Annotated in this window: 64 protein-coding genes and 1 tRNA gene (1 of these 65 cut by a window edge); 39 read left to right on the top strand and 26 right to left on the bottom strand. The window is 42.2% G+C overall.

Annotated features, from left to right (window positions below; translation table 11 throughout):
- Positions 1 to 330 precede the first annotated feature (330 nt).
- Positions 331 to 1,476, top strand: a complete 1,146-nt coding sequence (gene asd / locus AC2SLT_RS09655; RefSeq protein WP_486547445.1) for an aspartate-semialdehyde dehydrogenase — start codon at positions 331 to 333, stop codon at positions 1,474 to 1,476.
- Between the two features lie 147 nt (positions 1,477 to 1,623).
- On the opposite strand, the gene AC2SLT_RS09660 is transcribed toward asd, so the two are convergent.
- From AC2SLT_RS09660 to rimO, 12 genes are all read right to left on the bottom strand, one after another.
- Positions 1,624 to 2,985, bottom strand: coding sequence for a sodium-dependent transporter (locus tag AC2SLT_RS09660; RefSeq protein ID WP_486547446.1), 1,362 nt, complete (start codon positions 2,983 to 2,985; stop codon positions 1,624 to 1,626).
- A 353-nt stretch (positions 2,986 to 3,338) separates the two neighbouring features.
- Positions 3,339 to 4,118: an acyl-ACP--UDP-N-acetylglucosamine O-acyltransferase gene (lpxA, locus tag AC2SLT_RS09665; RefSeq protein ID WP_486547447.1), complete on the bottom strand. Its 780-nt coding sequence runs from the start codon at positions 4,116 to 4,118 to the stop codon at positions 3,339 to 3,341.
- Positions 4,119 to 4,219: 101 nt separating this feature from the next.
- Positions 4,220 to 4,750 (bottom strand): 3-hydroxyacyl-ACP dehydratase FabZ, encoded by a 531-nt coding sequence (fabZ, locus tag AC2SLT_RS09670; RefSeq protein ID WP_486547448.1) that lies wholly within the window; start codon positions 4,748 to 4,750, stop codon positions 4,220 to 4,222.
- Between the two features lie 99 nt (positions 4,751 to 4,849).
- Positions 4,850 to 5,956, bottom strand: a complete 1,107-nt coding sequence (gene lpxD / locus AC2SLT_RS09675; RefSeq protein ID WP_486547449.1) for a UDP-3-O-(3-hydroxymyristoyl)glucosamine N-acyltransferase — start codon at positions 5,954 to 5,956, stop codon at positions 4,850 to 4,852.
- A 164-nt stretch (positions 5,957 to 6,120) separates the two neighbouring features.
- The gene (gene bamA, locus AC2SLT_RS09680; protein ID WP_486547450.1) at positions 6,121 to 8,583 is read right to left on the bottom strand and encodes an outer membrane protein assembly factor BamA; all 2,463 of its coding nucleotides are present in this window, start codon (positions 8,581 to 8,583) and stop codon (positions 6,121 to 6,123) included.
- A 495-nt stretch (positions 8,584 to 9,078) separates the two neighbouring features.
- Positions 9,079 to 10,488, bottom strand: a complete 1,410-nt coding sequence (rseP, locus tag AC2SLT_RS09685) for an RIP metalloprotease RseP (RefSeq protein ID WP_486547520.1) — start codon at positions 10,486 to 10,488, stop codon at positions 9,079 to 9,081.
- On the bottom strand, positions 10,488 to 11,711 hold the full coding sequence (gene ispC / locus AC2SLT_RS09690; RefSeq protein WP_486547451.1) for a 1-deoxy-D-xylulose-5-phosphate reductoisomerase: 1,224 nt from the start codon (positions 11,709 to 11,711) through the stop codon (positions 10,488 to 10,490). Before ispC ends, rseP begins: the two co-directional genes overlap by 1 nt.
- A gap of 169 nt (positions 11,712 to 11,880) precedes the next feature.
- Positions 11,881 to 12,690, bottom strand: coding sequence for a phosphatidate cytidylyltransferase (locus AC2SLT_RS09695; RefSeq protein WP_486547452.1), 810 nt, complete (start codon positions 12,688 to 12,690; stop codon positions 11,881 to 11,883).
- 107 nt (positions 12,691 to 12,797) lie between these two features.
- Positions 12,798 to 13,580 (bottom strand): polyprenyl diphosphate synthase, encoded by a 783-nt coding sequence (gene uppS, locus AC2SLT_RS09700; RefSeq protein WP_486547521.1) that lies wholly within the window; start codon positions 13,578 to 13,580, stop codon positions 12,798 to 12,800.
- Between the two features lie 185 nt (positions 13,581 to 13,765).
- Positions 13,766 to 14,320, bottom strand: coding sequence for a ribosome recycling factor (gene frr, locus AC2SLT_RS09705; protein WP_486547453.1), 555 nt, complete (start codon positions 14,318 to 14,320; stop codon positions 13,766 to 13,768).
- A gap of 233 nt (positions 14,321 to 14,553) precedes the next feature.
- A complete protein-coding gene (pyrH, locus tag AC2SLT_RS09710) occupies positions 14,554 to 15,279 on the bottom strand; it encodes a UMP kinase (protein ID WP_486547454.1) in 726 nt (241 codons plus the stop codon).
- A gap of 455 nt (positions 15,280 to 15,734) precedes the next feature.
- The gene (rimO, locus tag AC2SLT_RS09715) at positions 15,735 to 17,342 is read right to left on the bottom strand and encodes a 30S ribosomal protein S12 methylthiotransferase RimO (RefSeq protein ID WP_486547455.1); all 1,608 of its coding nucleotides are present in this window, start codon (positions 17,340 to 17,342) and stop codon (positions 15,735 to 15,737) included.
- A gap of 940 nt (positions 17,343 to 18,282) precedes the next feature.
- Between rimO and AC2SLT_RS09720 the strand changes: the two genes are divergently transcribed.
- The 3 genes from AC2SLT_RS09720 to AC2SLT_RS09730 all read left to right on the top strand — a co-directional run bounded on the left by AC2SLT_RS09720 (position 18,283) and on the right by AC2SLT_RS09730 (position 22,178).
- Positions 18,283 to 19,617, top strand: coding sequence for a two-component system sensor histidine kinase NtrB (locus AC2SLT_RS09720; protein WP_486547456.1), 1,335 nt, complete (start codon positions 18,283 to 18,285; stop codon positions 19,615 to 19,617).
- Between the two features lie 220 nt (positions 19,618 to 19,837).
- Positions 19,838 to 21,871 (top strand): sigma 54-interacting transcriptional regulator, encoded by a 2,034-nt coding sequence (locus tag AC2SLT_RS09725; RefSeq protein WP_486547457.1) that lies wholly within the window; start codon positions 19,838 to 19,840, stop codon positions 21,869 to 21,871.
- A gap of 222 nt (positions 21,872 to 22,093) precedes the next feature.
- Positions 22,094 to 22,178, top strand: a tRNA-Leu gene (locus tag AC2SLT_RS09730).
- 125 nt (positions 22,179 to 22,303) lie between these two features.
- On the opposite strand, the gene AC2SLT_RS09735 is transcribed toward AC2SLT_RS09730, so the two are convergent.
- The 14 genes from AC2SLT_RS09735 to AC2SLT_RS09800 all read right to left on the bottom strand — a co-directional run bounded on the left by AC2SLT_RS09735 (position 22,304) and on the right by AC2SLT_RS09800 (position 29,534).
- Positions 22,304 to 23,395: a tyrosine-type recombinase/integrase gene (locus tag AC2SLT_RS09735; protein WP_486547522.1), complete on the bottom strand. Its 1,092-nt coding sequence runs from the start codon at positions 23,393 to 23,395 to the stop codon at positions 22,304 to 22,306.
- Positions 23,296 to 23,670 carry a hypothetical protein gene (locus tag AC2SLT_RS09740; RefSeq protein ID WP_486547458.1) on the bottom strand — a complete coding sequence of 125 codons (375 nt, stop codon included), beginning with the start codon at positions 23,668 to 23,670 and terminating at the stop codon, positions 23,296 to 23,298. Before AC2SLT_RS09740 ends, AC2SLT_RS09735 begins: the two co-directional genes overlap by 100 nt.
- A gap of 116 nt (positions 23,671 to 23,786) precedes the next feature.
- Positions 23,787 to 24,611: a DUF2303 family protein gene (locus AC2SLT_RS09745; RefSeq protein WP_486547459.1), complete on the bottom strand. Its 825-nt coding sequence runs from the start codon at positions 24,609 to 24,611 to the stop codon at positions 23,787 to 23,789.
- 85 nt (positions 24,612 to 24,696) lie between these two features.
- The gene (locus AC2SLT_RS09750) at positions 24,697 to 25,050 is read right to left on the bottom strand and encodes a hypothetical protein (protein ID WP_486547460.1); all 354 of its coding nucleotides are present in this window, start codon (positions 25,048 to 25,050) and stop codon (positions 24,697 to 24,699) included.
- Between the two features lie 77 nt (positions 25,051 to 25,127).
- The gene (locus tag AC2SLT_RS09755; protein ID WP_486547461.1) at positions 25,128 to 25,292 is read right to left on the bottom strand and encodes a hypothetical protein; all 165 of its coding nucleotides are present in this window, start codon (positions 25,290 to 25,292) and stop codon (positions 25,128 to 25,130) included.
- Positions 25,293 to 25,337: 45 nt separating this feature from the next.
- Entirely contained in the window at positions 25,338 to 25,754 is a 417-nt protein-coding gene (locus tag AC2SLT_RS09760; protein ID WP_486547462.1) for a hypothetical protein, read from the bottom strand.
- A 46-nt stretch (positions 25,755 to 25,800) separates the two neighbouring features.
- Complete coding sequence (locus AC2SLT_RS09765; RefSeq protein WP_486547463.1) at positions 25,801 to 26,028, bottom strand: hypothetical protein; 228 nt, start codon at positions 26,026 to 26,028, stop codon at positions 25,801 to 25,803.
- The gene (locus tag AC2SLT_RS09770) at positions 26,009 to 26,218 is read right to left on the bottom strand and encodes a hypothetical protein (RefSeq protein ID WP_486547464.1); all 210 of its coding nucleotides are present in this window, start codon (positions 26,216 to 26,218) and stop codon (positions 26,009 to 26,011) included. Before AC2SLT_RS09770 ends, AC2SLT_RS09765 begins: the two co-directional genes overlap by 20 nt.
- Positions 26,196 to 26,738, bottom strand: a complete 543-nt coding sequence (locus tag AC2SLT_RS09775; RefSeq protein WP_486547465.1) for a hypothetical protein — start codon at positions 26,736 to 26,738, stop codon at positions 26,196 to 26,198. Before AC2SLT_RS09775 ends, AC2SLT_RS09770 begins: the two co-directional genes overlap by 23 nt.
- Complete coding sequence (locus AC2SLT_RS09780; RefSeq protein ID WP_486547466.1) at positions 26,738 to 27,094, bottom strand: hypothetical protein; 357 nt, start codon at positions 27,092 to 27,094, stop codon at positions 26,738 to 26,740. The genes AC2SLT_RS09775 and AC2SLT_RS09780 overlap by 1 nt, the downstream gene beginning before the upstream one ends.
- Positions 27,087 to 27,995, bottom strand: coding sequence for a hypothetical protein (locus AC2SLT_RS09785; protein ID WP_486547467.1), 909 nt, complete (start codon positions 27,993 to 27,995; stop codon positions 27,087 to 27,089). The genes AC2SLT_RS09780 and AC2SLT_RS09785 overlap by 8 nt, the downstream gene beginning before the upstream one ends.
- Positions 27,992 to 28,270, bottom strand: coding sequence for a hypothetical protein (locus AC2SLT_RS09790; RefSeq protein ID WP_486547468.1), 279 nt, complete (start codon positions 28,268 to 28,270; stop codon positions 27,992 to 27,994). The genes AC2SLT_RS09785 and AC2SLT_RS09790 overlap by 4 nt, the downstream gene beginning before the upstream one ends.
- Before the next feature lie 80 nt (positions 28,271 to 28,350).
- On the bottom strand, positions 28,351 to 28,767 hold the full coding sequence (locus AC2SLT_RS09795; RefSeq protein ID WP_486547469.1) for an HIRAN domain-containing protein: 417 nt from the start codon (positions 28,765 to 28,767) through the stop codon (positions 28,351 to 28,353).
- Positions 28,767 to 29,534: an XRE family transcriptional regulator gene (locus tag AC2SLT_RS09800; protein ID WP_486547470.1), complete on the bottom strand. Its 768-nt coding sequence runs from the start codon at positions 29,532 to 29,534 to the stop codon at positions 28,767 to 28,769. The genes AC2SLT_RS09795 and AC2SLT_RS09800 overlap by 1 nt, the downstream gene beginning before the upstream one ends.
- A gap of 132 nt (positions 29,535 to 29,666) precedes the next feature.
- Here AC2SLT_RS09800 and AC2SLT_RS09805 point away from each other — a divergent pair, with 132 nt between their 5' ends.
- The 35 genes from AC2SLT_RS09805 to AC2SLT_RS09975 all read left to right on the top strand — a co-directional run.
- Positions 29,667 to 29,936, top strand: coding sequence for a YdaS family helix-turn-helix protein (locus AC2SLT_RS09805; protein WP_486547471.1), 270 nt, complete (start codon positions 29,667 to 29,669; stop codon positions 29,934 to 29,936).
- 42 nt (positions 29,937 to 29,978) lie between these two features.
- Complete coding sequence (locus tag AC2SLT_RS09810; protein WP_486547472.1) at positions 29,979 to 30,482, top strand: phage regulatory CII family protein; 504 nt, start codon at positions 29,979 to 29,981, stop codon at positions 30,480 to 30,482.
- Positions 30,466 to 31,236, top strand: a complete 771-nt coding sequence (locus tag AC2SLT_RS09815; RefSeq protein ID WP_486547473.1) for a hypothetical protein — start codon at positions 30,466 to 30,468, stop codon at positions 31,234 to 31,236. The genes AC2SLT_RS09810 and AC2SLT_RS09815 overlap by 17 nt, the downstream gene beginning before the upstream one ends.
- A 2-nt stretch (positions 31,237 to 31,238) precedes the next feature.
- On the top strand, positions 31,239 to 31,427 hold the full coding sequence (locus tag AC2SLT_RS09820; protein ID WP_486547474.1) for a hypothetical protein: 189 nt from the start codon (positions 31,239 to 31,241) through the stop codon (positions 31,425 to 31,427).
- A complete protein-coding gene (locus AC2SLT_RS09825; RefSeq protein ID WP_486547475.1) occupies positions 31,420 to 31,650 on the top strand; it encodes a hypothetical protein in 231 nt (76 codons plus the stop codon). Before AC2SLT_RS09820 ends, AC2SLT_RS09825 begins: the two co-directional genes overlap by 8 nt.
- The gene (locus tag AC2SLT_RS09830; protein ID WP_486547476.1) at positions 31,643 to 32,665 is read left to right on the top strand and encodes a primase-helicase zinc-binding domain-containing protein; all 1,023 of its coding nucleotides are present in this window, start codon (positions 31,643 to 31,645) and stop codon (positions 32,663 to 32,665) included. Before AC2SLT_RS09825 ends, AC2SLT_RS09830 begins: the two co-directional genes overlap by 8 nt.
- Positions 32,662 to 33,075 carry a hypothetical protein gene (locus AC2SLT_RS09835; protein WP_486547477.1) on the top strand — a complete coding sequence of 138 codons (414 nt, stop codon included), beginning with the start codon at positions 32,662 to 32,664 and terminating at the stop codon, positions 33,073 to 33,075. The genes AC2SLT_RS09830 and AC2SLT_RS09835 overlap by 4 nt, the downstream gene beginning before the upstream one ends.
- Complete coding sequence (locus AC2SLT_RS09840; RefSeq protein WP_486547478.1) at positions 33,072 to 34,781, top strand: DUF5906 domain-containing protein; 1,710 nt, start codon at positions 33,072 to 33,074, stop codon at positions 34,779 to 34,781. Before AC2SLT_RS09835 ends, AC2SLT_RS09840 begins: the two co-directional genes overlap by 4 nt.
- A gap of 337 nt (positions 34,782 to 35,118) precedes the next feature.
- Positions 35,119 to 35,529, top strand: a complete 411-nt coding sequence (locus AC2SLT_RS09845) for a hypothetical protein (protein WP_486547479.1) — start codon at positions 35,119 to 35,121, stop codon at positions 35,527 to 35,529.
- Between the two features lie 143 nt (positions 35,530 to 35,672).
- Positions 35,673 to 35,996: an HNH endonuclease gene (locus AC2SLT_RS09850; RefSeq protein WP_486547480.1), complete on the top strand. Its 324-nt coding sequence runs from the start codon at positions 35,673 to 35,675 to the stop codon at positions 35,994 to 35,996.
- A 148-nt stretch (positions 35,997 to 36,144) separates the two neighbouring features.
- Positions 36,145 to 36,606 carry a hypothetical protein gene (locus AC2SLT_RS09855; protein WP_486547481.1) on the top strand — a complete coding sequence of 154 codons (462 nt, stop codon included), beginning with the start codon at positions 36,145 to 36,147 and terminating at the stop codon, positions 36,604 to 36,606.
- Between the two features lie 20 nt (positions 36,607 to 36,626).
- A complete protein-coding gene (locus AC2SLT_RS09860; protein WP_486547482.1) occupies positions 36,627 to 38,345 on the top strand; it encodes a terminase large subunit in 1,719 nt (572 codons plus the stop codon).
- 600 nt (positions 38,346 to 38,945) lie between these two features.
- The gene (locus AC2SLT_RS09865; protein ID WP_486547483.1) at positions 38,946 to 39,605 is read left to right on the top strand and encodes an HK97 family phage prohead protease; all 660 of its coding nucleotides are present in this window, start codon (positions 38,946 to 38,948) and stop codon (positions 39,603 to 39,605) included.
- Positions 39,605 to 40,936 (top strand): phage major capsid protein, encoded by a 1,332-nt coding sequence (locus AC2SLT_RS09870; RefSeq protein WP_486547484.1) that lies wholly within the window; start codon positions 39,605 to 39,607, stop codon positions 40,934 to 40,936. Before AC2SLT_RS09865 ends, AC2SLT_RS09870 begins: the two co-directional genes overlap by 1 nt.
- 118 nt (positions 40,937 to 41,054) lie before the next feature.
- Positions 41,055 to 41,234, top strand: a complete 180-nt coding sequence (locus AC2SLT_RS09875; protein WP_486547485.1) for a hypothetical protein — start codon at positions 41,055 to 41,057, stop codon at positions 41,232 to 41,234.
- 5 nt (positions 41,235 to 41,239) lie between these two features.
- The gene (locus tag AC2SLT_RS09880; RefSeq protein ID WP_486547486.1) at positions 41,240 to 42,523 is read left to right on the top strand and encodes a phage portal protein; all 1,284 of its coding nucleotides are present in this window, start codon (positions 41,240 to 41,242) and stop codon (positions 42,521 to 42,523) included.
- A complete protein-coding gene (locus AC2SLT_RS09885) occupies positions 42,516 to 42,809 on the top strand; it encodes a head-tail connector protein (RefSeq protein WP_486547487.1) in 294 nt (97 codons plus the stop codon). The genes AC2SLT_RS09880 and AC2SLT_RS09885 overlap by 8 nt, the downstream gene beginning before the upstream one ends.
- A 41-nt stretch (positions 42,810 to 42,850) precedes the next feature.
- Positions 42,851 to 43,099, top strand: coding sequence for a hypothetical protein (locus AC2SLT_RS09890; protein WP_486547488.1), 249 nt, complete (start codon positions 42,851 to 42,853; stop codon positions 43,097 to 43,099).
- A complete protein-coding gene (locus AC2SLT_RS09895) occupies positions 43,099 to 43,443 on the top strand; it encodes a phage head closure protein (protein WP_486547489.1) in 345 nt (114 codons plus the stop codon). The genes AC2SLT_RS09890 and AC2SLT_RS09895 overlap by 1 nt, the downstream gene beginning before the upstream one ends.
- A 3-nt stretch (positions 43,444 to 43,446) precedes the next feature.
- The gene (locus AC2SLT_RS09900; protein ID WP_486547490.1) at positions 43,447 to 43,947 is read left to right on the top strand and encodes an HK97-gp10 family putative phage morphogenesis protein; all 501 of its coding nucleotides are present in this window, start codon (positions 43,447 to 43,449) and stop codon (positions 43,945 to 43,947) included.
- On the top strand, positions 43,944 to 44,144 hold the full coding sequence (locus AC2SLT_RS09905; RefSeq protein ID WP_486547491.1) for a hypothetical protein: 201 nt from the start codon (positions 43,944 to 43,946) through the stop codon (positions 44,142 to 44,144). Before AC2SLT_RS09900 ends, AC2SLT_RS09905 begins: the two co-directional genes overlap by 4 nt.
- Positions 44,141 to 44,506, top strand: coding sequence for a DUF3168 domain-containing protein (locus tag AC2SLT_RS09910; RefSeq protein WP_486547492.1), 366 nt, complete (start codon positions 44,141 to 44,143; stop codon positions 44,504 to 44,506). Before AC2SLT_RS09905 ends, AC2SLT_RS09910 begins: the two co-directional genes overlap by 4 nt.
- A 49-nt stretch (positions 44,507 to 44,555) precedes the next feature.
- Complete coding sequence (locus tag AC2SLT_RS09915) at positions 44,556 to 45,053, top strand: phage tail tube protein (protein WP_486547493.1); 498 nt, start codon at positions 44,556 to 44,558, stop codon at positions 45,051 to 45,053.
- A gap of 78 nt (positions 45,054 to 45,131) precedes the next feature.
- Entirely contained in the window at positions 45,132 to 45,563 is a 432-nt protein-coding gene (locus AC2SLT_RS09920) for a phage tail assembly chaperone family protein, TAC (protein WP_486547494.1), read from the top strand.
- 77 nt (positions 45,564 to 45,640) lie between these two features.
- On the top strand, positions 45,641 to 45,835 hold the full coding sequence (locus AC2SLT_RS09925; RefSeq protein WP_486547495.1) for a hypothetical protein: 195 nt from the start codon (positions 45,641 to 45,643) through the stop codon (positions 45,833 to 45,835).
- Positions 45,836 to 45,895: 60 nt separating this feature from the next.
- Positions 45,896 to 46,396: a hypothetical protein gene (locus AC2SLT_RS09930; protein WP_486547496.1), complete on the top strand. Its 501-nt coding sequence runs from the start codon at positions 45,896 to 45,898 to the stop codon at positions 46,394 to 46,396.
- Between the two features lie 172 nt (positions 46,397 to 46,568).
- On the top strand, positions 46,569 to 49,829 hold the full coding sequence (locus AC2SLT_RS09935) for a phage tail tape measure protein (RefSeq protein ID WP_486547497.1): 3,261 nt from the start codon (positions 46,569 to 46,571) through the stop codon (positions 49,827 to 49,829).
- The gene (locus AC2SLT_RS09940) at positions 49,826 to 50,317 is read left to right on the top strand and encodes a hypothetical protein (protein WP_486547498.1); all 492 of its coding nucleotides are present in this window, start codon (positions 49,826 to 49,828) and stop codon (positions 50,315 to 50,317) included. Before AC2SLT_RS09935 ends, AC2SLT_RS09940 begins: the two co-directional genes overlap by 4 nt.
- Positions 50,301 to 50,840, top strand: a complete 540-nt coding sequence (locus AC2SLT_RS09945) for a DUF1833 family protein (RefSeq protein WP_486547499.1) — start codon at positions 50,301 to 50,303, stop codon at positions 50,838 to 50,840. The genes AC2SLT_RS09940 and AC2SLT_RS09945 overlap by 17 nt, the downstream gene beginning before the upstream one ends.
- Positions 50,837 to 51,205: a hypothetical protein gene (locus AC2SLT_RS09950; protein WP_486547500.1), complete on the top strand. Its 369-nt coding sequence runs from the start codon at positions 50,837 to 50,839 to the stop codon at positions 51,203 to 51,205. Before AC2SLT_RS09945 ends, AC2SLT_RS09950 begins: the two co-directional genes overlap by 4 nt.
- Positions 51,189 to 54,092 carry a host specificity factor TipJ family phage tail protein gene (locus AC2SLT_RS09955; RefSeq protein WP_486547501.1) on the top strand — a complete coding sequence of 968 codons (2,904 nt, stop codon included), beginning with the start codon at positions 51,189 to 51,191 and terminating at the stop codon, positions 54,090 to 54,092. Before AC2SLT_RS09950 ends, AC2SLT_RS09955 begins: the two co-directional genes overlap by 17 nt.
- Before the next feature lie 55 nt (positions 54,093 to 54,147).
- Positions 54,148 to 56,316 carry a hypothetical protein gene (locus tag AC2SLT_RS09960; RefSeq protein WP_486547502.1) on the top strand — a complete coding sequence of 723 codons (2,169 nt, stop codon included), beginning with the start codon at positions 54,148 to 54,150 and terminating at the stop codon, positions 56,314 to 56,316.
- Between the two features lie 68 nt (positions 56,317 to 56,384).
- Positions 56,385 to 56,915 (top strand): hypothetical protein, encoded by a 531-nt coding sequence (locus AC2SLT_RS09965; RefSeq protein WP_486547503.1) that lies wholly within the window; start codon positions 56,385 to 56,387, stop codon positions 56,913 to 56,915.
- Positions 56,915 to 57,202 carry a hypothetical protein gene (locus AC2SLT_RS09970; RefSeq protein ID WP_486547504.1) on the top strand — a complete coding sequence of 96 codons (288 nt, stop codon included), beginning with the start codon at positions 56,915 to 56,917 and terminating at the stop codon, positions 57,200 to 57,202. The genes AC2SLT_RS09965 and AC2SLT_RS09970 overlap by 1 nt, the downstream gene beginning before the upstream one ends.
- A 41-nt stretch (positions 57,203 to 57,243) precedes the next feature.
- On the top strand, positions 57,244 to 57,671 hold the 5' portion of the coding sequence (locus tag AC2SLT_RS09975; RefSeq protein WP_486547505.1) for an N-acetylmuramoyl-L-alanine amidase. Its footprint extends 118 nt past the window's final position; the window shows 428 of its 546 coding nt (coding positions 1–428); its start codon is at positions 57,244 to 57,246; its stop codon lies beyond the right edge, outside the window.

The raw sequence follows: 57,671 nt of genomic DNA on the forward strand, positions 1-57,671 counted from the left end.
AGGCACGACAATAACACTTAACCTTTGGCAAAGGTTATCGCGTTTTAAGTTGTTACAGCGTTGTTTAACTTATTTTTAAAACGCTTTGACTGACTAAATTAATAGATTGTTTTTAATAAAGATCTTCAATCTAAGAGCTGCTTTTGTTTAGTCAAAGAAGTCTAAAATGGTTACGAGGCAACCGAACGCAAGTACTACTCTAGTAGGCTTAAAGAGGTTAACACTGTAACCGTTTAGTAGTTCGCTGACTATAAATACTAAAGCAAAATATTTATTAGGGTAAGTATTGTTACATAAATAATTCCAGTTGAATACACAAGGGGTATTTTCATGAGTCAATTAAAAGTAGGTCTTGTTGGATGGCGAGGTATGGTCGGCTCTGTGCTGATGCAGCGCATGGTAGAAGAAAGTGATTTTGCAAACATCACACCTATTTTCTTTTCTACCAGTAATGCGGGGGGCGATGCGCCTACATTCGAAGGTGTCAAACACACTGAGACTAGTGATAAACTTAAAGATGCTCATGATATCGAAGCTCTTAGTGCTTGCGACATTATTATCACGTGTCAAGGCGGCGACTACACTTCTGCTGTTCATGGTCCACTTCGTGACTCTGGTTGGGACGGCTATTGGATAGATGCTGCTAGTACTCTGCGTATGCAAGACAATAGCGTTATTATCTTGGACCCCGTCAACCGTCCAGTTATCGACAATGCCTTGCAAAACGGTATCAAGGATTTTATCGGTGGTAACTGTACAGTCTCTTTAATGCTAATGGCTATTGGTGAGTTATTTAACCGTGGTTGGGTTGAGTGGGTGTCTGCCATGACTTATCAAGCAGCCAGTGGTTCTGGTGCTAACAATATGCGTGAGCTTATCAATGGTATGGGCATGCTGCATGATACTGTTGCTGATGAGCTTGCAGACCCTGCCAGCGCTATTTTAGACATTGATAAAAAAATTGCTGAGGCTCAGCGTAGTGATGAGTTTCCGACTAAATACTTTGGCGCCCCTCTAGCCGGCAGCTTAATTCCCTATATCGATAGCCAGCTTGAAAACAAACAATCTCGTGAGGAGTGGAAAGGCGGCGTTGAAACTAATAAAATTCTAAACAATACAGGCGCTGACATTATTCCTATCGATGGTATCTGTGTACGAGTGGGTTCTATGCGCTGTCATGCTCAGGGTTTGACCATTAAACTGAAAAAAGATATCCCTTTAGAAGACATTGAAGCGGCCTTAAAAAACAGTGGTAATCAGTGGTTAGACTTCGTTGAAGACGATAAAGAAGCCGCTATGCAGCGTCTAACGCCTGTAGCAGTCACAGGTACGTTGACAGTTGCCCTAGGACGTCTACGTAAATTAAACATGGGGCCTGAGTATCTTGCGGCCTTTACCGTAGGCGATCAGCTATTGTGGGGAGCGGCAGAGCCATTACGCCGTATGCTGAATATCATTCAAAGCACTAAAGCCTAATATATAGGCGAACATATTTAAAGAACTGTTCTTTATTATCATAGTTAAATATAAATAACCCTCAGCTTGTGAACAAGCTGAGGGTTTTGTTTATCTAGCTTTGGTTATGTAGCTTTAGTTTATCTGGCCAGCGTATTTACCACTATATTAGTTCAACAAGCTATTGATAAATACGATGATGACACCAATAGGCGCAACAAACTTGGCGATAATCTGCCAAAGGCTCCAACTACCCCCTGACAACCCAAGCTCTTGACGGACGCTGTCCTGTGTCATTACCCAGCCAACAAAGACTATGGCTGCTAGACCGGCCAATGGTAGCATAAACTTACTAGTGAGCTTATCTAAGAAGTCGAAAATATTATTACCAAATATCATTACCTCAGACCACATATTGAACGACAATAATGCGGCGATACCAAGCATCCAAATAGCAACACTGGCAACAATAACAGAAGCCGTTCTATTCATGGAAGTACGCTCTTCTAAAAATTCAATTGACGGTTCAATTAAAGATATTGAAGATGTCAAAGCGGCAAACGTAATTAATAAGAAGAACAACGTACCTAATATAGCCCCTGCCGTCATACTACCGAAAGCAATCGGCAAGCTAACAAATATCAAACCAGGTCCAGCTGCTGGATCCATACCGTTACTAAATATAATCGGAAAAATAGCAAGACCTGCTACTAATGCAATAACCGTATCTAAAATAACCACGGTACGTGCCATACTGAGTAGACTAATATTGCTACCCAAATAAGAGCCGTAAGTAACCATGATGCCCATACCCAATGATAAGGTAAAGAAAGCATGACCTAACGCAGATAAAATGATTTCAGATGACCCTTCACCCACAAGCTTTGAGACATCAGGTGAGAAAAGATAAGCCAAAGCTTCTGAGAAGCCGCCGTTCATGACATTGTAACCGACGATGACAAATAATATGATGGCCAATAAGGGTATCATTACTTTTGCAGCTCTTTCGATACCACTGGTAACACCTAACGCAACAATACCGGCTGTGACAATCATAAAAATAGTATGCCAAAGGGTCAAGGTTGTTGGAGAAGCCAACATACCATCGAATATGTTTTCAACGGCGCCGCTATCTAAACCGCTAAACTCACCTGATGCCAACTTTGTCATATAGTTTAGCGCCCAACCACCAATGACACTATAGAATGACAAAATGAAAAATGCAGCTAATATACCTACCACACCTACGATTGCCCAACTGCGGCTTTTGCCTTCGCTGGCGGCAACATCAGAGAACGAATCCATTGGATTTTTCTGACCACGACGACCAATCATCCATTCGGCAACCAGAATTGGAAAACCGATTAAAGCAATACAAATTAAATAAGCCAATACGAAGGCAGAACCACCGCTCTCGCCCACCATATAAGGAAACTTCCAGATATTCCCTAACCCAACTGCAGAACCAACGGCGGCCATAATAAAGCCTACCCTTGATCCCCATTGAGCGTGATGATGTTTTTTTGACATTTTAATCCTCCAGCCATCAAAGGCTTATAAAATTATTTCCATTTAATATCAAACGACACAATAGTACGTAAAAACTAAATAGTACGAAAAATATATATGCATTAATAATCCGACTGAACAGATTCTCTATGAGCCTTAATAGAATATCTGTGACAAATCATCATGCTAAACGTTTTAACTCATGTAATATATACTTACATGAATTTACAAAGTAGTCTGTTTCAAAAGCTTATAAAAGTCAAGATATCACCCTCTTAAATTTTTCTAAATAAACCCTAAATCACAGTCTATAAAACTAAAATAGCCATAACTCATCGTTATGGCTGTCGAATTTTAGGGGGTTAAAATTGCTTTTAACGTATGATGCCTCTATTACTGTTCAAAAGCGAATCTATGAATAACTGTATTTTCGGCTCTTTCGGTAAATAATCTGTGGTTAACTCTTTAACCACTTGCTCAGTCGTCTTACCCGATTTAAAGATTAATTTATAAGCAGCACGTAAGGTATTGATCGTCTCTTTAGACCATTGTTTACGGCGCATACCCTCAATATTTAAACCATGTGAACTAGCAGGATTGCCTGATACCAGGGTTAAAGCAGCAACATCTTTTAGAATGACACTACCCCCACCTACTAAGCTAAAATCATCAATTCTACAAAACTGATGGACACCTGCATTTCCGCCGACAATAACGCCATTACCGATATGAACATGGCCTGCAATACCTGCATTATTCGCCAAAATATTCCCGTCACCGATCACGCAATCATGGGCAATATGGGTGTTCACCATAAATAAGTTATGACTGCCAATTTTGGTAATACCCTGATCTTGTATAGTGCCTCTATGAAAGCTACAAGCTTCTCGTATTAAATTATTATCACCAATTTCAAGCCAAGTTTCTTCCCCATTGTACTTAAGATCTTGGCAATCTTCACCAATACTGGCAAACTGAAAAATCTTATTGTTTTTTCCGATCCGTGTATTTTTGGTAACCACCACATGACGAAGAAGCTTAGTACCGGCATCAATAGTGACATTGTCACCGACAATGCAGTATGGCCCTATTTCTACCGTTGGATGAATAATTGCGCTTTCAGAAATAATAGCTGTGGCGTGTATTTGTGTCATTAAATCAACCTGTAGAAATTAGTTGTAGAACGTTTTTTTAAAAACATAAAAAAATTCAGTCTAGGTAATACAACTGATAGCGAGGGTTCTAATTAGGAGTTCTATTTAGGAGTTCTGTCCTGACGGATAATCATTAGCTCAGCGCTGGCAGCTAGTTTATTATCGACATAAGCCTTCGTGTTAAACTTGTAAAGTGTGCGTTTTGTTAAAACAAGATCTGACTTTAATACCAGTTTATCTCCAGGTACTACAGGGCATTTGAATCGTGCTTTATCGACACCAGCAAATAAAAATAGATAGCCATCCTCTGCGGTTACCCCTTCACTGATGAAGGCTAATACCCCAGAGATTTGAGCAAGGGCTTCAATAATCAATACGCCCGGCATAATAGGCTCATCAGGAAAATGACCTTGAAAAAAAGGTTCATTATGCGTCACATTTTTATAACCTTCAATACCTATTTTTGGTCGACATTTAAGAACTCTATCTACTAAGAAAAAGGGGTAACGATGCGGTAGATAGTGCTTTAATTGATCATAGCCCATAGGCAGTCTTACCCCAGACTGTTGTAAAAACTGCCGGTCCTCATCAGTCATTTCTCTATTAGCGTTTTGCTCATTGATATCAGTCATGCGCTGTCCTTAGATATAAAGTCATCAGGGCCAAAGAATTTTATTAGCTCGTTGGTTCATACTCGCCTATCGAGTTATCAAACAGACTTTGATAACGCTTTAAGTATCTTTCTTACCCAATGCTCTAAGCTTAACCATCACTCTGCGCCAATCCATAGCAGGCATTGAGGTAACTCCAGAAGAGTATACTCCCGGCTTATTGATAGATCTGCTAACCATAGTCATACCCGTCAGCACCACATCATCAGTGATTTGTAAGTGTCCTGCTATACCCACACCGCCACCGATCATACAGCGCTTACCAATAATAGCACTTCCTGCGATTCCCGCATTACCCGCGATGGCAGTTCCAGCGCCAATTTTTACATTATGACCAACTTGCACCAAATTGTCGATTATTACATTATCTTCAATCACCGTATCATCAATGGCGCCACGATCTATACAGGTATTACTTCCGATACGTACACCATTTCCGATGATGACGCGGCCGAGCTGTACGATGCGCTCCCAGCCTTCACGGGCTGTATCAGACATCGGTGCAAATCCAAAACCTTCTGATCCGATACTGGCACCAGCATGGATACGTACTGCATTGCCAATTAGGCTTCGATGACCAACATAAACATGAGGATAAATGACACAATCCTTACCGATATGCGCATATTCCTCAATATGCACATGAGCATGAAGCTGGGTTCCAGCCCCGATGTCTACATAGTCGCCAATCACACAAAAAGCGCCCACTCGTACATTGTCACCAAGCACTGCCGTGTCGGCAATCTGCGCAGTTTCATGAATTAAAGAGTGTGAAGCAGTGTGTGATTTAGCTTTATCTTGGCTTTTATCTTTTGAGGCAGGTTTAATCGCGGCATTTGCGGACAGCGGATCAAATAGGTGTGAGACACTGGCATAAGCCACATAGGGCGACTTAACGACAATTGCAATACTATGAGAAGGCATATCATCGACATATTTTTCAGAGACAATAATGACCGCTGCTTTTGACTCAGGAAGTGCATGGGCATACGCATCGTCTGTTAAAAAGCTAACTTGGCTCGATGTGGCGCCATCTAAACTTCCAATTCCGTTGATCTCAGTTTGCAACTGAGATGAGCTAATATTTGCTTGATTCAGTACTGGCTGACGCTCCGATATTGCTGCTATAACATCAGCAAGACTTATATTAATAACTGATGATGCCATTGTCTGGATATCCTTATTAAAGACTGCCTAAAACAAAACTGTCGTTGATAATAGTCGTTATTTCATAAACGACAGTCATCAACGACAGCTATTAAGACATTAAACACGCACATAAAAGTAAAACAAGTAAATGGCGCCGTTTTAAAACACTGATATAAAATGACTTAGAACGTACTACCGATCTGGAATTGGACCTCTTCAGTCTTATCGCCTTCTTTATCCCCAAAAGGTTTAGCATAGCTCAAAGAAATAGGACCGATAGGGGTAAACCAGGTAATACCAGCACCAGCACTATATCGGAGATCATTATCTTGTTCTAATAAAGGTACTTCTTTATTATCTAATAGCTCATTATACTTAGCATACTCACCTTCAAATTTGAAAGTTTTGTCTTCTTTATCCGTGGTATCAAATACTTGTCCACCTTCAACGAACAGTACTGGACGCACTTGGTCTGCCCAGTCCCCTTTGAATGGCATAGGCAATATAAGCTCAGCACCAAAGGTCGCTAGAGCATTACCACCGACTTCTTCATAATTTGGATAACCGCCATTGGCAGCATAGCTAAATACTTTTGAGCGAGGGCCTAAGCTTGACGAATCATAGCCTCGTACAGAGCCGTAACCCCCTGCGTAGAAGTTTTCATAAAAAGGCAGATCATTACCATAGCCAAGCTTGGCATAACCCCGCGCCACAAAGTCTTTAGCCAATGGGTAATAGATATTTCCTTTATAAACAACCTTTTGATAGGTCTGATCACCAAAGCCTAAGGTGGCATTGACATTGTGACTCATACCTTTTGTTGGAAATACGGGACGATCAAGCGTACTATAATCCCAACCTAGTAACAGGTTATAGGTATCATAGTCATTTTTAAAACTGGCGCTGGCAAGTTCATCAGTAACATTCCCTTGATCATCAGTTGCTTGATAAGCGGTCATCTTACCATCTTCTTTGAGTAGGTCTTGCACGTTTGCAAGCCCCATAAAGCGGCCACCGCTGATGTCGGTATTGTCATAGTTAAAGCCCGCACTAATTCGTTTGGTCTCATCAATAGGATAGCTATAAGTTAAGGTGGCGCCATAGGAGTCCAAAATGTAGTTACTAACGTTACGATCATCATATTTGGTATTTCTATAGTAAGCACTCACTCCTTGAGAGACACCATTTTCAGTAAAATAAGGGTCGGTAAAACCAAGGCTATAGGAGTCGCGAGTTTCAGAACGTGAGAACGCTGCATTCACCCGATTACCTGTACCTAAAAAGTTACGTTGACTAAAGTCTAACTGGAAAGTAACCCCGCCACTTTGAGAGTAACCCGCGGCTATGGTTGAGCTTCCAGAAGGCTGTTCTTCTACTGTAAAGTTAATATCGACTTGGTCAGGGGTATTGGGAACTGGCTTAATATCAACGTTGACTGCTTTAAAGAAACCCGTTCGCATTAAGCGCACGCGTGATGCTTGGATTTTTTCATTCGAAGTCAATGCCCCTTCAAGCTGACGCATTTCGCGGCGTAGCACTTCATCTGCGGTTTTGATATTGCCATTAAAGTTGATACGTCGGACATAGACGGGACGTGATGGATTGATGAAATAATCAATATCAACGGTTTTAGTGTCCTCATTGATACGAGGAACGGGGCGTACTTGAGCGAAATAATAACCATCATTGCCATAATGATTTTGTAGGGCGTTGGTGGTGGCTTCAAGCTGAGCTTGTGAAAACTGCTCTCCTGCTTTAAATGCCACATCCTTCATTAGCTGCTCAGTGTCATAATTTGGATTACCTAAGAAATTTACCTGACCAAATTTATACTGCTCACCCTCAGTCACACTAATTTCGATAAATACTTTGTCTTTGTCTTCATTGATATTCAAAATAGCATTATCAACGCTAAAGTTAACAAAGCCTTCGTTTAAATACATGGATTTAAGATTTTCTAAGCTGGCAGCTAACTTCTCTTTAGCATAGCGATCAGACTTGGATAAAAAACGAGTCCACGAGGATTCTTTAACCGCGAACACATCTTTAATATCTTCATCGCTAAAGTGATTATTACCAATGACATTGATATCTACTACTTTTGAGGGCTTACCTTCGATAAAGCGAATCGTCAACTTAGCTCGGTTACCCTCAAGTAGCTCTTGATCGACTTCGATGTCACTGTTGTAATAGCCTTGACCGATGTACTGTTGTTGCAGTTCATTCGCCACATTTTGTACTGTGGACTGTTTGAGCACATCTCCGACCGCTATACCGGCGTATTTAAGACCTTCTTCAAGACCTTCCTTCGGAATCAGCTTATTACCCTCAAAGTTAACTTCAGCAACAATAGGACGTTCAACAACGAAGTATGTAATGCGTCCATTGTCTTGTTTTGCTTGAATATTAGCAAAATCACCTGTCGCATATAGGGCTTGAATACTGTTTGCTAGATCTTGTTCAGTAACTGTCTCCCCCACATTTGTCGTTAAAAGCGGGTATAGGCTTTCGGGGGTTAAACGCTGTAGACCAACAAATTCGATATCAGTTAATACGGCATCAGCAGCTTGCGCCGATACAGCGACCATTGCTGTCAAAGCAGGTACGGCCAAAAGTTGGGCTAATTTAAATAAAGACGTTTGCATACATACAATCCGTAATTCATAGAACATGCTAAAGGTGAGGTGATAAATCTAAATGTTTAAGCGTAATTCAACTCTCTAAAATTCAACTCTCTAAAAGTCAACTCTCTAAAAGTCAACTCTCTAAAATTTATGACTTTAAAATATAGTGTTTAAAAGATAAGTTTCTAAATATAAAAGCTTAGGGCGTGTGGAACATTCGCAAATTAGCACTGCTGATAGCTAAAATCGTTCCAGACTAGGCGCAAACTGACGCTAATGTCTAGACCTTGGCTAGGTTTGTAACAACGTCTGGGGCGATTTTAGTATCAGCCCGAAGGGGCGGGACTCTTTTTTGCCAATATATGGCGAAATTTTCTAACTTAGAATGACTAAGCGTCAAAAATTTCACTGCAAATTGACTAAAAAATACTCTCCGCCAGTGCCATGGTCGAATGTTCCACACGCCCTAAATATAACAAACTATTTTAAAATATAAAATTTAATTAAAATAAACGGCTAAAAGTAGCGGCTAAAGTCATTGGTAATTGCCAATACCATAAACCCGATTAACAGTATAAACCCAATATTAAACCCAATCATTTGTAAGTGCTCAGGAACGGGCTTACCTCGAATCAGTTCAATGAGATAATAGACTAAATGTCCCCCATCTAAGACAGGAATAGGCAATAAGTTTAATACCGCCAGACTTAAGCTAATTAAAGCAGCGTTAGCTAATACTTGCTCCCAACTTATCTCAAAACTTTGCTTACTGATAACGGCAATAGTCACGGGACCTGATAGGTTATCCAAGCCAACTTTACCGGTAATCATCTTGCCCATTGAGTTTAAGGTCATACTGGCTAATTGACCTGTCTTAGCAAATGCTTTACCAACGGCAGTGATAGGACTGTAGGATACCATCGTTTTGTAGTCATCAGGTACTACAATATCAACAGAGCTAACCGCTGCCCCTATTTGACCAAACTCTTGACCCAAGTTACCTTTTTTAGCTTGAGGCATAATTTTTAATGCCACCTGTTTAAGCTGTCCAGTATCGTCTTTACGCAGTACCGTAACGTTAAGAAAGTTATCAGGATTGTTACGTATGATTCGAGTCGCCGCCAGCCAATTATCAATAGGTTGACCATCGATGGCGATAATCTTATCCCCCACCTGCATACCTTGACGAATGGCAGCACCATCCTCAGTCAACTTACCAACGATAGGCTCAATACGAGGTTGCCATGGTAATACCCCCAAACTCGTTAAGGTATCTTGACCAGCTTGCGGGCCTTGCATAAAGTCTAAAATGGGAACATCTACCTGATTTACAGTCGTCGTCGCTGAGTCAGAAGTGGCGTCACTTTGTGCTTTAGCCAACGTAACCGAAACGGTGCCCGTCTCGCCCATTCTGTCAGCCAATCGGTAATTGACCTCTTCCCAAGTTTTGACGTCATAACCATCGACGGCAACTATTTTATCACCTATAGGTACGTGGGCGGTAGCAGCAGGAGTATCAGGTAAAACAGAGCCAATACGCGTATTTAATTGCTCACTGGGTACTAAGAACAAAACCCAAAATAAAGTAATGGCAATGACAAAGTTCATCAATGGCCCAGCAGCGACAATGGCTATTTTTTTTAATGGATGTTGGTTGTTAAACGCCAGATGTTTCTCACTGTCAGCCACCTCCCCTTCTCGCTCGTCAAGCATTTTGACATAGCCACCCAGAGGTAGTGCAGATATTCGATAATCAATACCTGATTTTTTACTGGTCCAACCCCCAAGCTTAGGTCCAAAGCCGATTGAATAGGTCAAAACTTTGACACCACATAGACGAGCGACGATATAATGACCCCATTCATGTAGGGCAACTAAAGGCCCTAGGATGGCAATAAACGCCAACACAAAAAGCAATAATGTCATTAATTGCGACATGCTGCTACCTCATGTTCAGCGTGTTTTCGAGCTAATGTATCCATCATCAAAATATCATCCAACCCGCTTATTGTATGCGTGTGAATATCAGGGTTTATAGTTTGTCCAAGCATCTTGTCCAAAACTCGCTCATTAATCAATGCTATGTCAGTTAACGAAACTTGCTCGTTTATGAATGACGCCACAGCGACTTCATTCGCCGCATTTAATACGATTGTCGCGGCTTGTCCTGACTGCATGGCCTGACGTGCCAATTTGAGACATTTAAACTTCTCTAAATCAGGCTTAAAAAACTCTAAAGCGGTCAACTCAAATAAATCTAACGATTTCACAGCAGTCGAGATACGCTTGGGGAAAGCCAGTGCATGAGCGATAGGCGTTCGCATATCAGGACTACCCATCTGGGCGAGAAAGCTGCCATCACAATATTCAACTAAAGAGTGAATGATACTTTGAGGATGAATCACCACATTGATATGAGACTCTATAAGATCAAACAAATGACACGCTTCTATAAGCTCAAGACCTTTATTCATCATCGTTGCTGAATCGACCGATATTTTTTGTCCCATAGACCAATTAGGATGCTTAACGGCCTGCTTGACACTAGCAGTCTGCATATCTTCCAACGTTTTATGCAAAAAAGGACCGCCAGACGCTGTAAGCCACAACTTGCGCACCCCATGGTTTTTATCATGAATCGCTGTATTATCTTTTTGAACCTCAGGCGGCAAACACTGAAAGATGGCATTATGTTCTGAGTCTAATGGCAATAACGTTGCGCCACTATCCTGTACAGCCTGCATCATTAAGCTACCTGCCATAACGAGGGCTTCTTTATTCGCTAATAAGATACGTTTGCCTGATTTAGCAGCTATCAATGTTGAGCTTAGACCTGCCGCTCCGACAATCGCAGCAATGACAGTATCAACCTGATCGTCTTTTGCAATATCATCTAATCCTGCCTGACCACCAACGACATCACAGTCTAGATTTGCTTGTTTTAATCGTAACGCAAATTCGTCCACCTTCGTTTCAGGCACACATACGCGGTTAGGCTTAAATTGTATACAAAGATTCAATAACTTATCTAATCGACCATAACCTGACAAAGCATAAACGTCATAGTGCTCAGGATGATCAGCCAGTATTGAAAGTGTGCTGTCACCTATGGATCCGGTTGCCCCGAGTACAGCAATGCGTTGGGTCATATTCTACCTTTAAAACGATAAAAACAAGTTTAGATTGGTTTAAGAACCTCATGTAATAATCATATTTTGAGATTCATATACGGTCTGTTTAACATTCAAATATCAACCAAGTATTGACTTGATTTATGCGAAAATAGCTAGGTATAGGTTGTCATTAGAATTTATAGATTTAAAAAGTCAGCCAACCTAATTGTTGTAAGGCCCAAAAACCGAAGGCAAATATAGGTGTCGCAGACAATAATGAATCAATACGGTCTAATACTCCACCATGTCCAGGTAATATTGTCCCAGAATCCTTAACCCCTGCCCTACGCTTCAGCATAGACTCGAACAAGTCTCCCAATACCGACGCCAAAATAGTAACGAGAGATAGCCCGATAAATAACAGCAACATACTGCCTGTCAAATGCAGATTAAAGAGTCCTATTCCCAGTACAACCGCCAAGCCAGTAACCAATCCGCCTATTAAACCTTCGACACTTTTATTAGGCGATACATTCGGTGACATCTTACGTCGACCAAATTCACGACCGACAAAATAGGCGCCACTGTCAGCACACCATACGAGTAAGAAGACATACAACAGCCACCATGGAGAATGCTGCCATAAGTAGAACATAGCGCTAATCGCACTGGTTAGAATTATTATCCCCATCAGCGATAAGCGGTTACCGTACCAGTTGGTGGATGTTGGAAACTTAGTAACCCAGGTCAGCGCCATCACCCATATAACGATTGATAATCCCCACCAAACGGGCCAAGACATCGGGAATAATAGGGTCAACATGGTCAGCACAAGCACTAATGCCACAAACAACACAGGTGTCTGCCACTTTGGCATTAACTTGGTCCACTCATGTGCCGCTATGGTTACGCCAACGGCAAGTAGAGGTACTAACAAATAAGGCGTATCACTAGCAAATAGTGCGACACCGACAATAATGACCAAAATTATAGCCGTTTTTATGCGTCTCCACATACTAGGTTACCTTTTTTTGTTTAGATTATATTGATACTGCTTTTCAATTTAGATGCTGACTACTATCAAGACTACTGATATTAAGACAGCTGATATTAAGACTAGGATTACTCAGGCTGTGACTCAATTTGCTCACTTGTCATGCCAAACCGTCTCTGCCGCTGTGAGAACTCAAACAACATCGCATTTAACTCCGTTGGTGAGAAGTCTGGCCATAAGGTCTTTGTAAAAAACAACTCTGCATATGCCGACTGCCAGAGTAAAAAATTAGATATCCTATATTCGCCACCTGTACGAATAAGCATATCGACCTCTGGTGCATCGGCAAGCTGAACCTGATGTCCTAAAGTAGCAGCATTAATATCTTCGACCGCTAACTGACCATGTCGAACTTGATCGGCCAGTATGCGAGCCGCATTGGCAATATCCCACTGACCGCCATAACTAATAGCAATAACTAAGGTCATGGCATCATGACCCGCAGTCTTTGCTTCCGCATCCGCCATTTGCTCTTGAAGTTCGGTACTCAATTGGCTTCTATCCCCAATAAATCTCAGCCGAATATTATATTTTTGCATTCGCGGCATCTGTTCCGTAATGGTCGTCGATAGTAACCGCATTAACAGTGCCACTTCTTTTGGTGGTCGCTGCCAGTTCTCACTTGAGAAAGCAAAAACCGTGACGACCTCAATGCCCACTTCTCTACAATACTCTACTAATGGATCTAGTGCTTCTTTACCCGCTATATGACCATGCCCTTTTGGCATATCATGTGCTTTGCCATAACGATTATTGCCATCCATAATAATAGCAATATGTTTAGGGAGCACGTCGGGCACTTTAAGGTGAGCCTCGTGTGGCTGATGTTGTAGGGGATGTGGCTCAGTCATAAATATATTAATCTGATTATCTAATTGAGTTTGAGTGAGTTTTGGTAAGTATTTGCAGTTTGATGCCAATCTTATACAGACGATTGGCATGAAGGTTAACGCTAATTACCTATCTTTGCGCACCTTCATGCCGGTTAACTATCGCTCGTTCAGTCATGCAACCATGCTATTCAGTCATGCTAAACTTATACTTCCATCAGCTCTTTTTCTTTAGCATCAAGTTTACTATCGATTGAAGCGATATATTTATCAGTCAGCTTTTGAATATCATCACCGGCACGACGCTCTTCATCTTCGCTGATTTCTTTTTCTTTGGCCAACTCTTTGATGTCATTTAACATATCACGTCGCACATTACGGATAGAAACGCGGCTATTTTCAGCCTCAGAACGTGCCAGCTTTTGCATGTCACGGCGTGTCTCTTCAGTTAAGGCAGGCATTGGTACGCGGATCACATCTGCTGTCATTGGATTTAAGCCCAAATCCGCTTCACGAATGGCCTTATCAACTGCCTGAACCATAGAGCGTTCAAACGGCTGAACCAATAGCGTTCGTGAGTCTTCTACATTGACCGATGCCACTTGATTGAGAGGCGTATCGGCACCATAGTAGTTGACCATAACGCTTGATAACATACCGGGATGAGCACGACCAGTACGTACTTTACTAAAAGCATTTTCAAGCGCTTCTAGGGTTTTTTTCATGCGGTCTTCACCGTCTTTTTTGATCTCGTTAATCATAACTATGTCCTTTAGATCTACAATGGTTGTCACTTAGTTTAATTATCATATGGGTCATTGATAATTAAACGACGCATAAATTGATGTCTCTGTTTATTGACGATTAAGGCTATTTAACTGGAGCTTAGTACTTAAAGTTTTTATTAAAGGTTTGTATTAAAAGCTTTGTATTAAATAGCTTTAAAAGGGCTTATAAGAGTCACACATAGGGCTGATCAATGTCTAACCACTGTCTAATGAAACACTCGTGTGCCTTCATTTTCACCCATAATAACGTTTAATAATGAATTAGGCTTGTTCATATCAAATACTTGCAAAGGTACATTATGTTCACGGCATAAGGCAATTGCGGTCAGATCCATCACCCCTAACTTTTGCTCAAGCACTTCATCAAAGGTTAAAGCATCATATTTTTTTGCATCGTCGTGGATACTAGGGTCTTTATCATATACGCCATCAACTTTCGTGGCTTTTAAAATCACGCCCGCTTCTATTTCAATACCGCGTAAGCACGCTGCAGTATCCGTCGTAAAGAAGGGGTTACCCGTACCGGCAACAAAGATACAAACATCACCGTTCTTAAGATAACGAATGGCATTACGGCTACTATAGCTTTCTGTCACCTCACCAATCGGCAATGCAGACATCAAGCGTGTGTTGATATTACGACGCTCCAAGGCATCTCGCATGGCCAGACCATTCATGACGGTAGCCAACATACCCATTTGATCACCCGTTACACGGCCTACTAAGCCTTCTTTTTGTAACTGACTTCCGCGATATAGATTACCCCCACCGACCACGATACCTACCTGCACACCAAGACCGCATAGATGAGCGATGGCTAAGCTCATTTTATCAAGTACCGAGGTATCGATACCCATTCCTTGACCACCAGCTAAAGCTTCGCCTGATAGTTTAAGTAGAATACGTGAATACTGCGGATTTTTATCAGACATAAGACACCCTATTATTGTTTTAGTTAAATTAATTGAATGTTCATTAGACCCTAATTTAGCGTATTTCAGACCAGCCTTTTTGATTCACAGCCCTATCTTGAATGACTGATACGATGATATTTTTAGATATCATGACTATTTTTAAGTACCAATATTACCTTTATAGATTGTCTGATTAAAGTTTCTGATATGTATAGGGTTATTGCTCTATCTTTTTAGACAGCAGACTAAACTTAGAATATACAGCACGCCATCATACAATCCTATAAATAAGCTAAATTCGGTAAAGTTTACCAAAAAACGCTATCTGCTTATAGCTCTAATTTAATAGCACCTTCGTATCGCTCATACTATTTAAATAGACCATTAATTATTTACGATCAATTTTACAGCTTATCACATGCTATAAACCCATTAGCTCTGTTGAATATATAGCTGTTATTGGCTGCCTGTTATTAGAGCTTATACGATGCAAATAAATCATAGTCACTGGCTTCATCAATGGTCACAGAGATCATATCCCCTACCTTTATGGCTAAACGACCATTATGAACGATATTATCCACATAGACATGACCATCAATTTCAGGCGCATCGGCATAACTACGGCAAATAGCGATGTAATCTTCATGATCAATCTCATCAACCAATACCATCATGGTCCTACCTACTTTTTCTTGCAGCTTTTGCGCAGATATCTGTTGCTGCACCGCCATAAATCTATCATAGCGCTGCTGCTTGATGTCCTCTGGCACATGATTAGGCAACTCGTTGGCAACCGCACCTTCTATTTCAGAATAGGTAAAGCAACCCACGCGATCTAATTTAGCCTGCTTTAACCAGTCTAAAAGATACTCAAAATCCTCTTCGGTTTCTCCTGGGAAGCCCACGACAAAAGTAGAACGTATCACGATATCTGGGTTAATCTCCCGCCACTTCTGAATACGCTCTAAGGTATTTTCGCTATGAGCAGGTCGCTTCATTGCCTTTAGAATACTAGGGCTTGCATGCTGTAAAGGTATATCCAAATAAGGCAACAGTCCTCCATGATCGCCCGGCTTTGCCATTAGTTCAACTACCTTATCTACGTGAGGATATGGGTAGACATAATGCAAACGTACCCAAATGCCTACTTTGGCCAATGCCTGACACAGATCAAAGAACTTTGACTTTAATGGCATACCGTTCCAAAAAGAGGTTTTATACTTTAAGTCTAAACCGTAAGCTGACGTGTCTTGGGAGATGATGAGCAGCTCTTTAACACCGGCTTTTTTAAGCGCCATAGCTTCATTCATAACCTCATCAATAGGCCGTGATACCAAATCACCACGTAGACTTGGAATAATACAGAATGTGCAGCGATGATTGCAGCCCTCTGAAATTTTTAGATAAGCGTAGTGGCTGGGTGTCAGCTTCACGCCGGCAACATCAATCAGATCTATCTTTGGATCATAGCCTTTTTTATCGACTAAGGTTTGTGGCATTGGCGCGTGTTTTGACACCGCTGTAATAACCTCATTATAGGCATGCGCCCCTGTCACCGCCAATACAGCAGGGTGCATGTCTCGTATTTTATCCGCATCCTTGCCTAAACAGCCGGTCACAATAACTTTACCATTTTGACTAATCGCCTCACCAATGGCATCTAGAGACTCTTGCACCGCAGACTCAATAAAGCCACAGGTATTGACAACGACCAAATCAGCACCCTGATAGTCAGCCGCCACACGATAGCCATCCCGTGTCAACTCAGTAATAATGCGCTCACTATCGACCAATGCTTTTGGACACCCCAAGGACACAAACCCAACTTTTGGCGCTAAGTCTTGATTATTTAAAACCGCTGGCATGTCAGAATGATTGACGTGGCTTGCCTGTTGACCACTTTGTGCCACACTACGGTTTTGGTTGTGATTGGCTTTGTGATGATACGCTTCTGTAGCAGGTGCTTGCGAATGCCTCTGTGTATCAGTGGCACCCTCATTAACTGACGTGGATGGAGACTGAGCTGATTGTGACGGAACAAAAATATTGACTGAATCCGCAGGTTGATTACTAGGCATAGATAGATACTTTCAAATAAGAATGAATTTAAAATAGATGATAAAGGAGGACAATGATTTGATGTAAAACATTCAACTTATTAAGTTCAGAACCCTATTTATTGATTAAGGCATACCCTTAGGGTCAGGGTTGTAAAAGTGAGGGTCAGTTGAACGTTAAAATTTGAACACTTTCAATCACTGGTGCATTGTACGAATTTTATGCCCTCTATACTAGCACGAAAGCGTTATTCATATTTTTTTCATCCTAATATATTGCTCAGTTTTCGTTTGTTAGTACTATTTTGTCAGTACTAATTTGTCAGTACTAATTTTAAAAAGTTAAAGTAGGATCTTCTCGTTATCGCCTTACTATTTAAATATAGTCAAAGGACTTTAAAGTAGTCACAAGGCAACCGAGTGCAAGTACTACTGGAGTAGGCTTAATGAGGCCAACACCGTGACTCTTTATAAGTTCGCCGACTATAGATAGGATTTATCCAACATCATAATTGCGACTGGTCAAAAATGAATGGTACCAAAAACTATAACACTTAATGTATTAAACATTTGCCAAACGTGATCATGTGCCCGCTAATATTGATGCACTTAATTAGATAAATTCTTTTCTTCTACGTTAAAAAAGTTATTCATCTACCATAATAAGGCATTATTAACCTACCTATGCACCTTTTAGGTTCAAAATAATATAGTATTGCACCTATAATGAGCATATTATTTACAATGATGACAACCTATACTTCTTTCTTTGGCGTAGTGCGTCATACCTGTCTGATATTAACCTGATATAAATCTGGTATTAATCTTGCACCCTTAGTCATTAGTAACTCCTAATTTCCTAGAGTAAGCTATTACCTCATATGTTATAAGCCCTAATTCAACCTATAAACTTGATAACCTCTTTATTGACTTACTATTTATTCTCTTTAAAAGACCTACTATGAAACCGTTAAACGCTCTTTCAGTCCTACAAAATCTCTATACTGGTGTGATTTGGGTAGGCAGTGACTTAAATATCCGCTGGGTAAATAGTCAAACTGAGCAATTATTATCTGTTAGTAAATCTCGACTAGTGTCACTAAATATTATCGATGTGTTAATGCCTAACAAAATAGAGAGTAAAACAGAAACGAAAGTAAAAAATGACCCTACGTCTTCTGCTCATGACAGTCCTCATAAAGATCCCAGTAGTCTTACCAATCCTCAAGACCGTTGTGCCAGCAATACGGATAGTAATGCGGATAGCGATACAGACTGCCGTAAAAGCGTAGAAGACTTCCTTGAAGAAGCACGTTCAAAACTTGAAATTCAGTTTCATAATGCCAAAGAATTTCAACAGCCTTTTATCGAATATAGTCGCTTCATACATGGTGTCATTTACCCTTTATACGCTCACTATAGCGTTACTCCAGTGGAGTATGAAAACGACATTTATTTTTTAATTGAAATTTGGCAGGGTGGACGTCAAAACCGGTTGGATAAAGAACAGCGACTACAAGAACAGCATGATGTCTCGCGTGAAATGCTACGCTCTGTCGCACATGAAGTTAAAAACCCATTGGCAGGTATACGAGGTGCAGCGCAGCTTTTAATAAAACAAACTCAAAACTCAAGCGACACGACTGACGAAACGCTTGATAGTGAGGGAACTAATCATACGGTTCGCGTTGATGCCAAAAAACTGACCACCTATGCCAATATTGTGATCAATGAGTCAGATCGCTTAACCAAACTAATAGAGCAGTTACTCGGATCAAACCAATTGCCCGACCTACATTACTTAAATATACATGAACCTCTTGAGCACGTGCTGCTATTGACCCAGACCCAATATCCTGAAGTTCGGATCACCCGCGACTATGATTTATCATTACCAGAGTTAATGGCGGATAAAAATCAATTAATTCAAGTATTTTTAAATTTAGTCAACAATGCCTGCGAAGCCATGTTAGAGCAAGACCCTAGTCTGCTCTCGCAAGACTACCACCCTCAATTAAAGCTCATCACACGAATTGAGCATCAATATACCATTGGCACCGTACATCACCGTCAAGTGATTAAAGTCAGTGTTGTGGATAATGGCGCTGGTATTTCAGATGACCTTATTGAACGCATCTTCTTTCCACTTGTAACAGGCAGAGCCAGTGGGACAGGGCTTGGATTGGCTTTAGTACAGGAAATTATACACCGTCATGAGGGGGCAATCGATGTCAGTTCTGAACCTGGCAATACCCAATTTAATGTGTATTTGCCACTTGATAACAGCCATCGTTAAATAGAGTCATAACATTTAAATATCTACCTAGCAAACTCTAGATGGTGATGTCGCCTTGCTCACTTAAACTCTCTATAGTCATCGAACTACTAAACGGTTACGGCGTTAACCTCGTTAAGTCTACTCCCGTATTACATGCTACTTGCAATCGGTTGCCTTGTAACCATTTTAGACTTCTTTGACTATATTGTTTCAACTCACTAAAAATGGAACTCAGATAATGACAATTAAAAACAGCATATGGTTAATTGATGATGATCCAGCTCTAAGATTAATCTTAGAAGATACTTTTAGTGATGCAGGTCTTGCAGTACAAGCTTTTTCAAATGCAAAAGGGGCTTGGGCTAAGTTAAATGACATATTAAATGGACATCAAGATCGCACCACCTTACCAGAAGTCATTTTAACTGACATTCGTATGCCGATGATGGATGGCCTATCCTTTAGTCAATGGATGAATAAGAACTTCCCTGAGCTTCCCGTCATTATTATGACTGCTCATTCAGATCTAAAATCTGCTGTAGACAGCTATGATACCGGAGCTTTTGAATACTTACCGAAGCCCTTTGATCTCGATCATGCGGTATCCATTGTCAAAAAAGCCATTAGATCCAACCCCGTCTCTGTCACGCCGAAGGCAACTAATAAGTCCAAACCCGTATTAACCTCTTCTGAAAATGATGAACAAACCGCGGCATCTTTGACTACTGACCCCTTAAACACGCAGACATCAACTAGCGCGACAGACACTTCAAACAAGACAAAATCTACAAAATCGAGCGAAGAAACCAAATCAAGCGAAGAAACCAAGACAAACAAATCAACTTCACCGTCTCCTGCTAAAGCACCCGTGGCTAAGTCTAATGAGCGAGGCGATAGTGAATCAACATCTATCATTGGTCAATCGCCTGCGATGCAGACGGTGTTTCGAGCTATTGGTCGTCTTGCCTCCTCTCCAATAACCGTTTTGATAACTGGTGAATCAGGCACTGGCAAAGAGCTGGTAGCGGGTGCATTACATCAAAACTCTCCACGTCACAAAAAGCCATTTATAGCATTAAATATGGCTGCCATACCTCACGAGCTTATAGAGTCGGAGCTGTTTGGTCATGAAAAGGGGGCTTTTACAGGGGCAACTACCCAGCGTCAAGGCCGATTTGAGCAAGCCAATGGCGGCACCTTATTTCTAGATGAAATTGGCGATATGCCCTTTAGTACGCAAACACGCTTATTAAGAGTACTTGCCAATGGAGAATTTTTTCGAGTAGGTGGTCAGAAGCCTATCAATGTTGATGTACGCATTATTGCGGCCACCCACCAAGACCTAGAACAGCTGGTTAAAGAAGGTAAATTCCGTGAAGACTTATTTTATCGTCTTAATGTCATTCGACTTCCCCTTCCGCCCTTAAGAGCAAGACCTGATGACATACCTGAATTGGTTACCTTTTTTATGAATAAAGCCGCTATAGAAATGAATACGGAGCAAAAACGCTTGTCACCTGAAGCGCTTCATATCATGCAGGCCTTTAGTTGGCCAGGTAATGTACGCCAACTCGAAAATGCTTGTCGCTGGATTACCGTTATGGCTACTGGTGAGGTTTTAACAATAGAGGATTTACCACCAGATTTGACTGAATTTGCGGGTCAGTATTTATCTCAGTCCAAGGACCCGTCCTATCATCCAGAGCAACATTCTTTTGGTGCTCAGCATGTCAATAACCAGCATTTAAACACTCAGCACTTAAACACTCATAATGCAAATAACCAGAATGCAAACCCTGAGCCTTTCACAGAAAGGAAGTCCGATACGCGTCTGGGTAGTCATGCCGACTATCAGTCTCCTCATTCGTTACCCAATTCTGCCACGGCTGAATCTCAATCCTTTATTGGCAATACAAACCCTCGTCAAGGGCATATAGAAGCTCAAACCTTCCCCTCCTCTGTTCCATCAGGGCTAACTCAAACGCCTGGCACTCATTCTAGAACCCATCATATTGATAATTCGATGTCAGACTTTAATACTGAGGTGGCCGCCACGACATGGCAAAGTAAATTAAAGACATGGGCCAATGCTGCGCTGGCACAGGGAGAAACTGAAATATTGCAACTGGCCATGCCTGAATTTGAGAAAATTCTCATAACCGTCGCTTTAGAGCACAGTAAGGGTAGAAAAGGAGAAGCTGCAGACCTATTAGGTTGGGGACGTAATACGTTAACTCGAAAAATCAAACTGCTTGAAATTGAAGATAGCTGATGTCTAATGATTTAAACAAAGGTTTTTGGCCTTACCGAAACGATTGCTTTCTCAATAGTTTCTTTTTAAAGGTGTCTTTGAAAGCTTAATTTGAAATCTGCAGTTAAAAAAATAAAAAAAGTTCAAAAAAAGACTTGCCAAGATATTTAAATTCTATATAATAGCCAACCACTGAGACACACTAACCCAGTGAGCATCTATAAGATGCGAAATAAATAAAATGGGGCTGTGGCGGAATTGGTAGACGCACCAGATTTAGGTTCTGGCGCCGAAAGGTGTGAGAGTTCGAGTCTCTCCAGCCCCACCATTTATATCATTGATTTAGTTAGTATTTCTCAACCTAATTTTAGTTATGACACCATTTTGACCCCAAACGATAAACCCCGCTATTAATTTAGCGGGGTTTTTTTTGCTGTCTGATATTTGAGTCGGTTAATCCCCATAGTCCAGCTTCTGCATCTCTTTGGCCATCCGCTCAGTATTAAGCCATTTAGCATATATAGTCTTAAACGTCATAATGTCATGCCCCATCTGATATGCTGCAGCCGCCACATCGATCATACTATTTAGCATCACAGTAGCATAAGTGTGTCTGCAGTTATAAGCGGGTCGGATGCGGACGTCGACCAGAGGAAGCACTTGCTGAAACTTCTCCGATAATTTATCTGGTCTGGTCCACGCCTCACCTGTATGCAGACTAATAAACAGCCTATTCTGATGTCCCGTTAGCTCTTTTAACCTGTTGATAACTGGCATTACTTTATCATTAAGATGCACATTTCGAAGCTCGTTAGTTTTGGTCGTATATTTAACGCGGCCGTTACTGAGCGTTTTACTGATTTTAACAATACGATCATGCATGTTGACGTCTGTCCAGTCAATCGCTAATGTCTCACCAGGGCGACACCCTGTCCAAAACTGCCATACAAAATACAAATACCAGATCTCTTGGTCACCGGTCCAATTCAGCCGCATCCATTCAAGAATTTGCTCTCGCTCACCAGGCAAAAATGGATCTGGTTCATCGTGTTGGATTTTTTGATTGCGCAACCGCTTGGTTGGCAATTCGTCAATAATTTCGTCGATAAATGCTAAGTCAAACACGCCACGCAACGGTGTTAGCGCATCATTAGCAGTCTTGGGCTTATTAAAGTTATTCTGCGCAAATGCAGAGCGGACCATTGCGGGGGTTATGTCTGCTATTGGGATGGCTGCAAAAAAAGGCATCCACTTGTTTTTGAGGATACCTCTGTATTTGCGCCGTGTTGCGGATTCTTTACCATCTGCGTCTTTGGGCAGTGTATCTAAGTACATTTGAGCATAGTCGGCAAACAGCGGTTTATGAGACTCTTCAGGAGTTACTTCAATTTTACACGCATCATCAACATCTTGCTGAGTCAATGCGCCCCATTTTTTTAATGATATTAAGTGAGCTCGTAATTTTGCGGCGTCGCTAATGCCTTTCGGCGTCGCGGGGTACGGCGTTGTGATATATTTTCGCGTGCCGTCGATGTATAAGTTAATCTGGACGCTGCCGCTTCGTACTCTAACGCCGCTTGGATACTTTGATCGCTTAGCCATTTATTCCACCCTTCAATACTAAAATACAATTTACCGCCAATCTTTTGCCAGACAATCCCTTCTGGCCACTCCGTTTTCGCATGATAGAGCCGAGCGGACGGATAGCCGATTAGTGTACCAAATCGCTCAAGCGTGACCCAGTCCAATGGCAATTTGGAGTCAATCAGCTGCTTGATTAGATCGCCGGACTCAGCGCAGTCGTTATTATTTTTTGGCATACTTTTTACTCCTTATCACTTTAGTTGAGCCAACTGACTATATGCGAGCGACCGCGCGGCAATTGACTCACTAAAATAAAGTTGGTTACGCCAACCACTCGTAGTGCTAAAGATATTTAACCGGCAAACGACCCGATTAGGACCTCAATATCATTATTAAACTCACCTTCTACTATCACCGCAAAGTCTTTGGCCAATGCGTCCAGTACGACCTGCAATCCTACAATTTCTAATTTGAATACAGGTTTACCGTCATCTTGACTAATACCAAGTCTTAGTTTTAATAATCGGGCAGGTATGTCCTTATAGCATTCGTCGAGCACTTCAAAATACGCTGGGATATTTTCATCGATACTCTTAGCTTCTACAGATGCCAGCGTAGATCGCGACTCGCTATAGTTGCCGACTTTACTATCAGTTTGGACATGCTCATCAATGCGCATATGACGTATTGCATTGACCGCTTTTGCATTGTCGATCGTTTTGCCTGCGGCATCTTTAGCCGTGACTTGGTGGCCCCAGTCTTCCAAAAATTCGGCAAATCGTTTTTGATTGCATCGACCTTGATTGTGCATATCAAGCAATTTACTAAACGTCACGGTCGGCTGAGCGTTTAACTCCGCTTTATGATCAAGATGACCTTGGGCGTACGAATCAGCGTCAAAGTTCAGTATAGCGACAGCCGACATAGCGTCTTGATTGATAAATATTCGGACATGTTCAGCTGCTTCATTTTCTTCGACATATTTTGTAAAGCTGTCTAAATCAGTTGTATTAAATTTACCGCGTTTACGCGTTCGGCCATTTTGATATTGCTCATACTTAAGAGCCTGCATATTACGATTTGCTAAAAAAGCATTCTCATTTATCGGCATTAATCTTGGATTAGCGAGTTCAGCGCCGACCGCAGCTTCGGTTTGGTAATCTATAAGTTCTGACATAGTAAATTCCTAGTATATTTGGTGGTTGATAAGCGAGGGATAAGCGGGAGATTGACACCCGCTTAACGCTGACAAAGAGGGTTAATTAAGATGCAGGCTCTTTGTTTTCATCGCTAAAAAAGTCGAGAGTTGGGCTTGCAAAGAGACTGATTTTACCGCCCTGGCCGACGTGCATCGGCGTCTTGCGCTTATGATTGTCAGAGCGCACACCGTGTGCGTGTGGGGCAGCATATTTAACATCATGCTCTACTTGTATTTGACCAAGCTCTTTTTCGCCGATGACTTTCATGTCAAATGTTAGCGTGACTTTACCTGCTTTGCCGGTTGACGCGACCGACTCGCCTACGTCGCTAAGGACGGTTGCGACTTGCTTGGCAAATACACCGCCATTTAGATCGTTGATAAATTGACCAGCATCAGTTGGGATTAAAGTACTCATAGTGTCTTACTCCTTTTACTACGTTATGCCCAGATGGGCGGTTAAAAATTGATTTTCAGAATTTATTAGATTTGCAGCTACTTTCTATTTGACTTTTTGGTTTGCCTCGCTACTTCTTTTGCGACTTTGTTTTTTAAAACAAAATCATCGTATTGCTGTTTGGTGATTCTGCGGGCTGTCAATCCGTCATCTAACCAGTAGCTTTTACCGAGTAATCCTAGCTTTTGATATACCTGTCTCATATCTCACCTTTTAGTGTATTGCCCATATGGGCGGTTAAAAATTGATTATTCAGCAATCATTGATTGCCGCTTACCTGCTTCCAGCACCGGCAAACTACCTTCTGTCGGCACATAGATAATCTGACTGATATTACCCTCTCTTAGTGCTTCACCAAATGCACCGATAAATTCTTGCTCACGATATTCAGGATAGTCTTTGGCCGCTTGACCCATGATTTTGACTGCTTCAGCTCTTAGTTCTGCTGACTCAAGCTCAGCTCTGGCTTGTTCAGTCTGAATCATTTTTGATTGAGTCGCTTCAGCGAGCGCTGCTTTGCCGCGCATTTCTTGCGACCAGACCCGATAGTGGGGCATGACAAACATATATATCGCTATCAGTCCCGCTAACACTGCGCCAGCAATAGTTATTAAAATTAACAATACTTTTACAGCTTGCTGTCTTTCTGCGTCATTCCTATACATAATTTTTCCTTAGTTCGTGTTTAAAATTAAATAAGCGGGTCGATCTTCACTTAATACTTTCAATATCCGCATTGATTTCAAAATATTCATTGCCCGAGCGGTATTCGAGCCGTTTTCCGCGCTTTGTCAATCTAAACGACCTACCGTCGATCCGTGGTGAGTACGCGCAGGTACCGACGATTAACCAGCGCTGCATATCGACATCGACATAAGAGATGCCAGCGGGATTTGATTTAAATGATATGCGCTTGGTCTTAGCTGGCGTTTGCGTCATGACTGCTATCCTCTATTGCTTGATTTGCCCAGTCTCGTAATTTAACTAAATCAGACAATGGTAATTTTTTTAAGATATAAAAATCAGGTGCGACAGGGTTGTGATTGTTGGGCTTTTGCAATTTAATAAACAGACGATCGTCTTTTATAAATAAGTGCGTGCGTCTGTTAAGCGACAATGTCTGTTGCATGACCGAGCTCCTTAAGTATCAGCATCTTAAGATTGCCGGCGGCATATAAACGTCCCTCGGGGCCGTCGGTATTTAAGACCGCGACTTGCTCAGTGCCCCAGTGGCATTTGGCTAACGATCTGTAAGCATTTAGTCTTGTAAAAGCGATGACGTTGGTCGCATAGCTGCTATTTGGCAGACTCAGCTTGTTGCGCGCGGCGTATGTTTTATCATCACATGTCAGCAGCACTGCGATATCAGGTCGCACGCTGTCGGGTTTAAATCGACATGATGAGTCGGTCAGTCGCTGTTTGACAGCAGAGTGAGTAAAGCCGTGTCGCATCAGTATCACGACGTCCAGTCCGCGATAGGCGCCTAATATATAGCTGTCTTCCCAGTTTTCGGTGAGTTTGGGGGTGCTGAGCTCGACAATCATCGTGTTGATACCCATGCTATTTAAGCAGTAAGCAACCCGCGCGCATGCGACGCTGACGCCGACGCCTTCCATGCCGCACACACTGACTAAAAGAGGCGTTTTCATTATGCGACCTCGCTTTGTAAGTCGTCATTTGCGGACGTTACATTGCTATTTGGCTCAAGATTGATGCGGTAGTAAGCGGCTTCACGCAGATTATTTTCAAGGCGTAGTAGTGGCCGCCAGCACATGGGGTTGATGCGGGTGCGACCTTGGGTGACTTGGTTAATGATGAGGTATAGCTTATCGGCAACGATATTGAGATCATCAGCAACTCGTTGTTGATTTGCTGTGATGCGATAGGCTTTCCACGCGTCGATGGCATCATCTAGTGCTTGTCTGCTGACTGCATTTGATAGATGGGCGTCACGCTTTAGTTTTGATAGCATGCTTGAGGGTGTGATATTGGCAATATTAGACATATCGGCGCTCCATCGCTTGGCGCCACTGGTCTTTCTCGGTCGCATAAATGGTCCGTACCGCCACGGTGGTTGCAAACGGCGCGGGGGCTTCTAGAAATACGACACTATGTCGGTGCCCTTTCATCAATACGCCATAGTTAACGCCGCCGCCAGTTGTATCGACGATAGCGTCCCAACTTTCAACATTATTACAATCAATAATCTTGTCTTTATCGCTATATCTATTCAGCGAGTTCATTCGCTGTAATAAGACAGTCGTGAGGTTTTGGATAAAGATGACGCTTAGATCTTGCGCGCTTAAATCTGCAAATGTAGTAGTTATAAAACCGTCATTTAACGCTTGGTCATTTTCAAAGTCTTGTCGTGATTCATCACCTTCAAAGTCAACGTCGTTAACTACGTCACGTTCAATAACACTATTGCGCCAACCCGATGCGTCAAACTCACCGTCTATTTTGGTGTATGTGTTCGGCGGGTCTATAACCCAAGCGCCCGCCGGGTCTTTAGTTCCATCGCGTGGTCGTGCTGTATATCGATATGCGCTACCATTGCTGTCAATAGCAGCATGAGTCCACATTGGGTCGCAACCCTCAAATACCCATTGACCAAGCTCTAGTAATTCAGTGACTGGGGCGCTCTCACTAGCTGTCTTTTCAAAGATCTCAAAGTTACTGGCGTTGGTTTTAAGCTGTTCGATCTCTTGTTTTAGATTGTTTAATTCGTTTTTTATGTCATCAGATATATCGACATTCAAAGTTAAAGGCACTTTTGATGATTCGGCTTTACCTTTCCGATAGCCGTCATCCCAACCCTCACTGTACGCTCTAATAATAGCTGCTTGCGCTGCCTTTAATGTTGTAGCTTTACCATTTTGACGTGGTCTAATAAACAAACGTCTCACAGCACACCTCCCATCGCTGCGATAGCGATAACTGTCATAATTAAGGCGTAGACAGCAGTCATCACCGCAACTTTGACGGTGATAGATAGCTTGTGCTCTGCACACTGGAGATCATAAGTACGCTGTTTGACGGTTTTGTCGAGTCGACGCACAAGACCGGTACGCGCGGCGCACGGTTCGTCGTCAATTGGTGGGATTGGGGGCTTGGGACGTGGTTTATTTAATAAAAATAAAGGCAGGTTTGATTTGCGATTTTGAGTGACTGAGTTTGACATGATGATATACCCGTTTTTGTTGATTACGGGTATAATTAAAACATTTGTATCTTATTAAGTAAAGATATTTTTGTATTTTTTTAATCAAAAATACTCATTATCATCCAAACAATTAATACAATTAAGATATATTTTAAATATTTTGACTTCTTTTTATTTACTAAAGTTGATTTATTGGGCGCTTCACTATAACCAAGGTCTATCCAAATGCCATAATGATGTTGTCCTTCCTCGGGAGCATAGATTATCCCTTTAAAGCGCAATCCATCTTGATCATCAAAGTCTTTGCGATACTGTTTAGCAGTTGCTCTATCTAAGTATCCAACCACTCCATATTTAGATATGACAGCAACAGCATTGCTATCACGAGGATTGTTATTTTCAAGCTTCAGCGTTAGATCTATCAATTCACCTTCTTTATAGCACTTTGCAATATTTGTTCTGTAGTTTGATTCACCTACTATTGCTGTGTCAAAGTCGTATTCATATTCATCCATCACCATCTCTCCAAAGTTGACCACCAAAAGACTCCGCCTATAATGCGGTACAAACGAGCAAACTCTTCCATTGAGTATATTTCGTCGTCATATATTTTATTTTCGCTGTAAACTTTAATTTTATCGCCAGGTAGCCTTTGTAAGTATTTACATCTCAACAACCCATATGACTCTAGCGCATAGATTTTATTATCCTTGATAGGCTCTAGCGCTTTACTAATGTCAACGGCAATAGTAGCACCATCCATTATTAAGCGCTCCATACTATCGCCACGTACGCTCATAGTAATTGCATCTTTTATTTGTACATTAGCATTTTGTAATGTCTGCTTACTAAATCTTAGCTTTCTATTTGCGCCTGTATTAAGGCTTGACACTCCATTACCTGCTGACAATTCAATATCCTTATAAAACGGGAGAGCAACTTCGTCATATCCAAGCGGCGTTTGATTGTCCCATGTGCTAAAACCCCCAATGACCTGTAAATGAGATCCGCCGTCAGACTTGCCCTCGATGACGTAATCTTTTTTTACATCACTTACTTGCTTAATATTGCTATACAGCTCTTTTTCGCCTGATCCAGATAACAGCCACCCAATATTTACCCTTAAAGCAGATGCAATATCATCAGCATATTTACTTGTGCGAGCATCTCTTGATTCTATGGCGTTAATAGTGCCTTGTCCAACCCCAATTGCATCAGCTAGCTCTTGTTGTGTCAAACCTCTAAGTAATCTCACCTCTTTTACTCTTAAGCCAAATGCCATCACGAACCCCTTTTTATTATTGTAATCACAATATAAATACATTTGTTTTATTAATCTAACTACAAAAATATCTTTACTTAATAAGATACAAATGTTTTAATAAACACATTAAATTTTTATAGCGAGAGTGTCATGTCACACAAAAACAAAATAAAAGCGACCCAACTAACTGCGTTGAGAAAAGCTATTAACAAAGCGGGCGGTCAAACAGAGCTTGCTAAATTAATTAATTGCAAGCGGACTACTCAAGTCGGCGTTATGCTCAATCGTGATCAAAAAGCATCTGCTAAGTATGTTTTGAAAATACATCAAGCAACTGGCGTACCACTACATGAGTTGCGACCCGATCTATACCCCGCTCCTGCCGCCAACGACGAATCTAACGACCCACAAACAGCGTAACACTTAAACAATAAAAAATTGAACGACAATAACGGGGGCAATATGTCGCATACCTTATTTACATCATCGCAACGAGCCGAGCGCTGTACATTATCGCTTGAGCAAGCCGTTTACCACGCTTGCAAAGCAAAGCGCGGCGCATTGGGTCAAATCGCAGATATATACGGTATTAACTACAACACACTAGCGCTACAAGTTAATCCAAACCGCGCCTGTCACACGCTTGATCCCCATACTATCGAGCTAGTGCTTGAGCATACTAAAGACTCGCGCATACTCGACGCTATATGCTGCGCCCATGGTAGCGCAGGATGGTTTCTATTACCTGATGCCGCCGTGGGTGATGAAGTAATGACTGACATTGGTGCACTAAGTCATAAGTTTGCTGATATGACAGCGACTGTGCTAGACGCGTATGCAGACAAAAAGATTACAGCACATGAGTTTACCGCATTACAAAAAGTGGGCTTGGCGTTGATTGCTCAAGTCAAAAGCATATTAGACGGCGCTGAAGCGACGATGGAGAGTGATGATGCCAAAAGTTAAAAAAATAATATTACGGCCAGAAGAATTTAGTCCAAACGATAAAGACTACGTTGATGTACAGATTAATGTAAACAGCAAAGGTTTGTTTTATTGCAGGACTCCTAAACATCTTGAAGAATTTATAGACTGTGCAAGTTTTGAAAATCAGTCTTACGCTACTAAAATCGGCAGGAATGACTATCAGAGCTTAGCCAATCACAACCTTGAAAATCTCATAAAAGATTTGGAATATCTGCATAGAGCGATAACAAGACCAAAAATTAGTAAAAGACTCGTTATTGCCTATACAGCATCTGCAAATATCCCTGTTGCTGTTGACCCAAAAAACAATGTACATCCAAACGCCCTTAAATACGGGTTCGAATGGCATAAAAAGTCCATGCAAAGTATTGATAGACAATCCTGTACTAGCTACTCTCTCTCTGCCGGCGCTCAAGTTTTAGTTGAAGTAACAAGGACATTTTCAGGCATAAATCAAGTGATTTACGAAAACCCCACCCATCATGCCGAACTTATGGATGAACATATAGAGCTAATAAATAAATGGGTTAACTTGAAACTCGCACGCAATATAGATAGTGACAATGTAAACGTCGTGGATTACACGCCTGAATTATGCATATTTTTCCACAACCTAATGCTAAGCATGGCAAAAATAGCTCTACAGTTTTATGATTTTTTTGGTCAAGATGATCACATAGAGCAAATAAATAACAATGCCTTATTGGGCTTACCAAACAAAAAGGGAGTCTAGCAATGGCGACAATTAAAATTTCTGACCAAGCAATTAATGATATGGCTCAAGAAGTTGTTGAATACGGCGGCTCTTGGTCATTCATGCAAGGCAACGAAGATAAAGATCAAAAGGCAAAAGCCGTAGCTGTAGCTATTATTCAGCGTTTTATAGACGATCAAGTTGAGCAGAGGGAGGTTAACAATGATTAATCAAAAAGGTGAGTTAATCCTATTTCCCAAAATCAAAGTGGGTCAAACATGGCTTAGCAAAAACCCAATCGGGTTGCCCAGTGACGAATTAGAGATTTGTTTTGTCAATGGCGACATGTTAAAAGCCAAATCGATGAACGGGTTTGTCGCTATATTAGATGCGGAGTTTTTAAAGGCTAATTACGTGCCGTCAGAGCATCAGATAGGAGGTACCAATGTCTAATAGACCACCTCTTGACTTTGATGTTATCAAAAACGCCGCGACTGGCAACTACGTCAGCACTATATTTCCAAGCGTCGGCATTATGCTACGACTGCCTGCAAACTCACATCAACCCTGCCCTTTGTGTGGCGGTACCGATAGATTTCGCTGTGATGATAAGCGCGGCGAAGGCACTTGGATCTGTAACCAATGCGGAGCGGGTAACGGCTTTACACTCGTTAAAAACTATACTAATAGCGATGTTTATGAGACAAATCAGCTCATAGCATCGGCATTGGGCATCGACGGCACTCAACAAGTATCAGACGCCCAGCGTGCCAAGTGGCGGGCTGATCAGGTGCAAAGAGAAGCTGCTGAACGCGAAAAGAAACTAATATTGCAATTTGAAGCAGAGCGCCAAGCTCTTATTAAATGGGAAGCCTCCGAACCGGCATCGTGTGATCATCCCTACTTAGTGCGCAAAAAAGTAAGCGCAATAGGCATTAAAAAAGACAATAATAACAATTTATTAATACCTATTTATCATAGCTATGATACTGATTCAAAACAAGCCACTTTGGTTAATATCCAAACGATCAAACCCGACGGCACTAAACTCTTTCAAAAAGACGCTATGATAAGCGGCGCTTATTTTCCGATTGGACCTGACACCCTATTTAGCATCCAAAATATCATATTAATTTGTGAGGGTTACGCGACAGGTGCGACATTATTCGAAGCTGTCGCCCACTCTATACCTGTGGTTGTCGCCTTTAACGCTGGTAACTTGTCTCACGTTGCTAAAAGTATACGTGCTCAATATCCCAAGCATCGCATTATTATTTGTGCAGATGACGACACAGCGGCTGCTATTAAGCGACGTGACCGAGATATTGATAAGGGTAAAGAGCCTAAACCGCTTGTTGAATATAACGACGGGCTATATAAGTCACGACAAGCCGCCGGACTTATCGGCGGTGAGGTTGTTTCTCCTGATTTTAGTGCGGTTGTTGATTATAGTGAGGTGGTAGCGTGAGTAAACATAATCCGAGGAGCCTGACCGTTAAACATATATTATTAGCTGACGGCAATATTGTATCAGTCAATGATAATGCGTGTACTTTAAAATTTGCAGTGGGTTATGTGCCTGCCGCTTATAAAATTGGCTCTAACTGTAAAGCTAAACCCTTAAAAAAAACAGACAGTGTTAAGCCCATAAAGTTGACAGCGGGATGGCTTGAGGCATTAGGTTTTAATTTTAATGGCGATTACTATACGCATAAACAGATTGTCTGCGCTGTGTCAGCTTATAATCATCCGCAATGGGCTTTTTATAGTCACTATACGCTAGATGATTATACGAGTCTTGTCCTATATGTTCATGAGCTTCAAAATGTCGTGCAAGCTATTACTGGCATACAATTAACCAGTGAGGTGGTAGCGTGAGTCAAACCCAGCACCTATCAGATTTTAACGATCTCGCGCAAGCAGCAGGATTGGACGTTGTCGCAAAACAAATCAAACATGCGATTGATAATCCAAACATCATCGAGCCAAGCGCCGCTAATGATGATGTTAAAGCGGATACACCGCAAGCAGACGCCACTAAGCCACCTGTGCCCAGTGACGACTTTAAATTACACGATATGCTCAAGCGATATGCTCAAATTACTGAGCCGGGCAAAGTCACTAACAAAGTCTACGATCTGCATCAAAAGATGGAGTATACCAAGACCCAATTTGCCCACCACATCGGCAATAAGAAGCTTGCCGAGCGTTGGTGGATGGCAGCGCACCCAACGATAAGTAAAGCGGAAGTCTCAAAAGATAGGGCCGAGCTTTTAGCTGTTGACGCTAAAGACATGATAGATCGTTACTTTTTAATCTACGGTACAAAAGAGGTTTGGGATGACGTCGAGCGCACTCGGTTGCCCGTCGATACTATCAAACTCGCTCGGCCCAACGACTACGAGACGTGGCTTAAGTCACCGTATCGCAAGACTGTTAAAGCTGACAACATATGGTTTGACCCGACACGCACTAAGCAGCCCAAGCACGACAAAGATATCGCTATCAATACATTTGATGGACTGCCAGTTAAACCTCTTGATGTTGACTTGGACGAAGCCACTAAGATATCAACTCCCATTATTAAACTACTTATACATCTATGCGAAAACGACCACAATACAGCACAGTGGGTGATTAACTGGTTAGCAATACCCTTGCAGTCACCTGGGACCAAAATGGACACGGCATTGATATTCCATGGCGAAATTCAAGGCGCTGGTAAGTCTCTATTTTTTGACCGCATTATGACTCGCATCTACGGCGACTATGCAGTGACGCTAGGACAAGGACAGCTAGAGTCACAATACAATGATTGGGTATCTAACAAGCTTTACGCGCTGTTTGAGGAGATATTTAGTGGCTCTGATAGGTATAGTCAAATGGGCATGGTTAAGCAGCTCATCACGGGCAATACTATTTACATCAGCAAAAAGTTTATGTCTGGTTGGCAGCAAGACAACTTTGTCAATGCCATATTTTTATCTAATAATATGATGCCCTTGTCGCTCGAGCAAAACGACAGACGTCACGTGGTCTGCTACCCCACTTCAAAAATTCCCCCGACCCTATTAAAAGATATATCCGCAGCGCTCAAAGACCCTGATGACACTATGATACGTGCGTTTTATACCTATCTATTAAAAACAAACACTAATGGCCAAGAAGCACATACACCGGCGCTCATGACCAAAAGTAAATCTAAATTAATTAGATTGAGTCAGCCAAATTGGGAGATCTTCTATGATGACTGGGTTGCTAATGAGGTCGGAGTACCGTATTGTACATGTCTCTCTGATGATTTATATTTTGTATATCGCGAATGGTGCAAACGCCAAGGTGAGCGCTCTGTCAGTCAAACTAAAATAATGACCTACATCGGACGCCGTGAAATAAAAGATAGATTTAAATATACTTGCCCAGGGTCCTTAACGCCGCCAAAAGGAATGTTAGTAGTGGTCAATCCTCCAAAGTCATACCCTCACGGCAAGTTTAATACTCAGCAAGACTGGTTGGGTAAACAGGTTCAAGACTTCAAGATAGCTATAAATAGAGAGTTTATTACTGCAAACCACCCGTCCTAGGGACAGGGTTCCATAGTTAGGGACAGGGTTAAAAACAAACCCTGTCCCTCTCAAACCTACACCACTAAACGGATAGATGACCTTGTGACATAGTTACAGGGTTTTTTTACGTGTGCGCGCGGGATAATAATATTTTTATTTAATTTTCATTAATCAGTAAATATTTTTTTATTCCCGTGCGTAGATATAACCCTGTCATCTATGGAACCCTGTCCCTACACTATTAAAAGCCAGTAATATTAAAGGTTACAGAGGGACAGGGTTTGTGACAGGGTTTGATTTATTTGACTAAACCCTGTCCCTCACTATAAATTAAGGTAAACAAAAGGATAAAGCTATGAATAAAGCTCATATGAAAGCAGCAGCCGAGGCATTCGCTGGTGTAACACCAATCGAATCAGCGTGCTATCACTATGTTGAAGATGGCTGCCATCCTTTTTACCGCGAGCAACTACACGAGTATTACTTAGACACTCTATTATCAGATGATCGTGTATCACATAAGTATGTAAGCCGAGTCATTGACACAGCATTGAGTGAGATGACCCATCCCGTTATTAATAAATCAAACTATAGTTGGACTGGTCGCCAGCGCTCGACGGTCGCTGGCATCTCTAACTCGACATGGCATGACAATAAGCTAAGTGATAGCGTCGAATTTATAATAAATGATATACGCTCTAAGTCACACACAGTATGGCGTGACGTGCAAGATAACTTAAAAGGCTCACGAAACCCCATTGATTAATCGGACACGGCAGGGTATGATTTTCCCATGCTCGCAGATTGAGCCCAATCATTACTCAACACACTTACCATCGCATAGATGGACACCAGTTAAGCCCAGCCTCGCCCCCGATGCTGGGCTTATTTTTATCTAAAGGTTTAGTTATGGCACTTAAAACACTCAAGCCACGACTAACCCCAGCACCAACCAAAACAATTGGCGGACAAACCCACCAACCCAAGCAACGTTGGGGTGACGGCCGCGGTGGCAGACCTTGGCGCAGACTACGCGATCAGGTTTTTAAGCGTGATAAATATACTTGCCAAACCTGCGGACGAGTACTAATGCCCGCCGAACTTGAATGTGATCACATCATACCCAAGTCTCAAGGCGGTACCGATGAGCTAGACAATCTCGCTACAATCTGCACACCTTGCCACAAACCAAAAACCCACAAAGAGTCGGAAGCCGCAAAGTACGGACTATAATTTTCAGAAAATAGGTGGGGGGATATCGGACATTTTGAAACCGAATCGCACCGGACACCACGCCCCCCCTTATGTGTAAAAAAAACTGCTATAACTTTTTATTTTTTCCAAATTTCCAATTGTAATTTAGTAACACTAGGGTAACATTATGTCGCTATCAAAACGTCACGAGGCATTTGCCCAAGCCGTAGCTAGCGGTATTGATGAACTCACAGCCATGGCTAATGCTGGATATAAAGCAAAAAACAAAGCCAACGCTGAACGTCAACTACGCAACCTAAGACTTAATGATGATGTTCAAAACCGCATCATCGAATTGCGTGCCATCGAATTGATTGAATCTGGTGATAGCTTAGATGGCGAACCCGACGAAGTGGTTGAAATAGTCAATGCTCTACACTTCTTTCAGACGATCTATAAAAATCCGCGTCAGCCGTTAAAAGCTCGTATGAACTGCGCAACTGTCGCAATTCAATACGAGGAACCCAAACCCGCGGCAATCGGCAAAAAAGAAGGCTCTGTATTAGACGCAAAAAACCGAACCTCAACTGGTAAATTCGCAACATTATCAAATCAGCCCTCAATGCTTGAGTCTGACAACATACAATAGAGGCTCTGAACCAAACTATTATGATTGACACCTGGACCACTGCCGTACCTGACTGGGATCGGCGCATAGTCAAAGGTGAGTCACTCATGCCCTGCCCTCCGCTTAATCAACAAGTCGCGGATGCAGCGCTTAAAGTATTTGATAGCTTAATCTTGGTTGACGTGCTCGACCAACCGAAAATGGGTGATGTCACTCGTGACTGGGCCCGTGATTTTGTCGCATCTATCTTTGGTGCTTACTGCCCAGAGCGCCGGCAGCGATTGATAACAGAATTTTTTATGCTTATTAGCAAAAAGAACTCTAAATCAACGCTGGCTGCAGGCATTATGATGACGGCATTGGTGCTAAATGAGCGCTATAGTGCTGAATTTGCCATCATCGCACCGACAAAAGAAGTGGCGAACAACAGTTATCAGCCCGCATCTGACATGATTGCAGCTGACCCTGAGCTGTCAGCGATGTTTAATACGTCTGATCACACTCGGACTATTACGCATCTCGGCACTAACGCAACTTTAAAAGTCTATGCGGCGGAGTCGGACACGCTAGGCGGTAGTAAATTTGTCGGTGTATTGATTGATGAACTATGGCTATTTGGCAAACGTCCAAACGCAGCATCGATGTTACGTGAAGCAACAGGTGGTTTAGCATCAAGACCTGAGGGCTTTGTCATCTATCTGACGACTCAATCAAACGAGCAGCCAGCAGGCATTATGAAGCTCAAGCTAGACTATGCCCGCGCGGTGCGTGATGGCAAGATTGATGACCCTCAGTTTTTAAGTTTGATATACGAGTTTCCACAAAAATTTATTGATGACGAATTATATTTACAGAAAAAGTATTGGTACATTACTAATCCCAACCTCGGCGCTTCAGTCAGCGAACAGTTTTTAGAACGAGAGTTTAAAAAAGCGACCGATGCAGGTAAAGCGGAGCTACAAGATTTTACAGCCAAGCATTTAAACGTACAAATTGGCATCTCACTAAGGGCCAACCGTTGGGCAGCCATTGACTTTTGGCCAGCCGCCAAAGCACCTACCCCGTTTGGATTAGATGAGTTGATTGATGCAAGCGAGGTTATCACGCTGGGTGTTGATGGCGGGGGGTTAGATGACTTATTAGGCTTTGCTGCCATTGGGCGCTTACCGCATGTCGTCCGCGAATACAATGACAAAGTGTCTGGCCGCACAATTCAGGTAAAACCCTGGTGGGTTTGGGGCCGAGCTTGGTGCCATGCGATTGCTTTAGAGCGTCGAAAGTCCTTAATACCTTTATACGAACAGTTTGAGAAAGAAGGCGATTTAGTCATCGTTAAAAACATTGGTGATGAAACAGATGAGCTTGCCAAACTGTGCGAAAAAGTCTACCTCTCTAATAAGCTAGATAAGATTGGGTTGGACCAAATTGGCATTGGCACATTAATTGATGAGCTTGACGCCGTCGACATACCAGACGATCAGATAGTTGGTATTAGCCAAGGTTTTCGCATGGCGGGCCACATCAAGACTTGTGAGAATAAAATCGCCCGTCGTGATCTAATTCATGCTAATCAATCATTGATGAATTGGTCGGTAAGCAATGTACGCACCGTATTTCGCGGCTCAGGCACAATGATTGATAAAGCTGAGTCTGGCACTGCTAAGATTGACCCAGTCATCGGTATGATCAATGCGACTGCGCTAATGAGCCTCAATCCAGAACCGCCTAAACCACCAGGCGCTAGTGTATTTTTTGTGTAGATAAAATATGATTATAATAACTTTAGGGCCACATTTTTTAGCTCTAGTCTTATCAACAACTATTTTTATACTAGGTTTTAAATTAGGTAAATTTTGCAACCGAGAGCTACCTAAGGCTAAACAAAGACCGTCAGGTTATACACCAATTGCTTTACCACCATCACCACCCAAGCCATCACCTAAAAGATAAGTACAATCCGCCCTAACCAAAAAAGAAAAGATACTAGGAAATGATATGAGCGTTGAATTAGTTGCAAAACAAATTATTGCATTAACAGATGATGATATAGCTTAGTGTCAAGCTGAATGTACTCGACAGATTGAGCATTATAACCCACTCAAACATGCTAAAAGTAAACAGTTAAATGCTCTCGGCAAACACAATAAAAAAACATTAAACATGATTATTGATTTACGAAAACAATTAGTTGAAGGTGGTCAAAAATCAGTTGAGTAATGAATTTAAAAAACCCTTTTACCTCCCCCACGCCTAACCCCCGTGGGTTTTTTATTTCTAAGATTTATTTGAGGTGGGTGTTGGCTGTACCTCTCTGCGGCTCGCACTCACCTCAAATAGATTTAAACCATAGAGATATGATCATGACAAAAGCTTATAGCACCCTCAAAGTCAAAAGCTTTGATGACGACACACGCACGATCACAGGTATAGCGACGACACCAAGCCAAGACCGTGACAGCGATATCATGGAGCCGTCAGGTGCTAAATTTGCCTTACCTATCCCACTGCTCTGGCAACATAGCCACAACCAGCCTATCGGTGAAGTGACAGCAGCTGAGGTTACAGACAACGGCATTTTAATTACGGCAACGCTTGTCAAAATTGACGAAAATGGAACGCTTAAAGATCGTCTTGACGAGGCTTGGCAGTCGCTCAAATCAGGCTTGGTAAAATGCTTATCTATTGGCTTTAGACCGATTGAGTATAACTATCTTGAGGACAGCTACGGATTACATATCAAAGAATGGGAGTGGTATGAGTTATCCGCTGTCACCGTCCCTGCTAATCCTGATGCAATGATTACCAGTGTTAAGCAAATAAAAGATGCCTTCGCGAGCACCCCAAACGCGCCCCTTTTAAAAGACGCAGTCAAAACAGACAGCGTCATCAAAATCGAAAACGAAAAGCAAACTAACTCCGACACTGATGCGCCTGCGTCTGTGTCACAACCCCAAAACGATTTTGTCGTTTTAGTTGACCCCAACGCGGGCAGCATAAATTTAATTAACGGAGATATCTAATGAACTTTAAACAACAACTTGCATTGGTACTTGCCACGCTTGCGACAAAAGAAAAAGCTATGGGCGATATTTTGACTAAATCGGCGACTGAAGGTCGAACCAATAACGACACAGAAGAAACTCAGATCAAAGCGATTGAAGCCGATATCGCAAAGCTTAAAACGAATAAAACTCGGTTAGAAGGTTTGATTGCCTCTGCTGAAAAAGCCGCTAAAACTGCGACCCCAGCCGCCGGTCAAACCCCAGAGCAAGCCGCTGCCAGTGCTGAGGGTGACCCTGAACCTGAAAAGGCGAATGAGCCAGTGACTGTTAAATCCAATGTACCTAAAGGCGTCGCGTTTGCTCAATTTACCAAAGCAAAAGCACTTGCCGTGCTGGGTCTTAACCAGGGTAACTACCGAGCGCCGATTGAGATTGCAAAATCTATGGGTATGAGCGACCAAGCTATCAAAGCATTGGTATTAGATACGGATAACTCAAGCGCCCTTATCGTACAAAATACTATCGCTGGTGAATTTATCGAATTGCTACGTGCTCAAACGATTGTCGATAAACTAGCTAGTAAAATGCGCGCTGCACCGTTTAATACTAAGATACCTGGTATGGCATCTGGTTCGACTGCCGCTTGGGTCGGTGAAGGAAAGGCAAAACCGGCAACCAATCCAACATTTAACGATATTGAAATTGGGTTGCACAAGTTGGCCGGTATCATCGTGCGTACTGACGAGTTATTAAAACTAACATCAGTTGGCGCGGATCAGATGTTCTTAGATGACTTAATTGAAGCGTCTAAAAATCTGATTGATACCACATTTATGGATGATCAACCGCAAACTGCAAACCGCCCTGCTGGTGTGTTAAATGGTGCGGTTGTGGTCACCTCATCTGGCGTTACATCCGAAGCCTATGACGCCGATTTAAAGCAATTGCGCCAAGGCTTCATTAGTATCAATCTATCGCTAAACGGCGCTCATTATATTATGAGCGAAACCCGCGCGAGCGATATGGCTGAATTACGTGATGCGCTTGGCAATCCGTATTATCGCGGCATGGATGCAGGCCTTAACCAAAAGACCTTAAACGGTTTGCCAGTTATCGAGTCTGAGACTGCAAGCAATGTGCTTGCCTTAGTCAAACCCTCTGAGCTTTACTTAGCAGATGAGGGGCAAGTTTCGGTCGCCTATAGTGATCAGGCTACCATCAACATGGGCGGTGATACTCTGGTCAACTTATTCCAAGAAAACAAGGTTGCGGTACGTGCCGAGCGCTATATTACTTGGACAAAACGCCGTCCATCTGCGGCAGCATACATCCAATATACTCAAGCCTAAACTCCTACGCCCTTAGATAACCAAAAATCCACCCTAGCGGTGGGTTTTTTATGGGTGGGTATTCGCAAGCCCCTCACTTGTCAGTATTCACCCATAAAAAACCCTAAGAGGATTTAATATGCAAATCAAATACTTAAAAGACGCCCCTCAGGCCAAAACGGGCGATATACGTGAAGTCGCCGATTTACAAGCAAATATATTAATAAAGCGCGGATTTGCTAAAGAGCATAAAACACGCAGTAAAAAGGCAGTCAGTACTAAAACCACGACTAACGACGACACAGACGATAGCGAGTAGATATTATGGGTTGGTTTGATAAATTATTGGGCACTAAATCCGTGACGAACGCCCAGCCAATCCAAAACGGCGGGCAGTGGACCATGATACATGAGCCAACGACCGGCGGTTGGCAACGAAATGAAGATACACTTGTTAGTAAAAACGATCAGCTATCGCATCATGCTGTATTTGCGTGCGTGTCTCTTATATCTCGTGATATTGGTAAGCTCAAGTTGCAGACTAAAAAAGACAAAAACGGCGTCCGCCAAGTTTATAACAGTGTCGCTAATAAACTATTGTCCAATCCGAATCAACATCAAACCACCCAACAATTTTTAGAAGCATGGGCAACCAGCAAAGCCACGCAGGGCAATACGTACGTTTGGAAAGTGCGTAACATATATGGCGAAATTTGGAAACTACATATACTTAATGCCGAGCGAGTCAAACCGCTAGTATCACCAAGCGGTGAAGTCTTTTATCAAGTTAAAAAAGATAAGTTGTTTAACTTATCTGATGATATGGTATTTCCAGCAGACGAAATTATCCACGACCGTTTTAATTGTTTTTATCATCCGCTGGTTGGGCTGTCTCCAATAGTTGCTTGCGCCTTATCAGCTAGCCAAGGTGTTAATATACAACGCAATGCCAGTCACTTTTTTAATAATGCGAGTCGACCCAGCGGCATATTAGTAGCACCAGGGGCAATCAGCGAAACCACAGCAAAAGAACTTAAAGATAACTGGCGCAAAAATTACAGCGGCCTACAAGTTGGCGGTACCGCCGTACTTGGTGACGGCATGGAATACAAACCAATCTCTGTCAGCGCGCATGATGCCCAGCTCGTCGAGCAGTTAAAAATATCTGGTGAGGTAGTTTGTACTGCATTTAGTGTACCCGCGTTTAAGATAGGACTGGGTGTAATGCCCGCTGCGACTAAAGTCAGCGACCTAAACGAGATTTATTACAGTGACTGCGTGCAACATTATCTCGAGAGCATCGAAAATCTTTTAAATGTGCATCTGGATTTAGAAAAAGGCGTAGAAACCGAATTTAATCTGAAGGGCCTGATCCGCATGGATGGCACCAGCCAAATGGAATACCTCGCAAAGGGAATCGAAAAGTCCATATTATCACCCAATGAAGCCCGTGCCGAATTAGGTTATAAAGCCGTGCCAGGTGGCGATAGCCCTATGATTCAACAGCAAAACTATAGTTTAGCCGCATTGGCAAAACGTGATGCCAGTGATGATCCGTTTGAAACTACCCCCGCCGCCGCTAATGATGATGAGGTGCCAGATGAGTAACTGGGTCACGCTTGATGAGGTCAAACATCATTTGCGCTATGACGATGATAGTAATGATATCAATTTATCTAACTACATCAGGGCCGCCGAATCTGCTGTTAAACACTATATCACTAAAGATGTGACGGATGCAGATACATCAGATATCAAAGTCGCTGTCTTAATGCTGGTTGGCTATTACGATCTAAACCGAGAGCCGAGCAAAGAAACGGTGAACTACGGTAACTATTTACCCGACCCTGTCCGCTCGCTTCTTTGGCCATATCGAATGCCGACGGCGATTTAAACTGGATTATCAAATGCACTGCCAAAACTGTGAGGCCCGACGTGAGCGAATCAAACAATATGCAACCGAAGCAAAACGACGAATGTCATTGTTGCTGCAAAACCTTGCTAGCAATGATGCAAAGCCAGACCGCGCTCATGACAGAGATGATAAAGCAAAATAACGAGCTAATCACGCAAGCGGAAGCCCGCGAACAATATCTTATTGAAATTATTGAGATCAACAATGAGATGCTTGCTGATCAAGATGCCACTGACAGCGCACCGCAATATTTAGATATGGACTCATAATGAAAGCCGGTGAATTACGAAATAGAGTGTTAATCCAAAAAAAATCAGACAATGCGCGTGATGCAGACGGACACGACATTGCATCAGATTGGTCTGATTACGTCAGACTATGGGCTAAAGTTACTCCTGTATCATCACGAGACTTAATTGCGTCGCAAGCAGATATGTCCGAAGTCACGGCACGCTTAAAGATACGATATCGCACTGATATTGACACTACGATGCGCGTCATCTGGAAAAACCGCATTTACGCTCTGGACTCTCAAGCGCTAGATGATAATGTGACCGGGAATATTTATTGCACTTTTAACTTGTCTGGCGGTATAGAGCACCTTGAGGATTAAGTCATGAGAGATGAAATCCAAGGCTTAGAAAAAGTACAAAATAATATCCGTCGCCTTGGAAATCCTCGCAAAGCAAAAAACGCAGCGACCCGCTCCGCACGCAAATCGATGAACATCGTCAAAAAAGCGGCCGTCAGTAACGCAAAGGCGATCGATGACTCAGAATCTCCCGAACGCATTTGGAAAAATATAGCGACAAAGTCCTCACGAACTCGCGGAACTGGGCTTGTACTCATGCGGGTTGGCGTCAAAGGTGGCGCGCGTCAATATGTTGCAACTAAGCGCAATGTCCGCGAGGGACGTGCTGGTAAAATTTATAAAACAGACGGTGATAAAAGCAATCCGGGCGGCGATACCTTTTACTGGCGGTATTTGGAGCTTGGTACCGCTTATATGCCCGCTCAACCTTTTTTGCGTATCGCCCTTTACAACAATACATCAAACGTACAGTCGCAATTTGTCACATCATTTAGCGACGAAATAATAAAAGAGTTAAATAAATGAATGTAACTGCGGAAAGGATTACAAATCCAAGCGGCAAGACTGCTTATGTACTTAAAGTTGATGGAGAGGTTGTAGGTAATCAAATTGAAACGAATATTAAATCAACACCATCAGGTCGCGATGAGGTCACGGTAACTTTATCCGGAAAGATGGATAAAGATGGGACTATTAACTTAAATAGATTGGGTCAAAGATGAGCGTCATACCAGTCTACGCCACTTTAAAAGCTGATGTTGATCTAGCAAAAGTCATAGATGTAGAGCAAAAACTCTTTGAAGATATTGCACCGCATGGCACAAAACCACCTTATATCATCTGGCAAACGCTGACTGGACAAGCTCTAAATCATCTCGATGAGCCAGCAAATATCGACACCATACAGTATCAACTTATGATATACGCGGCTTACACTAAGCAAGCTTATCAATTACGTGACTTATGCCGATCTGCGTTAGAGCATCACTCGTTTATATTAAACCCCTCTATCAATATAACTGACCCAAAAACCAAACTCTATGGCCGTGGGTTTGACGCAAACTGGCACCACGACCGCTTTTAACCACCATCAATCAACCAATCAACTAACCAGTCAATCAAGGAATATTATCATGGCTAAAGTAAAAAAAGGCGTCTGGACCCAAGGCACAAAAGCATGGATTAAACATGGACCAGATGACAATCCAACCCTAACCCGAATGGATTGCATTAAAGGCATCGATCTCGGTGACGACAGCCCTACCGAGATAGACAGTACTTGCTTAGAGGACGAGGACTCAAGCTCGGAATACGGTCTCAATAAACCCGGCGAAGGGTCACTGACCATCGATACTGATCCTGAAAACCAATCTCACATGACGTTATTAGCGATAGCGGAAGACCGCGAAACGGTTGAAGTGTATATAGGATGGTCAGATAACACTAAAGTAACCCCGACTCTAGACAGTACTACTGGCACCGTCGAAATGTCCGAAACTCGTACCTGGTCTGCATTTACTGCGACGCTAAAAGCAAGCCCCCCGAAGTTTGATGCTGACTCTTTAGTTAATCACACTATCAGCATGAAGCGACAGACCAAAGTCTATACAAACTACCGAACTATCGCTTAACCTTAACCCAAAACCCCAATACCAACATCAAGCCCACTATTTACTATAGCTGGGCTTTTAATTTTTAAGGATATCTAGATGGCAGCCAAAACTAAGACATCAGCCAAAACAACCGCTAAAGCCAAATCTACTCCAAAAATCAAAAAAATCAGCCTAGCTGACGTAAAAAAAGGCTCGATGGTAGGCGAAGTCCACGAAAAAACAGTAGAGTTTGTGCATAACGGTGAGCAAATGAGCGTAGATATCCGTGTGCAAACCCTGCCTTTCAAAACCACTGAAGATCTATTGAAGCGGTGGAATAATCAAGAAGACGTTGTCGCCGAATGGATTAGCAAAGCATTGGTTGACGATGAAGGCAAACCCCAGTTCACCCAAGAAGAAGTTGAGAACAATTTCGTACAAGGTATGGCTGCTGCTATTTTCGATGAGGTGTGGGGTGCTGAAAATATAAAAAAGCAATTGGAACTGACGAAGATGAGCCAGGATATATCGCAGGCGAACTCGAAGTAATATACGAGTTGGCTTTGAATGGTATTGGGGGTAATAGCCTGGTTGAAGTAACAAGAAATCTTAGTCGCCCCGAAATTATGAAATGGGCCGCCTATCGGCAACGTCGTGGCAGCCTAAATATTGGGCGACGGGTCGAGCAAGCAACAGGGAGTGCTATGGCTTCATATTTTAATGCTGGACGCAAAGAGCATGAGATGCTACACCCTATTGAGTTCATGCCACATGAGGACGATATTGTCATATCTTTTGAAGAACAGCTAATGGATGAGTAATATTGCTTGAACGTTTCTTATCAGTTATAGTTGAGTTTTTACCAACTATGGCGGGCTGTTATGAAAAAGATATTTATAGTTTTACTTGGTGGTCTTATAAGCGCTAGCGCTACTGCTGCTTACGAATTCCCGGAGAATGCAACAACATCAGAAGCTAATAGAATAACCAGCCTTGAAACCTTGAAGTATTCAATTGGTGTTGATAAACCAAAGTCTATTGATGATATCAAATTGTGTTTAGCTGAGGTAGTAGACAATGATGGTGATGGGATTGTAAAAGTTGAGACCGACACTGCTGTCGTAGCTATGGGAAATATCAAAATAGACAAAAGCGGTTGGGGCAACGATAATCTTATTAAATATGAATTAAAGGTAGTTAACAAACCTGAAGAAATTAAACTCAAATACTACAATCTCATGTTTGGTTATATTGAAGGAAATCAAGCCATTGAAAACGTGAAACTACGCAAACCAGCCACGCACTTTGGTGGGGGCGGCAAAGTAACCGTTGACAACATCAGCTCTTTAAACGATAAATTTAAAGACTGTATTGAATTTTAATTTCCCGCCCACCTGCCTTACTTGTAAAAACCCACCAATCGGTGGGTTTTTTATTGAGTAAAGTTAATCATTATTTAGCACCAATAAAAAAATTAAGAAAACATCTTTTAAACAAAGAGCCCTAATCACTAATGATTGGGGTTTTTTAATGCCTAAAATAAAAGGAAAACCCATGGCTACCACTTCACTCGGCAGATTAACACTGGATCTGGCGGTCAAACTGTCAGAATTTACAGATGGTATGACTAAAGCCGAACGTGAGACTAAGCAAAAGACAGACAATATGCGCAAGTCTGTCCGGACGTTTAAAGAACAAGTCATGGAGTTGGGCGGTAGCGAAGTTGGCGGTGCATTAAGTACGTTATCTGATAAGTTAAGTTTGGTACGTGGCGGCGGTCTGATAGCTGGAGCAGCCCTTGGCGGTGCGCTAGTCGGCGGTACATTATTAGCTGCGGGCGCATTGACACGATTAGCGTTTAACACAGCACAAGCAGATACTCAGCTAGCTATATTAGCAAACAGGTCAAACACCAGTCTATATAATTTCCAAGTTTTAAGCTCTGCGGCCCAACAGCTCGGCGTATCACAAGAGCAGTTAGGACAAATGCTTGCTGATGTGCAAGAAAAACTGGGCGAATTTACATCAAGTGAGGCCGGTGGTGCATCTGATTTTTTTGAAATCCTAAAATCAAATACAAATTTGTCAGAGCAAGCGATACGCGAACTGGGTAAAACCATTGAAGGCAAAGAAGGCGTAGAAGCTATTCAGCTTATGAAAGACAAGCTCGACGAGTTGGGTGCGACATCACAACAACAACGCTTTGTCTTTGAAAGCCTAGCGGGTGACCTTGGCAACTTAATGCCGCTGTTTGAAAATGGCGGCGTACTACTCGATAAGTACGGCGAAGCGCTTGAAGACGCGGGCGTCATCAAATCTAAAGAAGCGATTGAGCAATCTCAGCAACTCGCGGCGCAAACCCAAGCATTACATATTAGATATGACGGTCTTAAACAGCAACTAGCCACCCAAATGATGCCTGTCTTAAACAATTTATTAGATCATTTTTTGGGTGGTAGTCAAAAAGGTAACCAATTTGGGGGCGTCATCAAAGGCGTCGGCTATGCTGCGAAAGCAACAGGGACCATCATTGTAGGATTGGCTGCTGGCGTTAGCGCTTTAGTCAAAGCGTTTAGCGCAGTGTACGACCAATTTTATAACTTGGGACAAACAGGCAGGGCATTTTGGGAAGCAGATGGAATATTAGCAAAAATTGACGCTCTGAATAATGGCATGTCACGCGCTCAAACTTTGGCTAGAACATCAGTATCAGATATTTTAGGAACATTTGGCTCAGCTGTTAATAGTGTACAAGGCATGTGGGGTGACTTACCCACTGAGACCGATGGTCTGTCTGCTGCTTTGTATGATTTAAACAAAGCGGGTATGCAAGCGGGGACCGGCCTTAGCGTCAGCACTAAGCAAGCAGATGCGCAGGCTAAATCTGCAGACAAAGCGGCCAAAGCGTTAAAAAACCAAACTAAAGAAATAAGCCGAATGGAGCAAGTATACTCTGCTTTCATCAAAGCGGGTATGAGCGACAAACAAGCTCGTATCATGACTGCTGAAGTTGGTCGTGAAGGATCATTCTTGGACAAAAACCTGTTTGGATATCATAAAGACCCGCATAACGGGGCCATTAATGCAGGAATGATATCGTGGCAGGGATCCCGTGGAAGGGAGTTAATTAAACGTTTATCACAACAGGGATTAGTTAAAGGCAATCAAATTGTTAGGTCTCAAGAGTCTCTAGATGCAATGGCTATGTTTGTTGTTGACGAAATAATGACAAACCCGCGCTTTAAATCCACCAAAAATAATTTTTTAGCTAATCCAGATATTGATTATCAAAAAGGCGCGGCTATAACTGGTCGTAATTATATTGCATGGCGCTATGATGACCCTAACTATAAAAGAGGACATAGAAACAGAGACACTTACTACAATCAACTAAATGCAAAGCTTGGTAACAAAGGGCTAGCTAATGAACTAGCTAAACAACTAAGTGATGATCAGAAAGCTGCAAAAGAAGAGCAGCGCAGACTTGAAGAGCAACAAAGAAAACAACTCTCTATTGCATACAAGTACTCAGACGAGCGTAAAAAACTTGAATTAGATTTACAAAAAGAAATCGCAGAAATCAATGAGGCTTACGGCGAAAGCTCGAATGAAGCCAAAAAATATAGAGCGCAAGCCCAAGCAAAATTTGATGAAGAAATAGCCGCACGCTCTCAAGCGGTCATGAAAAATTATTGGTCCGAAGAAGAGACCTTGCAATATCAACATGAGCAGCGTATAGAGCAAATTAAAACCCAGTTTGTCAAAGATGATCCGACTCGGCAACTAGCGCTGGATTTAGAAGAGGCTCAATACCAAGAGTCACTCAAAAAATTGCAATGGTCAAACGGCGCTAAGCTACGCGAACAGCAAAAATATATGCAAGACTTGCGCGAGTCGATGCAAAGCAATATGAGCACCTCTTTGCAGTCCTCAATAGATCGCACGATGCAATCGACCATGCGACCCGAAGAGTATGAGCAATGGCGCCTCGCTGAAGATAAAAATCAAGCTTATAACAGCGCAAGTAGTCAGTATAGACAGCGTAAGTCTGAGATTAACAAAACTGGCGACTTAGGCGAATATGTATTACCAGAAGCTGAGCGCTTTAAACTACTTGAAGCCGCTAAACTCGAACATGAGCAGAAAATATACTCAATCGAAGCCGAATATGGCGCCAAACGCTTAGAGTTAGATAAACAACAGTCAGCTATGAGATCACAGGTTCAGGCATCGGCTTTTAGCGACATGACAAGCGCTGCATCTGCCTTTTTTGGTGAAAATTCGCGCTTGCATCGTGCGGCATTTGCACTTGAAAAAGCTTTTGCAGTGCAAAAAGCAGTCATGAATATACAAGAGACTTTTTCCAATACCTTTAACGCTGTATCCGCTATACCTGTGGTTGGGCCTTATATCGCTGGTCCAATGGCTGCCGCAGCGTCAGCTATGCAGGTCGCTAGAGCCGCAAGTCTAAAAGGCATGTCAACGCCTGCTGTGTCAGGGATTGCCCATGGTGGTTTAGATTATGTACCTGAGACAGCGACTTATTTACTAAAAGAAGGTGAAGGTGTTATACAGCCCAAGCAGAACAAGGCATTGACAAGCTTTTTATCAAAACAAGACAAACCTAACAACGCTAGCAATATTACTATTATTGAGAGCCCTCAATCTTACGCAAAAGTCTCTCAAGATAACGGACAAGTCACGGTGCAGATGGTCGACCGCATGATCAAAAACTCATTTAAAAATTTAAGCAAATCGAATTCGCTCGAATCTAAACAAATCCAGCGACACACCACAGCGAGACCGCGCCGATGAACAGTTTTGCACTATGTCCGTTACAGCGCGGCTACACGCCAAACCCGTCTAACAACATATTAGAGCAAGCACTAAGCGGGGGATTTGCTCGTCAGCGGGTCGCATTTATTAACGGCGTACATACTGTAGAGCCGTCAGTACTCCTTAACACGCCGCAAAAACAAGAATACTTCTGGGCATTTTGGCGCAGTCACCAAAAACACCCTCGCCCCTTTTTGTGGCGCCTCATTGTCGATGAGGTCCCTGTCCAAACCTATGTATGTCAGTTTATAGCTGGATCAATGTCCATCGGTGAGCGTAGCGGCAAAGTCTATCAGGTGAGCTTTGAGCTACGCCTTAAGCCAAATCTTACCGGCCACGAATTTGACCAAACGATTATAGATGCATGGGAGCTAGGCGACCCCTATGTCTGGGCAAACCTACTAGAGCAGCTCGTCAACAAAGAATTACCGGAGGCACTGGGAGATAATCATGCCATCTACAAGTAATATTACTATTAACGACATTAAAGACATCCATCTCGACTGCTCTCCCAGCATTGTACCGCTTGAAACACTCGAAGTAAGCCATAGCACATGGGCAGCTCCAGTCCGCATCGTGACCAATTATGACGGCGGTGTAGACGCACAACTGGAGACGGATGAAACGGTTAGATTTGATTTTGCACCATTGTTATTAGATTTTGGCGCTACATCAGATGACTTGGACCAGTCTATCAACGTCACATTGGGCGACTTGGGTGAGATTATCCCGCCGCTAATAAAACAAATCCGCGTCTCTGAAAGTGACGAATTACCGCAAGTCACGTACCGCCGCTATGCATTTGACGCCGCATCGATGACGTTTGCCAAACTTACGCCAATTGACATCACCAAAGGGCTCTATGTTGAGCAAATGAATAGAGATCATCAAGCGACCACCTTTGAAGCCAAAACACCGGGGAAAAACAGTGTCGCATGTCTACGCACATACAATCACATAACTCATCCCGATATGATTGCATTTTTATGATTAGCATCGACCCATTGTTAAAAAAACGCTTTGATGTTGACCACTATCATTGTGTGCATTTTGTTGTCGATGCTGGCAAACATCTATTTGATTATGACTTTAGTTACTGTTTTATCGGACTTAAAGGCTCGTTAAAGGGACCTATCAATCCATCAAAAGTAAACTTTGAGCAAGCAACATTAGTCGGACGACCGGACCAAGGATCTATTATATTAATGAGATCACTCGATAACAAACATCACGTTGGACTGTATTATGACAATCGAGTCTTGCATCTTGCAGATAACGGACCCCGCTTTGAGACTCTACGCAGCATCAATCGACTTTATAAAAATGTAAGGTTTTATCATGTTAAAGATTTTTAAAAATGAGCTTGATGCCAGTGACTTTGATGTACGAGAGTATGACTGTTTGCTTGCCGAATGGATGCAGATACGCGAGCAGTTTCCACAGGCCCGTCTCTATAAAGATGTAATCTGTGTACAAAATGACATCACGCCAAAGACCCGTGAGCAAGCTTTGGGGTTAAAAGCCGCTGAAGGCAACTATCAAGTGCTTTGTCATGCTGGTGATCCTGTCACAACTATGATTGTCGCAACCGTATTAGCAGTCGGTACCGCAGTCTATACTTACTCGATGATGTCAAATATCGACACATCAGTCGATGAGGTCAGCGGCAGTCCTAATAACTCGTTATCTGATCGACGCAATAAACAAAGATATGGTCAAGCGATACCGCATATGTACGGTAAAGACAAGTCGATACCTGATTTAATATCTCCTTTTTACCGTCATTATCAAGACAATATACAGGTTGAGGAGTGTCTGCTTGACATCGGCATAGGCCACTTTGAAATTAACGAGGACACGATTTGTGAGGGTGAGACACCGATTAAGACCATAGAAGGCGCATCAATTAGTATTTATGCGCCCGGTCAGTCACTACTTAGTGACAGTCCGCAAATTAAAATCGGCGTCCCATTTGAGCAAAAGCCATTAGTCACCAAGCAAGTCAACTCTATTGACGGTCGTCAAACTCTCATAGCGCCTAATAGTGACTATGTTAGATATACTCGGCTAACTCTAAATAGCGACGGATTTACGGTAGAGGAATACCAAGGCGATAAAACTGATAACATTTTTGGTGTAGATAATTTCATCCAGCGAATTAAATCTAAGCGCGCAAACTTTACTAAGATTCTAAGCAGCGGTGAAAAAGTGGTCATACGCGGCGCCTCAATTACTGACGACTCTGACACGGCGATAACGTCAAACGTCATAGTAAAGCAGTCAGGTCAAATACATCTTATAACAGATCAAACAATTACAGATCTAAGTATCAGAGACCGCATCTATATATCAGCATTATTAATAACAGACACAACGCAGACTCAGATAAGTATCACCAATTCTGACAACAGTGACTCTCAGTATGACGTGGTCGCCAAAGCAGACACAATCGATCTAGCGGGCAACTATTTAATAGCAAACTTTGAGTCCGTATCAGATGGATATATGTTAACTCTCCATGATCCAGGGTCAGTAAACATAAACTTTACCCGCCTTGAAAAAGACTATAACTCTCAAATATCGGCAGTACTCACTGATAAAACAAAAATTATTAATTTAGACGGCACTTATACCGTGGCCAGTGTCGATGAGACGACATTGTCATTAGTCAATCCAGCATCTATCAATCCTGACTGGGATTTAGTATCTAACTTAACACCGACGCAAACTACCGCTTTTTATAATAGTCATGCAACATTTGCAGGGTCTAAAGACAATTATATCGGCTGGTATTACGCGGGCAGCAAGCTGACCACTGGATTTTTACTTAATTTTGTGGCCTCAAACGGGATTTACGAAGGCGATGACGGACTACAAGTAGCGATACAAGTTGAATATCAAATGATTGAGGAGGGTGAGCCGGTCGGTGATATCTCTATTATCGGTGACGTCATGCAAGGCGTTGCTAACAATCGTAACCCGATCGGGCTGACTATCAAACAGTCCCTGCCAACACCAGGTCAATTTAGATTTAGAGTAAAGCGGGCAAATGACAACGGCAACAGTGCAAATTTAATCGATGACGTTATATTTGAGTCAGCGTATAGCTGGTATGAGACAACAAAGACAGTCTACGCGGATGAGACAATCATTAGACTACAGCGGATGGCAATTGGGTCCGGTACTAACGCCAGCGAATTAAATCTTAAAACACATCGCAAGCTCGAAACCCGCGACGGATTTAAAGCCACTAGCAATTTTGCGGATATCGCGAGAGCCATGGCATTGGACACAAGTATAGGCCGCATGGATCAAACCGAAGTTGATGACGACTCTCTCTATCAGGTCAGCGACGCAATTATAGGGCACTTTGGCACATCTAAAGCCGCTGAATTTAACTATACGTTTGATGATAAATACGCGAGTTATCAAGAGATGATCTTTACCGTCGCCGAGGCTGTATTTTGTACTGCCCGTCGTGAGAATGGCCAACACTACTTTACATTTGAAAAACCCACGCCAAATAGCATCGTGTTATTTAATCACCGAAACATCAAGCCCGAAAGTATGTCAGTGACAGAGATGTTTGGCATCCAAGACAATTATGATGGTTTAGAATTTAAGTGGCGCGACCCCGATAACAACTACGCTGAAGCCGTTATTAAGCTGCCCAATGACGTGGCCACAAACTACAAGACAGTCGAAAGTAAAGGGGTTATCAATAAAGAGCAAGCCCACTTTTTAGCACACCGCGCGTGGAATAAGCTCAAATACAATCGAAAAGGCATCGAAGTCACGGTCTACGGTGAGGGTGATTTAGTGACTCGCATGGATAGAGTAGCTATAGTGGACAGTACGGTGCCGATCTTATGCAGCGGAGAAATCGAACTACAAGAAAATACGATTTTAACACTGGACTATCCTGTCGAATTAGATCCGAATAAAGACTACGTCATACATCTGCAAATCAAAAACGGCTCAGTTGATGTTATCGATATCGTCAGTCAAATCAATGATTGGCAAATTGAGGTCGCACGTATACCAATGATGCCTCTTGTCACAGACGGCGTCGCCCATGCGATGTTTAACATTACCGAAGCGAATGATATCGACGAAGCCGCTTATCTGTTAACTGAAAAGAAATCACACGGCGTCTTTGAATCAACAATCAATGCTAAATCGTATGATATCCGCTATTACAAAAATGACGGTGACTATAAAGCTGGACTGCTAACCGTTTAACCTAATATAAATTAAAAACCACGCATTAAGCGGGGTTTATTTTTGGAGAAATAAAGTGTCTTTATTTGACGGATCTAGCATATTTAAAGAAACAATTGCTGACGCAAAATCATTTAATGGGTTTTTACAACGCCCGCGAGGGGACAAAATCAAACGTCGTATGGCACCGGATATCGAAACTCTTGATTATTATATTGATTATTTTGAAGCGTTAAAACGAATTATCAGCAATCAAACCGGTTTTGTTGATATTGACGGTAATCAAGTTAAAACAGTAACACAATCTATAAAAGACGCTCTAAATAGCGCGGCGATAGACAATAATACTCAAGTTGACACGTTAATCACTGCAACCCCAAAATTTGCGAGCGCATTCGCGCGCACTCAAGCTGAGAAAAATGCAGAGACAGTATCTGTTTATGAGTTTGGCGCTATCGGTGACGGCGCTGACCATCCATTATCGGAAAAATACTCTACTTTAGCCGAGGCACAAGTTGACTACCATCATGCGACTAGCTTAGACGACTATATAGACGGTTTAGCTATACAAGCCTGGTGGTCATATATATGTGCTAATAAAGTAAGTTTGGCTACGTGCCATGGCGACTTTATTGCAAACACAAAAATCACAAACGCAAGCATAAATAGTCATCAAAACCCTATTGCAACTAAGCGCGTTGATTTTAATGCTCGGATCATCATGTCATCGCAAGACGGCATTAGAGATAACGGTTTTGAGATTATAAGCACTCGACAATGTATGTTTACGGGATTTTTAAACATTGAAGATTCAGGCGGCGTAACGTACACACAACGTACAGTTAATAATTTGTTGTATATGGAGGACTTTATACATGCAAATTTCAGCTGGAAAGTTATCTGTAAATATGCTCGCAGACTCGGTTTAAAAGTCGAATCTGGCAGCGCAGACACGATAAATAAAACATATGCAAACAACAATATGTCGGACTTGGGACAGTTTCAATTTGTCGGCTGTGGTTATCGTTTTAAGCATGGCGATTATAATTTTAAAAGTGCCAAGAGAAAAGGTGCATCAATTTTGCCAAGCCAAACAACATTGATAACACTGTCTCAAAACCACGATTTTGAAGATAATGAGTTAGTTGACAGTTTTGCAAAAATTGATGGCAAGCCATATTTAATTATGAGCAATACTAGGACAACTATTAGTGTATACCCGTGGGTTCATACAGACATCCAAAGCGGCGTTTTGCAAATATCGTGCGGTGGTGATTTTAGATTGACGGGTGCTGATAGTAATATGATAACAATGCAGAGCGGGTCATCTGATTGCGCCATATGTTCGGGGGCATTAGGTTTCTATTCGGGGCTGATGCCTAAAAGAGTCAACGAATTTAATGATATCGGCTTAAGAATTGGCAATCGCAATGATGCCCTTCGGATGGGCGAAGTGGTTGCAGGATTTTATGTTGAGGGCAATATATTTGATATTGTTAAAACAAATACAGCTGCTAAAGATAACACTATAATCCTAAATCCTAACGGTGTTGATCTTGATAAATGTTACTCACTAGCCCCTTTATCTACAAGCAACACTGCAGCATCTGCGTTTATCGGCGGATTTACATTTATCAAAGGCGGGGATTTTAATCGCAAAAAAGCGCATCAAAGAGCAGATGGACAAAATCCAAACTTTAATGAGCAAGTTAGCTTTGATAGTGAGCATTTTAAAGTACGTTCAAATAGTGCAATCATTACTTTTGTTGATAACGTCAAACATCGAGAAATTTTTGGCAACGTAGATGTTAGTTTTGATGTTTTTGGCACATCTGCATTAAGTGGCACGCTCGGCAATACAACAATTAAGTGTCAAAATGGGTATAAAATCAACGGCTCTACTGACAATTTTGTAATACCTGCATCATTGACCGCATTTACTGTAAAAGCCAGACTAGTTAACGGCGCAGACTGGATTGTGCATGTTTACTATGCGTCAAAACCCACATCTAAGGTATCACATGATTTTGGTACTGTCGCAGCTGGCGATACTAAAACTAGAGTCACAACAGTAAAGGGCGCATCTGTTGGTTCTCCTGTTTCTGCTGCTTTTAGTCAACCTCTAAATGGACTTATTTTATATGCTGAGGTAAATAGCGCAAACTCAGTTAAAGTGTACTTGCACAATCCTACAGCTCAAGATAAAACAATCCCCGAAGGTATTTTAAAAGCATCTTTAATTTAAAAGCAAAACTCAACTAAAAATCCTGAATAGATGATTTACTGACAAAATAAAATAGAGAGGTAAACAAAATGCCGCATAACATAGCTGCAGCATCAAGTATCGGCAAGCACATACTGCTATCAAGCGTAGGCACACTGCTAAGTATTGTAAGCGTCGCTGTGCAAGCTGGCGGTGCTAATAACATACATGTGCAACTTAAACAAACTCAAACGTTTTTGTATTTAGAGATCCCGCTGTGGTGGTTTTTTGCCGCATCGGTAATACTTGCATTCGTCGGGGCATTTTTAGCACTTTTGACTGACACACTAAGAGGTAAAGGAGGTCCGATCAGTAAGTTTTTGACAGCAGTGTTAGTCGGTCTGATCGCAACGTTTATATTTTTACCCGCGGCAGTCGATGAGCCTAATGTTGTAGTCATGATGTTAACTAGCCTCGGCGGTAGCTTCAGCGGCACCATCTTGCTGTATCTAGTAGCACGTTTGATCAGCAACTCTGCACTGCATGACTCATTGATTGACGTCGCAAAAGACAATCTCGTATTAGCATGGCAAACTTTTTTAAAGTTTTTGATTTACATGATGCCTGGGGATAAAAAATAATGATTATATTAAGCTTTATTAATAATGCTATCCCCATAATCGGTATCGCGATTGCTCTTTTTGCGGTGTTTAACAAACGCATATGCACTACTGACGACAGTAACGCAGCGTTTATACATTTATCATTAATCTTATGGATGATTTTAATAGCAGCAGATTGGACTGGCACTCATATTGCTGTTTGGCAAACTGTAGTAGCACGCGCGATAGCACTAGCACAGCTAATTATCATGATAAAGATTGAGTATAAAACGCTCAGTCGATATCGACCAACACTTAAAAATTAACCGCCCTCTTTATGAGGGTTTTTAACATCCGGAGAATGACAATGACAACAGTAACAATCACAGCAGGACATAGCAATACTGACCCAGGCGCAGTAAACGGACGAATCACTGAAGCGGAAATTACGACAGATATGCGCAATATAGTCGCGTACTGCTTAAAAGACTTGGGTATTAACGTCATCACAGACGGCAATGGCAGCGACAATCAAACGTTAAGACAGGCTATACGGCTAATAAAAAAAGGTGACATCGCTATTGAGTTTCATACTAATGCTTTTCATACTCCGCGCGCCGCGGGTGTCGAAGCCCTAGCTCAGTCTAAAGATAAAGCTATCTGTGCCAAATTGTGCGAGGCGGTCAGTGACGTGTTAGGTATTCCGATTCGTGGAAATGAAGGCGGTTTCAAATCCGAAGGCAGTGGCCAACATAGTCGCCTTGGCTATGTCCGTAACGGCGGTATTATTTTAGA

The sequence above is a fragment of the Psychrobacter sp. CX18 genome, assembly GCF_057396215.1.

Bases quoted from the DNA above. Each gene is read 5' to 3' on its own strand.
- asd (WP_486547445.1), top strand. From the start codon at position 331: ATGAGTCAATTAAAAGTAGGTCTTGTTGGATGGCGAGGTATGGTCGGC.
- AC2SLT_RS09660 (WP_486547446.1), bottom strand. From the start codon at position 2,985: ATGTCAAAAAAACATCATCACGCTCAATGGGGATCAAGGGTAGGCTTT.
- lpxA (WP_486547447.1), bottom strand. From the start codon at position 4,118: ATGACACAAATACACGCCACAGCTATTATTTCTGAAAGCGCAATTATT.
- fabZ (WP_486547448.1), bottom strand. From the start codon at position 4,750: ATGACTGATATCAATGAGCAAAACGCTAATAGAGAAATGACTGATGAG.
- lpxD (WP_486547449.1), bottom strand. From the start codon at position 5,956: ATGGCATCATCAGTTATTAATATAAGTCTTGCTGATGTTATAGCAGCA.
- bamA (WP_486547450.1), bottom strand. From the start codon at position 8,583: ATGCAAACGTCTTTATTTAAATTAGCCCAACTTTTGGCCGTACCTGCT.
- rseP (WP_486547520.1), bottom strand. From the start codon at position 10,488: ATGACATTATTGCTTTTTGTGTTGGCGTTTATTGCCATCCTAGGGCCT.
- ispC (WP_486547451.1), bottom strand. From the start codon at position 11,711: ATGACCCAACGCATTGCTGTACTCGGGGCAACCGGATCCATAGGTGAC.
- AC2SLT_RS09695 (WP_486547452.1), bottom strand. From the start codon at position 12,690: ATGTGGAGACGCATAAAAACGGCTATAATTTTGGTCATTATTGTCGGT.
- uppS (WP_486547521.1), bottom strand. From the start codon at position 13,580: ATGACTGAGCCACATCCCCTACAACATCAGCCACACGAGGCTCACCTT.
- frr (WP_486547453.1), bottom strand. From the start codon at position 14,320: ATGATTAACGAGATCAAAAAAGACGGTGAAGACCGCATGAAAAAAACC.
- pyrH (WP_486547454.1), bottom strand. From the start codon at position 15,279: ATGTCTGATAAAAATCCGCAGTATTCACGTATTCTACTTAAACTATCA.
- rimO (WP_486547455.1), bottom strand. From the start codon at position 17,342: ATGCCTAGTAATCAACCTGCGGATTCAGTCAATATTTTTGTTCCGTCA.
- AC2SLT_RS09720 (WP_486547456.1), top strand. From the start codon at position 18,283: ATGAAACCGTTAAACGCTCTTTCAGTCCTACAAAATCTCTATACTGGT.
- AC2SLT_RS09725 (WP_486547457.1), top strand. From the start codon at position 19,838: ATGACAATTAAAAACAGCATATGGTTAATTGATGATGATCCAGCTCTA.
- AC2SLT_RS09740 (WP_486547458.1), bottom strand. From the start codon at position 23,670: ATGCCAAAAAATAATAACGACTGCGCTGAGTCCGGCGATCTAATCAAG.
- AC2SLT_RS09745 (WP_486547459.1), bottom strand. From the start codon at position 24,611: ATGTCAGAACTTATAGATTACCAAACCGAAGCTGCGGTCGGCGCTGAA.
- AC2SLT_RS09750 (WP_486547460.1), bottom strand. From the start codon at position 25,050: ATGAGTACTTTAATCCCAACTGATGCTGGTCAATTTATCAACGATCTA.
- AC2SLT_RS09755 (WP_486547461.1), bottom strand. From the start codon at position 25,292: ATGAGACAGGTATATCAAAAGCTAGGATTACTCGGTAAAAGCTACTGG.
- AC2SLT_RS09760 (WP_486547462.1), bottom strand. From the start codon at position 25,754: ATGTATAGGAATGACGCAGAAAGACAGCAAGCTGTAAAAGTATTGTTA.
- AC2SLT_RS09765 (WP_486547463.1), bottom strand. From the start codon at position 26,028: ATGACGCAAACGCCAGCTAAGACCAAGCGCATATCATTTAAATCAAAT.
- AC2SLT_RS09770 (WP_486547464.1), bottom strand. From the start codon at position 26,218: ATGCAACAGACATTGTCGCTTAACAGACGCACGCACTTATTTATAAAA.
- AC2SLT_RS09775 (WP_486547465.1), bottom strand. From the start codon at position 26,738: ATGAAAACGCCTCTTTTAGTCAGTGTGTGCGGCATGGAAGGCGTCGGC.
- AC2SLT_RS09780 (WP_486547466.1), bottom strand. From the start codon at position 27,094: ATGTCTAATATTGCCAATATCACACCCTCAAGCATGCTATCAAAACTA.
- AC2SLT_RS09790 (WP_486547468.1), bottom strand. From the start codon at position 28,270: ATGTCAAACTCAGTCACTCAAAATCGCAAATCAAACCTGCCTTTATTT.
- AC2SLT_RS09795 (WP_486547469.1), bottom strand. From the start codon at position 28,767: ATGGATGAATATGAATACGACTTTGACACAGCAATAGTAGGTGAATCA.
- AC2SLT_RS09800 (WP_486547470.1), bottom strand. From the start codon at position 29,534: ATGGCATTTGGCTTAAGAGTAAAAGAGGTGAGATTACTTAGAGGTTTG.
- AC2SLT_RS09805 (WP_486547471.1), top strand. From the start codon at position 29,667: ATGTCACACAAAAACAAAATAAAAGCGACCCAACTAACTGCGTTGAGA.
- AC2SLT_RS09810 (WP_486547472.1), top strand. From the start codon at position 29,979: ATGTCGCATACCTTATTTACATCATCGCAACGAGCCGAGCGCTGTACA.
- AC2SLT_RS09815 (WP_486547473.1), top strand. From the start codon at position 30,466: ATGATGCCAAAAGTTAAAAAAATAATATTACGGCCAGAAGAATTTAGT.
- AC2SLT_RS09820 (WP_486547474.1), top strand. From the start codon at position 31,239: ATGGCGACAATTAAAATTTCTGACCAAGCAATTAATGATATGGCTCAA.
- AC2SLT_RS09825 (WP_486547475.1), top strand. From the start codon at position 31,420: ATGATTAATCAAAAAGGTGAGTTAATCCTATTTCCCAAAATCAAAGTG.
- AC2SLT_RS09830 (WP_486547476.1), top strand. From the start codon at position 31,643: ATGTCTAATAGACCACCTCTTGACTTTGATGTTATCAAAAACGCCGCG.
- AC2SLT_RS09845 (WP_486547479.1), top strand. From the start codon at position 35,119: ATGAATAAAGCTCATATGAAAGCAGCAGCCGAGGCATTCGCTGGTGTA.
- AC2SLT_RS09850 (WP_486547480.1), top strand. From the start codon at position 35,673: ATGGCACTTAAAACACTCAAGCCACGACTAACCCCAGCACCAACCAAA.
- AC2SLT_RS09855 (WP_486547481.1), top strand. From the start codon at position 36,145: ATGTCGCTATCAAAACGTCACGAGGCATTTGCCCAAGCCGTAGCTAGC.
- AC2SLT_RS09860 (WP_486547482.1), top strand. From the start codon at position 36,627: ATGATTGACACCTGGACCACTGCCGTACCTGACTGGGATCGGCGCATA.
- AC2SLT_RS09865 (WP_486547483.1), top strand. From the start codon at position 38,946: ATGACAAAAGCTTATAGCACCCTCAAAGTCAAAAGCTTTGATGACGAC.
- AC2SLT_RS09870 (WP_486547484.1), top strand. From the start codon at position 39,605: ATGAACTTTAAACAACAACTTGCATTGGTACTTGCCACGCTTGCGACA.
- AC2SLT_RS09875 (WP_486547485.1), top strand. From the start codon at position 41,055: ATGCAAATCAAATACTTAAAAGACGCCCCTCAGGCCAAAACGGGCGAT.
- AC2SLT_RS09880 (WP_486547486.1), top strand. From the start codon at position 41,240: ATGGGTTGGTTTGATAAATTATTGGGCACTAAATCCGTGACGAACGCC.
- AC2SLT_RS09885 (WP_486547487.1), top strand. From the start codon at position 42,516: ATGAGTAACTGGGTCACGCTTGATGAGGTCAAACATCATTTGCGCTAT.
- AC2SLT_RS09895 (WP_486547489.1), top strand. From the start codon at position 43,099: ATGAAAGCCGGTGAATTACGAAATAGAGTGTTAATCCAAAAAAAATCA.
- AC2SLT_RS09900 (WP_486547490.1), top strand. From the start codon at position 43,447: ATGAGAGATGAAATCCAAGGCTTAGAAAAAGTACAAAATAATATCCGT.
- AC2SLT_RS09905 (WP_486547491.1), top strand. From the start codon at position 43,944: ATGAATGTAACTGCGGAAAGGATTACAAATCCAAGCGGCAAGACTGCT.
- AC2SLT_RS09910 (WP_486547492.1), top strand. From the start codon at position 44,141: ATGAGCGTCATACCAGTCTACGCCACTTTAAAAGCTGATGTTGATCTA.
- AC2SLT_RS09915 (WP_486547493.1), top strand. From the start codon at position 44,556: ATGGCTAAAGTAAAAAAAGGCGTCTGGACCCAAGGCACAAAAGCATGG.
- AC2SLT_RS09920 (WP_486547494.1), top strand. From the start codon at position 45,132: ATGGCAGCCAAAACTAAGACATCAGCCAAAACAACCGCTAAAGCCAAA.
- AC2SLT_RS09925 (WP_486547495.1), top strand. From the start codon at position 45,641: ATGAAATGGGCCGCCTATCGGCAACGTCGTGGCAGCCTAAATATTGGG.
- AC2SLT_RS09930 (WP_486547496.1), top strand. From the start codon at position 45,896: ATGAAAAAGATATTTATAGTTTTACTTGGTGGTCTTATAAGCGCTAGC.
- AC2SLT_RS09935 (WP_486547497.1), top strand. From the start codon at position 46,569: ATGGCTACCACTTCACTCGGCAGATTAACACTGGATCTGGCGGTCAAA.
- AC2SLT_RS09940 (WP_486547498.1), top strand. From the start codon at position 49,826: ATGAACAGTTTTGCACTATGTCCGTTACAGCGCGGCTACACGCCAAAC.
- AC2SLT_RS09945 (WP_486547499.1), top strand. From the start codon at position 50,301: ATGCCATCTACAAGTAATATTACTATTAACGACATTAAAGACATCCAT.
- AC2SLT_RS09950 (WP_486547500.1), top strand. From the start codon at position 50,837: ATGATTAGCATCGACCCATTGTTAAAAAAACGCTTTGATGTTGACCAC.
- AC2SLT_RS09955 (WP_486547501.1), top strand. From the start codon at position 51,189: ATGTTAAAGATTTTTAAAAATGAGCTTGATGCCAGTGACTTTGATGTA.
- AC2SLT_RS09965 (WP_486547503.1), top strand. From the start codon at position 56,385: ATGCCGCATAACATAGCTGCAGCATCAAGTATCGGCAAGCACATACTG.
- AC2SLT_RS09970 (WP_486547504.1), top strand. From the start codon at position 56,915: ATGATTATATTAAGCTTTATTAATAATGCTATCCCCATAATCGGTATC.